58 protein-coding genes and 1 rRNA gene (1 of these 59 running past the window's edge) are annotated in these 54,080 nt (G+C 70.9%); 27 read left to right on the plus strand and 32 right to left on the minus strand.

What is annotated here, in order from left to right; genetic code table 11:
- Positions 1-137: 137 nt before the first annotated feature.
- Positions 138-254 (plus strand): 5S ribosomal RNA (rrf, locus tag B072_RS0100005).
- Between the two features lie 66 nt (positions 255-320).
- On the opposite strand, the gene B072_RS0100010 is transcribed toward rrf, so the two are convergent.
- Both B072_RS0100010 and B072_RS0100015 read right to left on the minus strand, forming a co-directional pair.
- Positions 321-1,460: an RNA polymerase sigma factor gene (locus tag B072_RS0100010; RefSeq protein WP_018527870.1), complete on the minus strand. Its 1,140-nt coding sequence runs from the start codon at positions 1,458-1,460 to the stop codon at positions 321-323.
- 25 nt (positions 1,461-1,485) lie between these two features.
- On the minus strand, positions 1,486-1,899 hold the full coding sequence (locus tag B072_RS0100015) for a YciI family protein (protein ID WP_018527871.1): 414 nt from the start codon (positions 1,897-1,899) through the stop codon (positions 1,486-1,488).
- Between the two features lie 143 nt (positions 1,900-2,042).
- Between B072_RS0100015 and B072_RS0100020 the strand changes: the two genes are divergently transcribed.
- Positions 2,043-2,597 carry a GNAT family N-acetyltransferase gene (locus B072_RS0100020; protein WP_018527872.1) on the plus strand — a complete coding sequence of 185 codons (555 nt, stop codon included), beginning with the start codon at positions 2,043-2,045 and terminating at the stop codon, positions 2,595-2,597.
- On the opposite strand, the gene B072_RS0100025 is transcribed toward B072_RS0100020, so the two are convergent.
- Entirely contained in the window at positions 2,594-3,184 is a 591-nt protein-coding gene (locus B072_RS0100025; protein WP_018527873.1) for an NADPH-dependent FMN reductase, read from the minus strand. The two genes, B072_RS0100020 and B072_RS0100025, sit on opposite strands and share 4 nt — an antisense overlap.
- A 29-nt stretch (positions 3,185-3,213) precedes the next feature.
- The gene (locus B072_RS42085) at positions 3,214-4,758 is read right to left on the minus strand and encodes an MFS transporter (RefSeq protein WP_018527874.1); all 1,545 of its coding nucleotides are present in this window, start codon (positions 4,756-4,758) and stop codon (positions 3,214-3,216) included.
- 98 nt (positions 4,759-4,856) lie between these two features.
- On the opposite strand from B072_RS42085, the gene B072_RS0100035 reads away from it, so the two are divergent.
- Positions 4,857-5,510 (plus strand): TetR/AcrR family transcriptional regulator, encoded by a 654-nt coding sequence (locus tag B072_RS0100035; RefSeq protein ID WP_018527875.1) that lies wholly within the window; start codon positions 4,857-4,859, stop codon positions 5,508-5,510.
- Here the strand turns inward: B072_RS0100035 and B072_RS0100040 are convergent.
- From B072_RS0100040 to B072_RS0100065, 6 genes are all read right to left on the minus strand, one after another.
- A complete protein-coding gene (locus B072_RS0100040) occupies positions 5,507-7,072 on the minus strand; it encodes a type IV secretory system conjugative DNA transfer family protein (protein ID WP_018527876.1) in 1,566 nt (521 codons plus the stop codon). The two genes, B072_RS0100035 and B072_RS0100040, sit on opposite strands and share 4 nt — an antisense overlap.
- Positions 7,073-7,077: 5 nt before the next feature.
- Positions 7,078-8,496 (minus strand): ATP-binding protein, encoded by a 1,419-nt coding sequence (locus B072_RS0100045; RefSeq protein ID WP_018527877.1) that lies wholly within the window; start codon positions 8,494-8,496, stop codon positions 7,078-7,080.
- A 15-nt stretch (positions 8,497-8,511) separates the two neighbouring features.
- Positions 8,512-10,071 carry an SCO6880 family protein gene (locus B072_RS0100050; RefSeq protein WP_026245284.1) on the minus strand — a complete coding sequence of 520 codons (1,560 nt, stop codon included), beginning with the start codon at positions 10,069-10,071 and terminating at the stop codon, positions 8,512-8,514.
- Positions 10,068-11,414 (minus strand): hypothetical protein, encoded by a 1,347-nt coding sequence (locus tag B072_RS0100055; RefSeq protein WP_026245285.1) that lies wholly within the window; start codon positions 11,412-11,414, stop codon positions 10,068-10,070. The genes B072_RS0100050 and B072_RS0100055 overlap by 4 nt, the downstream gene beginning before the upstream one ends.
- On the minus strand, positions 11,404-12,219 hold the full coding sequence (locus B072_RS0100060) for a hypothetical protein (protein ID WP_018527880.1): 816 nt from the start codon (positions 12,217-12,219) through the stop codon (positions 11,404-11,406). Before B072_RS0100060 ends, B072_RS0100055 begins: the two co-directional genes overlap by 11 nt.
- 204 nt (positions 12,220-12,423) lie before the next feature.
- On the minus strand, positions 12,424-12,732 hold the full coding sequence (locus tag B072_RS0100065; RefSeq protein ID WP_018527881.1) for a hypothetical protein: 309 nt from the start codon (positions 12,730-12,732) through the stop codon (positions 12,424-12,426).
- A 291-nt stretch (positions 12,733-13,023) separates the two neighbouring features.
- On the opposite strand from B072_RS0100065, the gene B072_RS0100070 reads away from it, so the two are divergent.
- Together B072_RS0100070 and B072_RS0100075 are read left to right on the plus strand one after the other, a co-directional pair.
- Complete coding sequence (locus B072_RS0100070; protein ID WP_026245286.1) at positions 13,024-14,034, plus strand: NlpC/P60 family protein; 1,011 nt, start codon at positions 13,024-13,026, stop codon at positions 14,032-14,034.
- Positions 14,035-14,228: 194 nt separating this feature from the next.
- On the plus strand, positions 14,229-14,954 hold the full coding sequence (locus B072_RS0100075) for a phosphatase PAP2 family protein (protein ID WP_018527883.1): 726 nt from the start codon (positions 14,229-14,231) through the stop codon (positions 14,952-14,954).
- Between the two features lie 70 nt (positions 14,955-15,024).
- Here the strand turns inward: B072_RS0100075 and B072_RS0100080 are convergent, their stop codons facing one another.
- Positions 15,025-16,605: an FAD-binding oxidoreductase gene (locus B072_RS0100080; protein WP_026245287.1), complete on the minus strand. Its 1,581-nt coding sequence runs from the start codon at positions 16,603-16,605 to the stop codon at positions 15,025-15,027.
- 385 nt (positions 16,606-16,990) lie between these two features.
- On the opposite strand from B072_RS0100080, the gene B072_RS0100085 reads away from it, so the two are divergent.
- A complete protein-coding gene (locus tag B072_RS0100085; RefSeq protein ID WP_026245288.1) occupies positions 16,991-17,839 on the plus strand; it encodes a hypothetical protein in 849 nt (282 codons plus the stop codon).
- A gap of 96 nt (positions 17,840-17,935) precedes the next feature.
- Positions 17,936-18,121 (plus strand): hypothetical protein, encoded by a 186-nt coding sequence (locus B072_RS0100090; protein ID WP_018527886.1) that lies wholly within the window; start codon positions 17,936-17,938, stop codon positions 18,119-18,121.
- A gap of 42 nt (positions 18,122-18,163) precedes the next feature.
- On the opposite strand, the gene B072_RS0100095 is transcribed toward B072_RS0100090, so the two are convergent.
- Complete coding sequence (locus B072_RS0100095; RefSeq protein WP_018527887.1) at positions 18,164-18,532, minus strand: metal-sensitive transcriptional regulator; 369 nt, start codon at positions 18,530-18,532, stop codon at positions 18,164-18,166.
- 203 nt (positions 18,533-18,735) lie between these two features.
- Between B072_RS0100095 and B072_RS0100100 the strand changes: the two genes are divergently transcribed.
- Complete coding sequence (locus tag B072_RS0100100; protein ID WP_026245290.1) at positions 18,736-19,356, plus strand: DUF47 domain-containing protein; 621 nt, start codon at positions 18,736-18,738, stop codon at positions 19,354-19,356.
- Positions 19,357-19,365: 9 nt separating this feature from the next.
- The gene (locus tag B072_RS0100105; protein ID WP_018527889.1) at positions 19,366-20,364 is read left to right on the plus strand and encodes an inorganic phosphate transporter; all 999 of its coding nucleotides are present in this window, start codon (positions 19,366-19,368) and stop codon (positions 20,362-20,364) included.
- A gap of 132 nt (positions 20,365-20,496) precedes the next feature.
- Here the strand turns inward: B072_RS0100105 and pstB are convergent, their stop codons facing one another.
- From pstB to mshD, 13 genes are all read right to left on the minus strand, one after another.
- The gene (gene pstB, locus B072_RS0100110) at positions 20,497-21,273 is read right to left on the minus strand and encodes a phosphate ABC transporter ATP-binding protein PstB (protein ID WP_018527890.1); all 777 of its coding nucleotides are present in this window, start codon (positions 21,271-21,273) and stop codon (positions 20,497-20,499) included.
- A 48-nt stretch (positions 21,274-21,321) separates the two neighbouring features.
- On the minus strand, positions 21,322-22,395 hold the full coding sequence (pstA, locus tag B072_RS0100115; protein WP_018527891.1) for a phosphate ABC transporter permease PstA: 1,074 nt from the start codon (positions 22,393-22,395) through the stop codon (positions 21,322-21,324).
- Positions 22,392-23,399: a phosphate ABC transporter permease subunit PstC gene (gene pstC, locus B072_RS0100120; protein WP_018527892.1), complete on the minus strand. Its 1,008-nt coding sequence runs from the start codon at positions 23,397-23,399 to the stop codon at positions 22,392-22,394. Before pstC ends, pstA begins: the two co-directional genes overlap by 4 nt.
- Positions 23,400-23,511: 112 nt before the next feature.
- Complete coding sequence (pstS, locus tag B072_RS0100125) at positions 23,512-24,642, minus strand: phosphate ABC transporter substrate-binding protein PstS (protein WP_018527893.1); 1,131 nt, start codon at positions 24,640-24,642, stop codon at positions 23,512-23,514.
- A 250-nt stretch (positions 24,643-24,892) separates the two neighbouring features.
- Positions 24,893-25,327: an NUDIX hydrolase gene (locus tag B072_RS0100130; RefSeq protein WP_018527894.1), complete on the minus strand. Its 435-nt coding sequence runs from the start codon at positions 25,325-25,327 to the stop codon at positions 24,893-24,895.
- Positions 25,324-26,325, minus strand: a complete 1,002-nt coding sequence (locus tag B072_RS0100135) for a CHAD domain-containing protein (RefSeq protein ID WP_018527895.1) — start codon at positions 26,323-26,325, stop codon at positions 25,324-25,326. The genes B072_RS0100130 and B072_RS0100135 overlap by 4 nt, the downstream gene beginning before the upstream one ends.
- Complete coding sequence (locus B072_RS0100140) at positions 26,306-28,768, minus strand: RNA degradosome polyphosphate kinase (RefSeq protein ID WP_018527896.1); 2,463 nt, start codon at positions 28,766-28,768, stop codon at positions 26,306-26,308. The genes B072_RS0100135 and B072_RS0100140 overlap by 20 nt, the downstream gene beginning before the upstream one ends.
- 224 nt (positions 28,769-28,992) lie before the next feature.
- On the minus strand, positions 28,993-29,970 hold the full coding sequence (locus tag B072_RS0100145) for a hypothetical protein (protein WP_018527897.1): 978 nt from the start codon (positions 29,968-29,970) through the stop codon (positions 28,993-28,995).
- 55 nt (positions 29,971-30,025) lie between these two features.
- Positions 30,026-30,979 carry a hypothetical protein gene (locus B072_RS0100150; protein WP_018527898.1) on the minus strand — a complete coding sequence of 318 codons (954 nt, stop codon included), beginning with the start codon at positions 30,977-30,979 and terminating at the stop codon, positions 30,026-30,028.
- Positions 30,976-31,959: an ABC transporter permease subunit gene (locus tag B072_RS0100155; RefSeq protein ID WP_018527899.1), complete on the minus strand. Its 984-nt coding sequence runs from the start codon at positions 31,957-31,959 to the stop codon at positions 30,976-30,978. The genes B072_RS0100150 and B072_RS0100155 overlap by 4 nt, the downstream gene beginning before the upstream one ends.
- Positions 31,956-32,852: an ABC transporter ATP-binding protein gene (locus tag B072_RS0100160; protein ID WP_018527900.1), complete on the minus strand. Its 897-nt coding sequence runs from the start codon at positions 32,850-32,852 to the stop codon at positions 31,956-31,958. Before B072_RS0100160 ends, B072_RS0100155 begins: the two co-directional genes overlap by 4 nt.
- Positions 32,849-33,241 (minus strand): GntR family transcriptional regulator, encoded by a 393-nt coding sequence (locus tag B072_RS0100165; protein ID WP_026245291.1) that lies wholly within the window; start codon positions 33,239-33,241, stop codon positions 32,849-32,851. Before B072_RS0100165 ends, B072_RS0100160 begins: the two co-directional genes overlap by 4 nt.
- Before the next feature lie 138 nt (positions 33,242-33,379).
- Positions 33,380-34,312, minus strand: coding sequence for a mycothiol synthase (gene mshD / locus B072_RS0100170; protein WP_018527902.1), 933 nt, complete (start codon positions 34,310-34,312; stop codon positions 33,380-33,382).
- 149 nt (positions 34,313-34,461) lie between these two features.
- Between mshD and B072_RS0100175 the strand changes: the two genes are divergently transcribed.
- From B072_RS0100175 to B072_RS0100190, 4 genes are all read left to right on the plus strand, one after another.
- Complete coding sequence (locus tag B072_RS0100175) at positions 34,462-36,273, plus strand: bifunctional metallophosphatase/5'-nucleotidase (RefSeq protein ID WP_018527903.1); 1,812 nt, start codon at positions 34,462-34,464, stop codon at positions 36,271-36,273.
- 134 nt (positions 36,274-36,407) lie between these two features.
- Complete coding sequence (locus B072_RS0100180; RefSeq protein ID WP_018527904.1) at positions 36,408-37,592, plus strand: DUF2993 domain-containing protein; 1,185 nt, start codon at positions 36,408-36,410, stop codon at positions 37,590-37,592.
- 73 nt (positions 37,593-37,665) lie between these two features.
- The gene (locus tag B072_RS0100185) at positions 37,666-38,265 is read left to right on the plus strand and encodes an ArsR/SmtB family transcription factor (RefSeq protein WP_018527905.1); all 600 of its coding nucleotides are present in this window, start codon (positions 37,666-37,668) and stop codon (positions 38,263-38,265) included.
- Positions 38,266-38,292: 27 nt separating this feature from the next.
- Positions 38,293-38,490: a hypothetical protein gene (locus tag B072_RS0100190; RefSeq protein ID WP_026245295.1), complete on the plus strand. Its 198-nt coding sequence runs from the start codon at positions 38,293-38,295 to the stop codon at positions 38,488-38,490.
- Between the two features lie 4 nt (positions 38,491-38,494).
- Here B072_RS0100190 and B072_RS0100195 read toward each other — a convergent pair whose 3' ends face one another.
- From B072_RS0100195 to B072_RS0100220, 6 genes are all read right to left on the minus strand, one after another.
- Positions 38,495-39,922: a HAMP domain-containing sensor histidine kinase gene (locus B072_RS0100195; protein WP_018527907.1), complete on the minus strand. Its 1,428-nt coding sequence runs from the start codon at positions 39,920-39,922 to the stop codon at positions 38,495-38,497.
- Entirely contained in the window at positions 39,919-40,656 is a 738-nt protein-coding gene (locus B072_RS0100200) for a response regulator transcription factor (protein WP_018527908.1), read from the minus strand. Before B072_RS0100200 ends, B072_RS0100195 begins: the two co-directional genes overlap by 4 nt.
- 68 nt (positions 40,657-40,724) lie before the next feature.
- Positions 40,725-40,898, minus strand: a complete 174-nt coding sequence (locus B072_RS48560) for a hypothetical protein (RefSeq protein WP_018527909.1) — start codon at positions 40,896-40,898, stop codon at positions 40,725-40,727.
- Positions 40,899-40,921: 23 nt separating this feature from the next.
- Positions 40,922-42,109: a S1C family serine protease gene (locus B072_RS0100210; protein WP_018527910.1), complete on the minus strand. Its 1,188-nt coding sequence runs from the start codon at positions 42,107-42,109 to the stop codon at positions 40,922-40,924.
- Between the two features lie 224 nt (positions 42,110-42,333).
- Complete coding sequence (locus tag B072_RS0100215; RefSeq protein ID WP_026245296.1) at positions 42,334-43,356, minus strand: LacI family DNA-binding transcriptional regulator; 1,023 nt, start codon at positions 43,354-43,356, stop codon at positions 42,334-42,336.
- Between the two features lie 53 nt (positions 43,357-43,409).
- Positions 43,410-44,216 carry a response regulator transcription factor gene (locus B072_RS0100220; RefSeq protein WP_026245297.1) on the minus strand — a complete coding sequence of 269 codons (807 nt, stop codon included), beginning with the start codon at positions 44,214-44,216 and terminating at the stop codon, positions 43,410-43,412.
- A gap of 242 nt (positions 44,217-44,458) precedes the next feature.
- On the opposite strand from B072_RS0100220, the gene B072_RS0100225 reads away from it, so the two are divergent.
- The 13 genes from B072_RS0100225 (at position 44,459) to B072_RS0100285 (ending at position 53,043) form a co-directional block, all read left to right on the plus strand.
- Entirely contained in the window at positions 44,459-45,286 is an 828-nt protein-coding gene (locus B072_RS0100225; protein WP_026245298.1) for an alpha/beta fold hydrolase, read from the plus strand.
- 50 nt (positions 45,287-45,336) lie between these two features.
- Positions 45,337-45,591, plus strand: a complete 255-nt coding sequence (locus tag B072_RS0100230) for a MoaD/ThiS family protein (protein WP_018527914.1) — start codon at positions 45,337-45,339, stop codon at positions 45,589-45,591.
- 5 nt (positions 45,592-45,596) lie between these two features.
- Positions 45,597-46,832: a hypothetical protein gene (locus B072_RS0100235; RefSeq protein WP_018527915.1), complete on the plus strand. Its 1,236-nt coding sequence runs from the start codon at positions 45,597-45,599 to the stop codon at positions 46,830-46,832.
- On the plus strand, positions 46,825-47,136 hold the full coding sequence (locus B072_RS0100240; RefSeq protein ID WP_158689121.1) for a hypothetical protein: 312 nt from the start codon (positions 46,825-46,827) through the stop codon (positions 47,134-47,136). The genes B072_RS0100235 and B072_RS0100240 overlap by 8 nt, the downstream gene beginning before the upstream one ends.
- A gap of 79 nt (positions 47,137-47,215) precedes the next feature.
- On the plus strand, positions 47,216-47,944 hold the full coding sequence (locus B072_RS0100245; protein ID WP_018527917.1) for a DUF2993 domain-containing protein: 729 nt from the start codon (positions 47,216-47,218) through the stop codon (positions 47,942-47,944).
- Positions 47,945-48,135: 191 nt separating this feature from the next.
- Positions 48,136-48,216 (plus strand): putative leader peptide, encoded by an 81-nt coding sequence (locus B072_RS49900; RefSeq protein ID WP_350310325.1) that lies wholly within the window; start codon positions 48,136-48,138, stop codon positions 48,214-48,216.
- Between the two features lie 133 nt (positions 48,217-48,349).
- Complete coding sequence (locus B072_RS0100250; RefSeq protein WP_018527918.1) at positions 48,350-49,195, plus strand: sulfurtransferase; 846 nt, start codon at positions 48,350-48,352, stop codon at positions 49,193-49,195.
- Between the two features lie 34 nt (positions 49,196-49,229).
- Complete coding sequence (locus B072_RS0100255) at positions 49,230-49,517, plus strand: DUF1416 domain-containing protein (RefSeq protein WP_018527919.1); 288 nt, start codon at positions 49,230-49,232, stop codon at positions 49,515-49,517.
- Between the two features lie 74 nt (positions 49,518-49,591).
- Positions 49,592-49,912: a DUF3099 domain-containing protein gene (locus B072_RS0100260; protein ID WP_267880611.1), complete on the plus strand. Its 321-nt coding sequence runs from the start codon at positions 49,592-49,594 to the stop codon at positions 49,910-49,912.
- Positions 49,876-50,757 carry a hypothetical protein gene (locus B072_RS0100265; RefSeq protein ID WP_018527921.1) on the plus strand — a complete coding sequence of 294 codons (882 nt, stop codon included), beginning with the start codon at positions 49,876-49,878 and terminating at the stop codon, positions 50,755-50,757. Before B072_RS0100260 ends, B072_RS0100265 begins: the two co-directional genes overlap by 37 nt.
- 218 nt (positions 50,758-50,975) lie before the next feature.
- Positions 50,976-51,548: an FABP family protein gene (locus tag B072_RS0100275; protein ID WP_018527922.1), complete on the plus strand. Its 573-nt coding sequence runs from the start codon at positions 50,976-50,978 to the stop codon at positions 51,546-51,548.
- A gap of 36 nt (positions 51,549-51,584) precedes the next feature.
- A complete protein-coding gene (locus B072_RS0100280; protein ID WP_026245300.1) occupies positions 51,585-52,028 on the plus strand; it encodes a Fur family transcriptional regulator in 444 nt (147 codons plus the stop codon).
- A gap of 34 nt (positions 52,029-52,062) precedes the next feature.
- Positions 52,063-53,043: a YgfZ/GcvT domain-containing protein gene (locus B072_RS0100285; RefSeq protein ID WP_043243137.1), complete on the plus strand. Its 981-nt coding sequence runs from the start codon at positions 52,063-52,065 to the stop codon at positions 53,041-53,043.
- A 21-nt stretch (positions 53,044-53,064) separates the two neighbouring features.
- Here the strand turns inward: B072_RS0100285 and dtd are convergent, their stop codons facing one another.
- Positions 53,065-53,490 (minus strand): D-aminoacyl-tRNA deacylase, encoded by a 426-nt coding sequence (gene dtd, locus B072_RS0100290; RefSeq protein ID WP_026245301.1) that lies wholly within the window; start codon positions 53,488-53,490, stop codon positions 53,065-53,067.
- A gap of 179 nt (positions 53,491-53,669) precedes the next feature.
- Between dtd and B072_RS0100295 the strand changes: the two genes are divergently transcribed.
- Positions 53,670-54,080, plus strand: partial view of an ABC transporter substrate-binding protein gene (locus B072_RS0100295; protein WP_202539322.1) — the 5' portion only. The gene runs 183 nt beyond the window's last position; only the first 411 of its 594 coding nucleotides appear in the window; the start codon lies at positions 53,670-53,672; its stop codon lies off the right edge, out of view.

Here is a 54,080-nt window from a genome sequence, read left to right on the forward strand (position 1 = left end):
CCGTAAGGTGTGGAGGTGACCGGTACTAATAGGCCGAGGGCTTGTCCTCAGTTGCTCGCGTCCACTGTGTTGGTTCTGAAACCACGAACAACCGTCGTAGTCATAGGCCACGACTCCGGTTGACAGTTTCATAGTGTTTCGGTGGTCATAGCGTGAGGGAAACGCCCGGTTACATTCCGAACCCGGAAGCTAAGCCTTACAGCGCCGATGGTACTGCAGGGGGGACCCTGTGGGAGAGTAGGACGCCGCCGAACAAATTTTATGGGAAACCCCCGTGCTTTTCAGCACGGGGATTTTCTGCGTTTAGGGTCCTTTTTCTTCTAGCGTGTGGAATTCAGGCGGGCCGCCTGGCGGGTCAGGTGGTTGCGTTCGGCCAGGGTGGGGGCTTTCCGGGCGGCCTCCGCGTACAGGCCGGCCGCCTTCGTAAGGTCGCCGTCGCGTTCATGGAGATAGGCCGCCACCGCGGTGTGGCGGGGCAGGGAGGCGTCCAGTTCCGCCAGGGCCGCCAGGCCGGCGCGGGGGCCGTCGGCCTCGCCCACCGCCACCGCACGGTTCAGCCGGACCACGGGGCTGTCGGTGAGGGCGGCGAGTTCGTCGTACCACTCGACGATCTGGACCCAGTCGGTCTCCTCGGCGGTGAGGGCGTCGGCATGCAGGGCCGCGATGGCGGCCTGGGCCTGGAATTCCCCCAGGCGGTCGCGGGCCAGGGCCGCCTGAAGGATCTTGATGCCCTCCGCGATCGCCGTCGTGTCCCAGCGGGTGCGGTCCTGCTCCGCGAGGGGGACCAGGCTGCCGTCGGGCGTGGTCCGGGTGGCCCGGCGCGCATGGTGCAGCAGCATGAGGGCCAGCAGGCCGGCCACCTCGGGGTGGTCGATCGCCGCCGCGAGCTGACGGGTGAGACGGATGGCCTCGGCGGCCAGGTCTATGTCGCCGGAGTAGCCCTCGTTGAAGACCAGGTAGAGGGTGCGCAGGACGGTGGCCACATCGCCGGGCTGGTCGAAGCGGACACCGGAGACCGTGCGCTTGGCACGGCTGATGCGCTGCGCCATCGTCGCCTCGGGGACCAGATAGGCCCGGGCGATCTGGCGAGTGGTGAGACCGCCCACCGCGCGCAGGGTGAGCGCGACCGCCGACGACGGGGACAGCGAGGGATGCGCGCACAGGAAGTACAGCTGGAGCGTGTCGTCCGTGGTGGCGGCAGGGCCGGGCTGCGGCTCCTCGTCCTCCCGGTCCTCGCGGCGGCGCCGGGCCATGTCCGCCCGGGTCGCGTCGAGGAACCGGCGCCAGGCCACGGTGATCAGCCAGCCCTTCGGGTCCCGCGGCGGATCGGCGGGCCAGACACGCACCGCTTCGACGAGGGCGTCCTGCACCGCGTCCTCGGCCGCCGCGAAATCTGCTCCGCGGCGGACGAGGACGGCGAGGACGCTCGGGGTGAGGCTGCGCAGCAGCGTCTCGTCCATCGGGTTCAGCCGGGTCCCGTCGCGGTCAGTGGCACTCGGTGGTGGTGTCCGGGGCGTGCAGGAACGGGCGCAGCTCCAGCCACTCGTGGATCGGCTTGCCGCCCGCCCCGGGCGCGGCCGAGAGCTCACCGGCCAGCTCGACGGCGCGCTCGTACGTGTCGACGTCGATGACCATCCAGCCGGCGATGAGGTCCTTCGTCTCGGCGAACGGGCCGTCGGTGACCGGCGGGCGGCCCTCGCCGTCGTAGCGGACCCAGGCGCCCTCGGGGGCGAGTGCCTGGCCGTCGACGTACTCGCCGCTCTTCTCCAGGCGGCTCGCGAAGTCCTGCATGTACTGGATGTGGGCCGTGACCTCCTCGGGGGTCCACTGGTCCATGGGGGCGCAGTTCACCGATTCCGGTGCGCCGCGGTAGTGCTTCAGGAGCAGGTACTTGGCCATGACGGTTCTCCTTGACGCTGGTCGCTGTCGTGCCGTTCATAGCAGGGACGGAGCGGGCCGCCGGTTCTCGACATCGCCGGAAGGTTCTCTTGGAGATTTTTTTGGGTGGAACCCCGGTACGGGCAAACCTTAGGGTGCGGCGCATGGACTACGAGGTGCGGCCGGTACGGGCCGATGAATGGCAGGCCGTGAAGGAGCTGCGGCTCGTCGCGCTGCGGGATCCGGCGGCGCCCATCGCCTACCTCGAGACGTACGAGACGGCGCTCGCGCGGCCCGACTCCCACTGGCAGGACCGGGCGGCCGGGGCCTCCCACGGGATGACGGCGCGGCAGTTCGTGGCCGTCGCCGACGGCGGGCAGTGGCTGGGGAGCCTGGTGGCCCTGGTCGAGGAGGCGGGCTCGGAGGACTTCTTCGAGCGGCGCATCGAGCGGCGGCAGGCGCAGCTCGTCGCCGTGTACGTACGGCCGGAGGCGCGCGGCGGCGGCGTGACCCGGGAACTGTTCGCGGCCGGGTGCGCGTGGGCGTTCTCGCTGGAGGGCCTGGAGCGGGTGCGGCTGCACGTCCACCAGGACAACGCGCGGGCCGAGGGCTTCTACCGGAAGTTCGGCTTCGTACGCACCGGAGAGGTCGTCCCGCTGCCGGGCGACCCCTCCGAGCCTTCCAAGGTGGAGTACGAGATGGAGATCAAGTCCCTCTAGCGGTACGGGCGTTCGGCGCGGGCCGTGCGCAGGGCGTGGGCCCACCAGTCCAGCTGGTCGAGCAGGATCTTGGCGGCGGCGGCCGCGCCCTCGGGGTCGTGGGCCGGGCCGTCCGCCGCGAAGAGGTCCGGGGTCGCGCGGTGGAAGCTGACGCCGTCGCGGACCGTGGTGCAGTGCAACTCGGCGAAGACCAGGCGGAGTTGCTCCACCGCGCGCAGGCCGCCGCCGACACCGCCGTACGAGACGAAGCCGACCGGCTTGGCCTGCCATTCCGTGTGGTGCAGGTCGATGAAGTGCTTCAGGTGGGCCGGGAAGCTGCGGTTGTACTCCGGCGTGATGATCACGTAGGCGTCGGCGTCCTGGACGCGAGCCGCCAACTCGGCCTGTTCCTGGGTGCGTTCGTGGCCCCAGGAGGGGTGTGTGTCGGGGAGGTCCAGGTCGGCCACGTCGATGACGTCGAAATGGGTCTGCGGGGCGTGAGCGGTGGCCTGGGTCATGAACCAGGCGCCGACCGTGGGGGCGAGCCGGCCGTCCCTCGTGGAGCCGACGATCACCGCGATGCGGAGCGGGGTGCTGGTGCTGGTCATTTTCAGGGTCTCCCTGGGGGTGAGTGTGCTCAGCGGGCGGTAGTGGTCGTTGCTTCGGAAGAGCTCTGCGCCGGGGGCTCGGCCCACCCGTTCCGCCGGGCGGAACGCCTGCCCACAGCGGTGGACAGCAACGTGCAGGTGAGTGCTGCCAGCGCTGCCATCAGGCCCGTCACCGTCCACAGCGTCACCCGCCACGCCTGCGTGAACTCCGCCGTGTGGCCGCCCGCGCCCGCCGCCACCCGCGCCGCCGACTCGTTCGAGCCGAGCCGTGACGCGAGGGCGGCGAGCAGCAGGGCGCCGAAGACGGTGAGCATGACGGCGCCGGTGCCGCCGCGGACCGTGTTGAGGAAGCCGGAGGCCATGCCGACCTCGGACGGGGCGACCATCGACATGGCCTGGGCGTCGATGAGGCCGATGGACAGGCCCTGGCCCGCGCCGATGGTGAGCAGCGGTCCGGCGAGACCGGCGACGGAGATGCCGGGGTGGAGCGTGGTCAGCCAGGCGTTGCCCGCCCCGATCAGCAGCAGGGACAGGACCAGCAGGTGCCGGGCGGGGACCCCGCGGTTGACCAGGCGGGCGCCGAGCGGCGGCAGGGCCAGCACCGGGACCGTCATGAGGAGCAGGGTCAGGCCCGCGGCGCGGGCCGATGTGCCGCCCGCGCCCTGGAGGTAGGTGGGCAGGAAGGTGAGGGCGCCGGTGGTGCCCGCGGCCAGGCCGAAGGAGCCGACGGCCCAGCCGAGGAAGGCGGGGTTGCGGGTGAGGCGCAGGTCGAGGATCGGGCGGCCCGAGCCGGTGCGGACGAGCCGCTGTTCCACCCGGACGAAGATGACGAGGAGGGCCACCGCGAGCGCGGCGGGCAGCAGTGTCCGGGCCGAGCCCCAACCCGCCTTGGAGCCCTGGGTGATGGCGAACAGCGCGAGGGCCAGGCCCGCGATGAAGGACGCCGCGCCCGCCTTGTCGACCCGCGGCCTGATGTCGGCCCGGGACTCGCTCATCAGGCGGGTGCCGATGAGGATGACCGCGCCCACGGCCACGTACGACAGGAAGGTGGCGCGCCAGCCGAGCGCGTCGACCAGCCAGCCGGAGAAGGTCGGGCCGAAGGCGAGGCCGAGGCCCGCCGTGGTGCCGAGCGAGGCGAAGACGCGGGTGCGGGCCGGGCCGGTGAACGTGGCGGCGAGCAGGGAGCCGCCGGACGCCATGACGCCGGCCGCGCCGACGCCGGAGAGGATCCGGGCCGCGTCCAGGGCCAGGATGTTCTGGGCGAGGGCCGAGGCGAGGGTGCCTGCCGTGTAGAGCGCGGCGCCCGCCGTGAGGATCCGGCGGCGGCCGTACAGATCGCCGAGCGAGCCCGCGACCAGCATGAACGAGGAAGCGGCGAGGAAATAGCCGACGACCACCCACTGCAGTGTCGCGCCGGAGGCGTCGAGGTCGGCGCCGATGCGCGGCAGCGCCACCGTGGTGCCGGACATCGCCATCGGGAGCGTGAGCATGCCGAGCAGGACGACGAGAAGGGTGAGCGTGGGGCGGCTGCCGCCGACTTCGCGGGCCGCCGAGACCGGGGGTTCGGTTGCCATGCCGGTAAAGTACAACCGTGGTTGTAGCAAGTGCAACCGTCGTTGTACCTAGGTCCGTGGGCCTAGGCTGGACGGGGCGTACGGCGGAGGAGCGGAGCATGGCTGACCAGGCGGCGGGCGCGCGCAGGGGCACGATCGAGAAGCGGCAGGCCCTGTTGCGCGGCGCGCGCACGGTGTTCGGGCGCGAGGGCTACTCGCGTGCGGGCATCGACGAGATCGCCGCCGAGGCCGGGGTCTCGACGCGCACGCTCTACAACCACTTCGGCGGCAAGGAGAAACTCTTCCGCGAGGCGCTCCTCGACAGCGCGGGGGCCGTCACTGCCGCCCAAGTCGCGCTCATCGAGAAGCACTTGGCCAAGGTGACGGACGTCGAGCGGGACCTGCGCGCCCTCGCGCGGGAGTGGATGGGGCGACGCGGCGAGCACGGCGACCACATGCTCCTCGTCCGCCAGATCATCGCGGAGGGGGCCCATCTGCCGGGCGACGTCATCCAGGAGTGGCAGACGACCGGGCCGCGGGCCGTGCACGAGGCGGTGGCCGCGGCGTTCGTGAGGCTCGGCGGGCAGGGGCTGCTCGCCGTCGACGAGGCCAACTCGGGCGAGGCGGCACGGTACTTCACCCTGCTGATCGCCGGGACCGTCACCGTGGACACGTTCTTCGGGGTGGTGCCGATGTCCGACGCCGAGATCGACCGCCGGGTGGAGGGCGGCGTGCGCGCGTTCCTGAAGCTCTACGTCGCCGACGCCCGCTAGGTCAGCGGGAGTTCGGCGTCCGGCCAGCGGGAACGTCCCTGCTCCCGGGACCGGAGCAGGGCCAGGGTCTCAAAGCCCCGGTCCGCTCCGGTGGACAGCAGCTCCGGCAGTTGGGGAAGCGGAGCCACCGCCGCGACGTCGTCCAGGACGAACGTCATTGGTGGGTCGAGCCGGCCGGCGGGTGACCGTTCGGCCATGCGGCGGCCATGCTCGACCACGCTCGAGGCGATGGCCGTCAGCAGGGGCATCGCACCGGGATTTCCCTTGGGGTCCTCGATGGGTTCACCCACCACATAAAGGGTGCCCCCTTCGTCGATGAAGGAATCCAGGGTCAGCGCATCAGTTCGGTTCGGGGTGCAGGACTCGCGGATGTGCACCGAGAAGAGGGAGGACAGAGCGCGGGCCGTCAACTCCTGCGCCATGTCACGGCGTTCGGGGTGCGCGGTGAGCGCCGCCTCCAGTTCGCCCGCGGTGCCCGAGACCGCCTTCGGGTGCGTACGGAGGATGCGTACGGCCTCCTGGACCTGGCTGCCCTGGGCCCAGCGGTGGACGTGGCGGAACGGTTTGCCGTCGATCGCGGCCGCGTGCAGATAGCTGCGCAGCAGGGTGTCGGCCGTCTCGGCCACGGCCGAGTCGAGCTTGGCCGTGGGCCTTATCGGGGCGAGCAGGGCCGTCGCCCGCTGCGCCGCCGTGGCGCGGTCGCCGCAGCCGGCCGCCGGGTTCCAGTGCAGCCGGGCCGGGGTGTCGCACAGGTGCGACGGGTCGTACAGGAGGACCGGGCCGAGTTTGGCCCGGGCGTCCTTCGTCTCCTGCCAGACCTCGGGGGCCGAGGTGATGACCAGGGCCGGGCCCGCCGCCTCGCGGATCGCTTCGATCGCGCGGGGGTGACGGTCCTTCGGGGGGCCCAGGTGGAGGGGGGCGGGCGGGGCGGTGCGCGGGGGCGGGACCTGGATCGTTTCCAGGCTGGGCTCGGGCTCGGGCTCCGGCTCCGGCTCCGGCTCCGGAATCCGTTCCGTCGGTCGTGCGTCCACAGGCTGTGGGGGCAGTTGCTGTGGGGTGGTGACCGAGGGCTTGGAGGTCGCCCCCTCCTCCCCTTCCCGTCCCGAAACCGGGGGCTGCGCCCCCGGGCCCCCATCGGTTGGTCCGTACGCGTCGGTCGCGTGTGGTTGCCCGCGTCGTTCCCCGCGCCCCTGACGCGGCGCTGCCTTACGGACCGCTCGCCATCTCGCCAGCGTGCTCGCCACGAAGATCGTCAGGACGACCAGGATCATCAGCTGGCCGATGAACAGGCCCCAGAACAGGCCGTAGCCCGACAGCTGGTCCGCCGGGGTGTTCGGCCAGGCGCCCGGGACGTCGTGCGGTTTGCCGATCAAGTGGCGCATGGCCAGGGGAGTGTGACCGAACGTCACATTCTGTGGCCACGCGCCCTTCGCGAAGCGGCCCGCGAGGCCCGTCGCCGTCCACACCAGGATCGTCATGCCCAGCAGGAACGCCAGGACGCCGATCAGCAGGCCGTCGGGGATGCCCCCTTCGCGCTCCCGCGCGCGTTCTCTCTCCCGCATCGGCGTCACGCCACCGTGGACTCGGAGGAGTCGCCGAGACGCTGCTCGACGAACGCCGCCGCCCGTTCCTCCGCCTCCAGTTCGGCGGCGTGCAGGGCGTCGTCGGTGTCGAAGGCGTCGTCCGACGACTCGGTCATCGCGCGGTCCGTGAAGACGAGGGGGCGTTCGGTCTCGGTGACCAGGTGTTTGACCACCTGCACGTTGCCGTTGACGTCCCATACGGCGATGCCGGGGGTGAGCGTCGGGATGATCTCCACCGCCCACCGTGGCAGGCCGAGGACCCGGCCCGTGGCCCGTGCCTCGTCCGCCTTCTGCGCGTAGATCGTTCTCGTCGAGGCCATCTTGAGGATCGCCGCCGCCTCCTTCGCGGCCGCGCCGTCCACCACGTCGGACAGGTGGTGGACCACCGCGACGAAGGACAGGCCGAGCCGCCGCCCGAACTTCAGCAGGCGCTGGAAGAGCTGCGCCACGAAGGGACTGTTGATGATGTGCCACGCCTCTTCGACCAGGAAGATGCGCTTCTTGCGGTCCGGCCGGATCCAGGTGTGCTCCAGCCATACGCCCACGATCGCCATCAGGATCGGCATCGCGATCGAGTTGCGGTCGATGTGCGACAGGTCGAAGACGATCAGCGGCGCGTCCAGGTCGATGCCGACCGTCGTCGGGCCGTCGAACATGCCGCGCAGGTCACCGTCGACGAGCCGGTCCAGGACGAGGGCGACGTCGAGTCCCCATGCGCGTACGTCCTCTATGGCCACGTTCATCGCTTCCGCGGACTCCGGCTCGGGGTGGCGGAGCTGCTCGACGATGTCGGTGAGGACGGGCTGGCGCTCGACGATCGTCTCGTTGACGTAGGCGTGCGCGACCTTGAGGGCGAAGCCGGAGCGCTCGTCCAGGCTGTGCCCCATCGCGACCTCGATGATCGTGCGGAGCAGCGCCAGCTGGCCCGTCGTGGTGATCGCGGGGTCGAGCGGGTTGAGCCGGATGCCCATGTCCAGGGCGGCCGTCGGGTCGAGGCGGATGGGAGTTATCCCCAGCTCCTGGGCGATGAGGTTCCATTCGCCCACCCCGTCCTCGCCCTGCGCGTCGAGGACGACGACCTGACGGTCGCGGAACCTCAACTGCCGCAGTACGTACGTCTTCTCCAGCGCCGACTTGCCGTTCCCGGACTCGCCGAGAACGAGCCAGTGCGGGGCCGGGAGCTGCTGTCCGTACAGCTGGAAGGGGTCGTAGATGTAGCCCTTGCCCGAGTACACCTCGCGCCCGATGATCACGCCTGAGTCACCGAGTCCGGGCGCGGCCGTCGGCAGATAGACGGCCTGCGCCTGCCCCGTCGACGTACGCACGGGCAGCCGGGTCGTCTCCACCTTCCCGAACAGGAAGGAGGTGAAGGCGTCCGTGAGCATCGACAGCGGGTCCCGCATGAGCGCGCCTTCCTTCTACCGTCGGATGCCGGTGGCGAACGGCAAGGTGTTCACGAACGCCCGGTGGTGTTCGCGGTCGCACCACTCCAGCTTCAGATACGACTTGCCGGCCGAGGCCCGGATCGTGCGCTTGTCGCGGGCGAGCGCGTCCGGGTTGCGGGACGAGACGGTGATGTAGCCGACGATGTTGACCCCGGCCGCGCCGCTCGCCAGGTCCTCGCCGCGCTGGTCGAGGCGGCCGTGGGCGGCGACGTCGCGCGGGTCGACGGTCCGGTTCATCTTGGCGGCGCGGGACGCCTCCGCGTCGTCGTTCGTCTTCTCGGTCAGCATGCGCTCGATGGCGACCTCGGTGGGTTCGAGGTCCATGGTGACGGCGACGGTGCGGATGACATCCGGCGTGTGGACGAGCAGCGGGGCCAGGAAGTTGACGCCCACCGGCGTCATCGGCCACTCCTTCACCCAGGCGGTGGCGTGGCACCACGGCGCGCGCGTCGACGACTCGCGGGTCTTCGCCTGGAGGTAGGTGGGCTCCATGGCGTCGAGCTCGGCGGGCCACGCGTTGCGCTTGGTCATCGCCTGGATGTGGTCGATGGGGTGGTCCGGGTCGTACATGGAGTGGATGAGCGAGGCGAGACGTCCCTGGCCGAGCGGCTGCCGTACGCGGATGTCGGCTTCCTGGAGCCGGGAGCAGATGTCCGTCAGCTCACGCGCCATGACGACGGCGAGACCCGCGTCCCGGTCGACCTTCCGGCCCGACTTGGGGCGGGAGGCGCGGGCCATGGCGTTGGCCTCGGCGGCGAGCTCGCGCGTGTAGTGCATGCAGGCCACCAGGTAGGCCCGGTGCTGCTCGCTGCTGGTCGACACCATGGACTGCAGCTGGTCGTACGACTCCTGCAGCCAGCCCAGCGAGCGGTCGTCGCCGCGCATGGCGACGTCCTTGGCGTGCGCGTCCGGGTCGGCGGGAAGCGTCCGGGCGAGCATCTGGAGGCGGGTGACGAACCCGTCCCCGTTCGCGACGTGCTTGAGCAGCGTCCCGAACCGGTCGACGAGCGCCTCCTGGTCCTCGGAGTCGCGCAGTCCGACGCCGGGCCCCTCGATCTCGATGGCGGCGGTGACGGTCCGCCGGTCGGCGTGCAGCAGCACGGCGATCTCGTCGGGTCCGAACGGCGCGGCGAGCCAGGTCAGCCGGCCGATGCCGGGCGGCGGCCCGACCTCGATCTCCCGCCCGTCGAGCCGGGTGCCGGCCTCCATGGGGCGGGACCGGTAGGCGCTGCCGCGCTTGAGCTGGCGCTTGTAACTCCGGTTGATCTCGAACCACTTGTAGAACGTGCGGTGCTTGTACGGGACGTAGACCGCGGCCAGGGCGACCAGCGGGAAACCCATGAGCAGCACGATGCGCAGGGACAGGACGGGCACCAGCAGCCCGCACATCATGCCGAGGAACGCGCCCGCGATGATCAGGAAGAGCTCGCCGGACTCGCGGTTCCTGCCGACGATCGCGTTCGGCCGGGCCCGGCCGATCAGATATGTACGGCGGGGCGTGACCGGAGGGGACACATGGGACTGGGTCGTCAACGCCCTGCACCTCCTTGCCTGTTGCTGTTGTTACCGGTTTTCCCGGTCCCGCCCTGGCGGCTCGCGTGCGGGGTGTTCGTGGGGCTGGTGCGGGGCGGGGGTGCGGCGGAGGGGACAGTTCCGCCGCCGCCCCCTGAACCGGCCGAGCGCGTGCTGTGCGCGGCCACACCACCGGACGCGGGGTTGGAGGGGCGGGCCTGGCTGGCGCCGCCCCCGTTCGAACCTCCGTTGTCCGCGCGGGAGCTGTGGGTCTTGATGCCCTGGGAGACGAGCGCGGCGGGCGAGGTGAACGCGGCCGCGGCCTTGCCCTCCGCGCCCTGCATGATGCGGTTCTTGCGTACGTTGGCCATCTCGTCGCCGAAGCCCGGGACGAAGCGGTAGATCATGCCGCTCGCGAAGATGGCCAGCAGGACGATGGCGAGGCCGGAGACGACGGCCGCGAGCGAGTCCGGGCCGTCGTCGCTGCTGGACAGCGCCCCGGCCAGGCCCAGCACGATGACGATCACCGGTTTGACCAGGATGACGGCGACCATGATCCCGACCCAGCGGCGGACATGGCCCCACAGGTTCTTGTCGACGAGCCCCGAGTACACGACGACGCCGAGCAGCGCGCCGACGTAGAGCAGGACGGCGCGCAGGTACAGCTCCAGGTACAGCACGCCCGCGGCGACGATCGACACCAGCGAGACGACGATCAGCATGATCGGTCCGCCGCCGATGTCGTCGCCCTTCTTCAGGGCCTCGGAGAACGTGCCGAAGAACGCGTCCGTCTGATTGCCGGTCGCCTTCGCCAGGACGTCGGTGACCCCGTCCGCCGCGGAGACGACGGTGTACAGGATCAGCGGGGTGAAGGCGGAGGCCAGGACGGTGAGCCAGAGGAAGCCCACGGCCTCGGAGATCGCGGTGCTCAGGGGGACGCCGCGCACCGCCCGCTTGGCCACGGCGAGGAGCCACAGCAGGAGCGTGAGGATCGTTGACGCGGCGAACACGACGGCGTACTGCTGCAGGAACTTCTCGTTGGTGAAGTCGACCTCGGCCGTCTTCCGCACGGCCTCACTGAGCTTGTCGACGGTCCAGGCGGCGGCGTCGGCGCAGCCCTTGGCGAGGCTGGACAGGGGGTCGAGCGGGTTGGTGGTGCCGTCGGGCATGGTGCCGCCGGTACCTCCGGTGGAGCCGGAGCTTTTGTCGTCCCGTTCGCAGTACTTCTTGGCGGGGCCGGCGATGAGGCTGCAGGGGTCGTCCTCGGGGGCGGCGAATGCCCGCGCTGTGAGGAGGACCATTGCGGGCTGCACGGCAGCGACAACGGCAGTGATCTTGAGTGCGCGGCGTGGGCTACCGGGCATATGTGAACCCTCCGAAGTCCTTGACCGCGTCGCCGATCTCGTCGGAACCGGAGACGGGATTGTCGCCGTTGACCGGTGTGGGGCCGGTCTTCTGGCGTGTCTCAAGGACCTTCCAGTCGCCGCCGCTCCAGTTCAGCTTCATGGTCACGGTGAACCAACTGGTGGTCACCGGGTTCTTGGAGGAGTCGCCGGTCAGCCCGAACAGGCCGTTGCACCAGACCGCGACGGTGGCGCGGTTGCTGCTGAAGTCGGTGACCTTGGTGCCTGCGGGCAACGTACGGTTCACGAACGCGGTGCCCGCTGGTGCGCGCCCCTCGGTATCCAGGCCGACGGACTTCAGGAACGACTGCGAGTAGTCGGCGTCGAAACCGGACTGCAGGCGGTCGAGAGTGCTCGGATCAGCCAGGCCCTGCACGATCTCGTGCCGCCGGCCCGGGTTGAACATGCCGTCCCCACCGAGCCGCACCGCGTAATTCGCCGCGGCCGACTGCGCCCCCTGCTCGTCGTGGGCGAAGGCCGAGCCGGTCGGCTTGGTGCCGGTCGGGGCCGTGGGGGACGTCGTCGCCCCGGACCCGGACGTCCCGGTCCCGCCGGAGGCGTCCTCGTCGTCGCCGCCCCGGTTCGCGAAGGCGATGGCCGCGATGAGCAGCACCACGACCCCGACCACCGTGATGAGGGAGCGGGACGAGGAGCGGCCCGGTCTGCGCGCGCCCCCGTACACGTCGGAGCCCTCGGGGAGCCGCGTCCGGGTCTGGCCGGTGCCGCCGTAGAGGTCGTCGTCCCCTTGCCGGCCGTCGAGACTCATTCCGCGTACGCCCCCTCAACCTCATGCCGAACCATCGCCGGATACGACGGTAGCCGTGCTGGTTCCCGCGCGGGCGCGGTGTGGTGACTCGACATCAGGGAGACGCAACCTCAGCCGGTGGGCACGACGGGACGAGCGGGACAGGGGATGAAGAGAGAGGTAACCGGACAGGGCCGCACCGAAACTGACGGCGCGTGAGCCGGGCTAGACGGCCATGCCGTACACGATGGTGAAGAGAGTGCCGAGAGACCCGATGATGAAGACCCCGGTCAGGCCCGCGATGATCAGGCCCTTGCCCTGCTCCGCGCTGAACGTGTCGCGCAGCGCCGTCGCCCCGATCCGTTGTTTGGCCGCGCCCCAGATCGCGATCCCGAGGCAGAGCAGGATGGCTACCGCCATCACCACCTCGATCATCACGCGTGCCTCGTTGCCCAGGCTCCCGAACGGGCCCCAGTCGGGGGCGATCCCGCCGATGATGGTCGTGATGTCGCCCTTTTCGGCTGCCAGCAGCATGTGTAACTCACCGCCCCATGTGGGTAGTTCTGTCGCCCCCGCCGCAGCGCAGAGGTCAGGCCCATTCTTCCTCAGAATGTCGCCGGTGCCTGCCTACTTGGCGCCATTCCTTGGCTGAGTTTCTCCGTCGTGCCCACGTTCCGTGGTGTGCCGGATGCCGGTGGGACGGATCCGTATACGAAGAAACGTAAGGTCACTCTGTGTATCACGTGCGATTACGTGGAGCAATGAATGGCGCCGCGCCTACACTGTGGCGTCGGTGGACTCCCGTGCGGCGAAGGGCGGTTGACGGTGCGTAAGGCGTGGATCGTCGCAGGCGCGGGTGTCGCCGGGGGGACCGGGTTCGTGACCCTGCTGGTCGTGGGGACCTATATGGCCGCCGGCAGCCTGACGAACGGGGTCGGGCAGGGGGCTGTCGGGCTCGCCAAGGGTGCGGTTCCGGCCGCCTATCAGTCGCTCGTGCAGAAGTGGGGCAATCTCTGCCCCGCCATCAATCCGGCGCTGCTCGCCGCCCAGCTGTACCAGGAGAGCGGGTTCAATCCGGAGGCCAGGTCGCCGGCCAAGGCGTACGGCATCGCGCAGTTCATCGAGGGGACCTGGGCCGCCCACGGGGTGGACGGCGACGGGGACGGGGACCGTGACATCTGGGACCCGAACGACGCCATCCCCTCCGCGGCCAGTTACGACTGCAAGCTCGCCTCGTACGTGAAGGACGTGCCCGGCGACGCGACCAGGAACATGCTCGCCTCCTACAACGCGGGCGCGTACGCCGTCATCAAGTACAAGGGCGTGCCCCCGTACCGCGAGACCCAGAACTACGTGAAGACCATCACGACGCTGGAGAAGTCCTTCGCCAGGCCCGTGGGGCGCGTGCAGCCCTCGCAGCAGGCCGCGGCCGCCATCTACTACGCGCAGAAGAAGCTCGGCACGGAGTACCTGTGGGGCGGGAACGGGACGGCGGACCAGGGCGGGCGGTTCGACTGCTCCGGGCTCACCAAGGCCGCGTACGAGGCCGTGGGGATCGAGCTGCCGCGTGTCGCCAACGACCAGTACAACGCGGGTCCGCACCCCAAGCGGGACGAGCTGCTGCCGGGGGACCTCGTCTTCTTCTCCGACGACCTCAGCAACAGCCGCGCCATCCGGCACGTGGGGCTCTACGTGGGCGGCGGCTACATGATCGACGCCCCGCGCCCCGGAGCCGTCATCCGGTTCGACCCCATCGACACCCCCGACTACTTCGGGGCGACCCGGGTGACGGAGGATGGCGCGAAAGCGCTGCCGACCGCTTCCCCCGAAGTGTGACGTGGCTGGAACTCTCCGTTAGCGTCAGGCTCTGAGCTGCGGGTTCGTGTCTCTCTTCGATAACGTCTGCGTGATCATTCGGTGGAGTGTGGAACGTAGGGAGTGAGGCTGTGCGTTCCTCTTGCTGAGCCGAACAAAGACCACGGGGGTGGCCGACGCCGGTAGTACGCAGATGATGAAGGGGCCGTTGAACTATGGCTGGACTCGAGGCACTCGCAGCACTCGAGACTTCCGGGTCGAACCCTGACGTCACGCTGCTCTACGACATCAACGGCCTGGCCGAGGGTGCGCCCGGCTGGTTCGACCGGACCATGGAGTTCGTCGGCGAGTACGGGATCCTGCTCGGGCTCGTCCTCGTGGTGCTGTGGTGCTGGTGGGGGGCGCGCAAGCGGGAGACCCTCGACGACGCCGCCTCGTCCGTCGCCGCCGTCGTGTGGGCGCCGCTCGCCGCCGCCGTCGCCGTGCTGGTGAACGTGCCGATCCGGGGATTCGTCGAACGGCCCCGGCCCTTCAAGGACCATGACGGTCTGACAGTTCTGGTGGACGGGAAGAACGACTTCTCGTTCGTGAGCGATCACGCGACCCTGGCCATGGCCATCGCCGCCGGGCTCTTCGTCGCCAACCGGAAGTTCGGGTTCGTCGCGATCGGGCTCGCCGCGCTCGAAGGGTTCTGCCGGGTCTTCATGGGCGTGCACTACCCGACCGACGTGGTCGGCGGGTTCGCGCTCGGGACGGCCGTGGCGCTGCTGCTGTCGCCGCTCGCCTCGGCGCTGATCACGCCGGTCGCCCGCGTGGTCGGGCGGGCCGGGCGGGTTTCCCGGCTGGTGTGGGCGCCGGAGCCTCCGGCCGGGGCGCTGGAGATTCCCGGGGCCCGGGACGCGTCGTCCGGGGCGCCCGAGGAGCGGGACCTCGCCGCGTAGGCGCTCCGCTCGTCGCCGGGCGCGGGTCGGTGGGGGTTCTCGCGCAGTTCCCCGCGCCCCTTCGGGGCGCTTACAGCGCCTGCGGGAAAGTGAAGAAGGCCGTCGGGTCGTACTGCTTCTTCAGCTTCGTGAGGCGGGTGGCCGCGTCGCCGTAGTAGGCCCGCTTCCAGTCCTTCAGGGTCGCGTCCGTGTAGTTCTGGTACGCCGCCCCCGACGCGTACGGGCGCATCGCGTCGTGCGTCTTCTTCAGCCAGTCGCGGGCCGTCGTGCCGGATGTGCCCGCCCGCCAGCTCACGATGTACTGCGCGAGCATCCGCGAGCGGCGGTGGACGAACGCCGTCGCCGTCGGGTCGACCCGGTTGACCGCGCCGCCCAGCGCCGTCAGGGCGACGGAGCCCGCGCCCGCCGAGACCGACTCCAGCCGGCGCAGGAGCGTGCGCACGCCCGCGTCCGAGAGGTTCTTGTCGAAGAAGTCCGAGTGCGCCGCGTACGTCTCGCGCTGCAGCGCGCCCTGCGGGGAGCGGCCGGGGGTGGCGCCCGGCAGATGGCACTGTGCGTCGGAGGAGAAGGCGGAGCAGCCCGCGTAGATCTCCATGGCCTCTTCGTACGAGTGGCGCTTGAGGGAGACCGAGGAGGCGGAGCCCGGGCCGCCGGGGCCGTCGGCGAGGCGGTCCACCGCGTTCTGCAGCTCGGTGTACGTGCCGAGGGAGAACGCGGAGACCGAGATCGTCGGCCTGCCGCCCGCCGCGCCCGCCACGTGCAGCGACGACCAGATCTCGTCGGGCTGGTCGGGACCCCACTTCTGCCACGCCTTGAGGACCGTGGCCGCCCTCGACCAGGGCCAGGACATGTAGGCCGACACCGCCTGCGGGGCCGGGTGGGTCCTGAAGCGGAGCTCCGTGACCACGCCGAACTGCCCGTTGCCCGCACCGCGGAGCGCCCAGAACAGGTCCTTGTTCGTCGAGGAGTCGGCGGTCAGCTCCTTGCCGTCCGCCGTGATCAGCGTGGCCCCGGTGAGGCTGTCGCAGGTCAGGCCGTAGGCACGGGAGACCACGCCGTGGCCGCCGCCGAGGGTGAGGCCCGAGACGCCGACCGTGGGGCAGGAGCCCGCCGGGATCGTGACGCCCTTGGCGGCCAACGCCCGGTACACGTCGATGAGTTTGGCGCCCGCGCCGACCACCGCCCCGGACCCGGAGACGCGGACCGACTTCATGCGGGAGACGTCGAGGATCAGCCGGCCGTCACCGGAGGACCAGCCCGCGTACGAGTGCCCGCCGTTGCGGATCGCGACCGGGACCTTGTGGGCGCGGGCGTACGCGAGCGCCGTGCGGACGTCGTCGGGGTGTGCCGCGTACGCGACGGCCGTCGGTTTCAGGTCGTCGTAGCGGGTGTTGTAGAGCTGGCGCGCCGCCGCCCACTGCGCCTGCCCGGGGCGGACGAGGGAGCCGTCGAGGTCCTTGGCGAGCCCGCTGAGGTCCGCCGCCGCCTTCGTGGCGGCGGAGGCGCTCGCGGTGGTGGAGCGCGCCGCGGAGGAGGCGGAGGACGGCGGTGCGGAGGCCGCGGAGTCGCCGCCCGACGATCCCGAGCACGCCGAGACCGCTCCCGCGGTGAGTGCGGCCGCCGAGGCCGCTATGAACGTACGTCGCTCCATGCCCATGCCCGACCACGCCTTTCCGTAGCTCCCGGGGTACGAGACGTGAACCGGGGGCCGTGGGTTCCCGCTACCCCGTCAAGCGGAGTCGACATGCTCCTGCGCGTCCGTACGGGCCCTGCTGCGCGCCCTCCTGGCCGGTCCGCGCCAGCCGCAGGTGCAGCGGGCGAGACAGAATCTTCCCTGCTCCACGACGGTGGTCGTGTGCGATGGGCTTTCCGGAAGCCGCTCTTCCCGCTGTTGCCGATCCACGGCGACACGGTAGCGGTGCCGGGTGAACGCCTCTGTAAAGCCCCCGTTCGCGTGACGGCTGCACCTACTCGTCGTTAACCGAAGGGACAGGGGGCCGCACAACGCACAGACGGGCTTGGGGGTAGAACAAGCGATGGTGGTGCAGCAGCACGGGCACTCGGCAAGGAGAGCGGCGGCAGCGGCCGTCGCCCTGGCGGGCGTCGTGACAGGTGCGGCCGGATGCGGCGGAGGCGCCGAGGCCGGGGACCGGAACGGGGATCCGGCCACGGCCGTGCGCGACGCTCCCGACCGGCTGATCCGCGAGGGCAGTTCCGAGGCGCGTACGTCGATGCAGATGGCCAGCGGTGGAACCCGGGTCACCATCCGGGGCGAGGGCGTCTACGACTACCGGGCCGGGCTCGGACAGCTGCGGGTGCAGCTGCCGCAGGACGCCGCCGGCGCCCAGGAGCACCGGCCGATCACCGAACTCCTCGCGCCCGGCGCCCTCTACATGAAGAACCGGGGCGCGGGCGTGCCCGACGACAAGTGGGTGCGGGTCGACACCACGACCCTGAACGACGGCAACCTCGTCACCGGCGGCGCGACCGATCCGCTGGCCGCCGCCGAACTGCTGCGCGGGGCGCGCGAGGTGACGTACGGGGGCGAGAGCGACGTCGCCGGGGTGCCGACCCGGCACTACAAGGGGAACGTCGACCTGGGCGCCGCCGCGAAGGCCGCGTCCAAGGGGAACCGGCGGGCGCTGGCCGCCGCGGCGAAAGGGTTCGGCACCTCGCCCGTGCCGTTCGACGTGTACCTCGACGACGACGGCCTGATCCGCAGGATCACCCTCCGCTTCAGCTTCTCCGACGATCAGCGGGGCGGGCAGCGGAAGAAGAACGTGGCCGTCGCCTCGACGACGCTGCTGCACGGGTTCGGGAAGCCCGCGAAGGTCCGGCTCCCGGACAAGAAGGACATCTTCGCGGGGCAGGTCGCCGAGAAGTAGGGGGCCGGAAATGGTTCTTCCGTGCCATGCGCCGGGCGTGAGCGGCTGCCTACTCTAGGAAGCCGACTCCATGGAGTCGCAACCGCGGAAGGGGTGATGCACGTGGCTCCGCTGGGCGGTACGGCTGTTCAGGACCACGTCGCCCTCGCCGAGATCGAGCTCTGCGGTGAGTTGATCATCGCGGCGTCCGCCGTCTCCGAGGGACGGCTCAGCGCAGGCCGGATCGACGAGGTGCTGCGGGTCGCCGAGGCGCTGCCCGACGACCCGGACGACCAGCACTGATGGGTATCGGCGTGTGCGACGGCCCGCGGGCCGTCGCACATGTCACGTCCGCAGCAGGCGCGCGATCGCCTTCGTGGCTTCCTCGACCTTGGCGTCGATCTCGTCGCCGCCCTTGAGCGCGGCGTCCGCCACGCAGTGCCGCAGGTGCTCCTCCAGGAGCTGCAGCGCGAACGACTGCAGGGCCTTCGTGGAGGCGGACACCTGGGTGAGTATGTCGATGCAGTAGACGTCCTCGTCCACCATCCGCTGCAGCCCGCGGATCTGGCCCTCGATCCGGCGCAGGCGCTTGAGGTGTTCGTCCTTCTGGTGGTGGTAGCCGTGGATGCCCCGGTCGTGGTCGGTCACGATCTCGGCCGTGGGCTCTGCTTCGGTCGCGGTCTGTGCCGCGGTCCGCGTCGCGTCCGTGGTCATCGTGTCCGACCTCCCGTTGTCCTGCGTCCATATACCCCCGGTGGGTATATGGTACCGGATTTTCCGCGTCCCCGGCCGGTACGCGGGACCCAGTGCTGATCACTGTGCCTGATGGGCGACACTGGGGGAACGCCGGTTAGCCGTGGCCGGATGATGCGCCTAGCATCAGCCTGACCCAATCCAGAGCACCCCGAGGACCCCACGTGCGCTTTCGTCTGACCCCCAGGGAGACGAGCTTCTACGACATGTTCGCCGCATCCGCGGACAACATCGTCACGGGCTCGAAGCTCCTGATGGAACTGCTCGGGGCGGATTCCTCCGCCCGGGCCGAGATCGCGGAGCGGATGCGGGCAGCCGAACACGCCGGTGACGACGCCACCCACGCGATCTTCCACCAGCTGAACTCCTCGTTCATCACGCCGTTCGACCGCGAGGACATCTACAACCTCGCGTCGTCCCTCGACGACATCATGGACTTCATGGAGGAGGCCGTCGACCTGGTCGTCCTGTACCAGGTCGAGGAACTCCCCAAGGGTGTCGAGCAGCAGATCGAGGTCCTGGCCAGGGCGGCCGAGCTGACCGCCGAGGCCATGCCCAGTCTGCGGACGATGGACAACCTCACCGAGTACTGGATCGAGGTCAACCGTCTCGAGAACCAGGCCGACCAGATCCACCGCAAGCTTCTGGCCACGCTCTTCAACGGCAAGTACGACGCCATCGAGGTGCTCAAGCTGAAGCAGATCGTGGATGTGCTGGAAGAGGCCGCCGACGCGTTCGAGCACGTCGCTAACACGGTGGAGACCATCGCCGTGAAGGAGTCCTGAGGCCGGCTCATGGACACCTTCTCCCTGATCGTGACGATCGGCGTCGCGCTCGGATTCACGTACACGAATGGCTTTCACGACTCTGCGAACGCCATCGCCACTTCCGTTTCCACCCGTGCGCTGACGCCTCGCGCGGCGCTCGCCATGGCCGCCGTCATGAACCTCGCCGGCGCCTTTCTCGGCAGCGGTGTCGCCAAGACGGTGAGTGAGGGGATCATCGCGACCCCCGAGGGCGACAAGGGCATGGGCATTCTGTTCGCGGCCCTCGCCGGCGCCATCGTGTGGAACCTCATCACCTGGTACTTCGGGCTTCCCTCGTCCTCCTCGCACGCCCTGTTCGGTGGAATGGTGGGTGCCGCCCTCGCGGGCGGGACCACCGTCTACTGGTCCGGGGTGTGGGAGAAGATCGTCATCCCGATGTTCACCTCGCCGGTGATCGGTCTCGTCGTCGGTTACCTGGTGATGACCGCCATCATGTGGCTCTTCCGGCGCTCCAACCCGCACAAGGCCAAGCGCGGATTCCGTATCGCGCAGACGGTCTCGGCGGCCGGCATGGCGCTCGGCCACGGTCTCCAGGACGCGCAGAAGACCATGGGCATCGTGGTCATGGCGCTGGTCATCGGCGGCCACGAGACGTTCGAGGACCCGATTCCGGTCTGGGTCAAGATCGTGTGTGCCGTGATGCTGTCGCTCGGTACGTACGCGGGTGGCTGGCGCATCATGCGCACGCTCGGCCGCAAGATCATCGAGCTGGACCCGCCGCAGGGTTTCGCCGCCGAGACCACGGGTGCCTCGATCATGTTCGGCTCGGCGTTCCTGTTCCACGCGCCGATCTCCACGACGCACGTCATCACGTCGGCGATCATGGGTGTCGGTGCGACGAAGCGCGTGAACGCGGTGCGGTGGGGTGTCGCCAAGAACATCGTCATCGGGTGGTTCATCACGATGCCGGCGGCGGCGCTGGTCGCCGCCGCGTCGTACGGGATCGTCTGGCTGGCGTTCGGCTGACCGTTCGGTGGGGGCCGAGCGCTCAGTTCCCCGCGCCCCCAAGATCGAAGACCCGCCCCCGTACGGGGGCGGGTCTTCTCTCTTTCCTCGTGGCGGCACCGCCATGCAGCGCCACGAGGGGAACGGGTGGGCCTAGCCGAAGCGGCCCGAGATGTAGTCCTCCGTGGCCTGGACCGACGGGTTGGAGAAGATGCGTTCCGTCTCGTCGATCTCGATGAGCTTGCCGGGCTGGCCGACGGCCGCCAGGTTGAAGAACGCGGTGCGGTCCGAGACGCGGGCCGCCTGCTGCATGTTGTGCGTCACGATGACGATCGTGAAGCGCTCCTTCAGCTCCCCGATCAGGTCCTCGATGGCGAGGGTGGAGATCGGGTCGAGGGCCGAGCAGGGCTCGTCCATGAGGAGGACCTGGGGCTCGACCGCGATCGCGCGGGCGATGCACAGGCGCTGCTGCTGGCCGCCGGAGAGGCCCGAGCCGGGCTTGTTCAGGCGGTCCTTGACCTCGTTCCAGAGGTTGGCGCCCTTCAGGGACTTCTCGACGACGTCGCTGAGTTCGGACTTCTTGTAGCTGCCGTTGAGCTTCAGGCCCGCCGCGACGTTGTCGAAGATCGACATCGTGGGGAAGGGGTTGGGGCGCTGGAAGACCATGCCGACGGTGCGGCGCACGGCGACCGGGTCGATGTGGGAGCCGTACAGGTCCTCGTCGTCCAGGAGCACCTTGCCCTCTACGCGGCCGCCGGGGGTCACCTCGTGCATGCGGTTGAGGGTGCGCAGGAAGGTCGACTTGCCGCAGCCGGAGGGGCCGATGAAGGCCGTCACCGAGCGGGGCTCGACCGTCATGGAGATGTCTTCGATCGCCTTGTGGGAGCTGTAGTAGGCGGTGAGTCCGCTTACGTCGATTCGCTTGGCCATGGGAGTTACTTCGCTTCCGAGAGTTCGAGTCGCTGAGTCACAGCCGCGTCAGCGGCCCGTCTTCGGGGCTTTCCAGCGGGCGATGCCGCGGGCCACGAGGTTGAGGATCATGATGAAGGCGATCAGCACGAGGGCCGCGGCCCAGGCCCGGTCGTACGCGGCCGGGCTGCCGGCGCTCTTCGCGTACTGCTCGTAGATGTAGAGCGGCAGCGAGGCCTGGGGGCCGTCGAACGGGTTCGTGTTGATCAGCGGGTTGCCGAAGACCAGCAGCAGGACCGGGGCCGTCTCGCCCGCGATGCGGGCGACCGCCAGCATCACGCCGGTCATGATGCCGCCGATCGACGTCGGCAGGACGACCTTGAGGATCGTGCGCCACTTCGGGATGCCGAGGGCCAGGGACGCCTCGCGCAGCTCGTTCGGGACGAGCTTGAGCATCTCCTCGGTGGAGCGGACCACGACCGGGATCATCAGAATGGCCAGGGCCATCGCGCCGGCGAAGCCGGAGTAGCCGAAGCCGAGGATCAGGATCCAGAAGGAGAGGATGAACAGGCCCGCGACGATGGACGGGATGCCCGTCATGACGTCGACGAAGAACGTGACGGCCTTGGCCAGTTTCCCGCGGCCGTACTCGACCAGGTAGATCGCCGTCAGCAGGCCGATCGGGACCGAGATCAGGGTGGCGATGCCCACCTGTTCCAGGGTGCCGATGAGGGCGTGGTAGATGCCGCCGCCCGTCTGGGAGCTGGTGACGAAGCCCATCGAGTGGGTCAGGAAGTACGGGTCGAGGACCTTGATGCCGCGCTTGACCGTCTCGTAGACGAGGGAGGCGAGCGGCAGCACGGCCAGCACGAAGGCGACCCAGACGACGCTGGTCGCGACCCGGTCCTTGGCCTGGCGGCTGCCCTCGACCTTCGCGGCGATCCCGTAGGTGCCGAGGACGAAGAACAGGGCGGCGAGCAGGCCCCACTGGATCCGGCTGGACAGTCCCGCGCCCAGGCCGATGGCGCAGCCGATCGCGATGGAGCCGATCGCGATGGCCCAGGGGGACCAGCGGGGCAGGCGCGCGGCGCGCAGGGAGGAGGGGCGCTGGGCGGGGGGCCGGCTGTTCAGGGTGTGGCTCATGCGTTGGCCCCCGAGTACTCCTTGCGGCGGGCGATGATCAGACGGGCGGCGCCGTTCACGATCAGCGTGATGACGAAGAGGACCAGGCCGGAGGCGATGAGGGCGTCCCGCCCGTTGTCGTTGGCCTCGGCGAACTTGGCCGCGATGTTCTGCGCGAACGTGCCGCCGCCCGGGTCGAGCAGGCTGGCGTGGATCAGGAAGTCGGGGGAGAGGACCGTGGCGACGGCCATCGTCTCGCCGAGGGCGCGGCCGAGGCCGAGCATCGAGGCCGAGATCACGCCGGAGCGGCCGAAGGGGATCACCGACATGCGGATGACCTCCCAGCGGGTGGCGCCGAGCGCGAGGGCCGCCTCCTGGTGCATCAGGGGGGCCTGCTTGAAGACCTCGCGGGAGACGTTCGTGATGATCGGCAGGATCATGATGGCGAGCAGGATGCCGACGGTGAGCAGGGAGCGCGGGGCGCCGCCCTGCCAGGCGAAGATGCCGGTCCAGCCGAAGTAGTCGTCGAGCCAGCCGAACATGCCTTCCAGGTGCGGTACCAGGAAGAGGGCGCCCCACAGGCCGTAGACGATGGAGGGCACGGCGGCCAGCAGGTCGATGACGTAGGCGATGGGGCCGCTCAGCTTCTTCGGCGCGTAGTGCGTCAGGAAGAGCGCGATGCCGACGGCCACCGGGACCGCGATCAGCATGGCGATGACCGACGTGACGACGGTGCCGAAGGCGAGCACGGCGATGCCGAAGACGGGCGGTTCCGCGGTCGCGTTCCACTCGAAGGTCGTGAGGAAGTTGCCGTCGTTCTTCGGCAGGACGAGGGCGGCGCGGTAGGTCAGGAAGACCGCGATCGCGGCCATGACCGCCAGGAGCAGGATGCCGGCGCCGCGGGAGAGGCCGAGGAAGATCCGGTCTCCGGGGCGGGTGGCGCCGCGGGCGGCGCGCTTCTGCTCGGCTGGTGAGGGTCGGTCTGCGGGCGCCGGTGGCGCGGGTGCTTGCGTGGATATGTCCATGGGGTTCTCCGGTCTGCGAAGTTCCGCACCCGGCAAGGGGTCCGCGGTCCTTCTGGCGGCGGTGCACCGGACGGTGCGGGCCGCCCCGCGGTGGGGGCGGCCCGCACGCGGGTCAGCTGATGCTCGCGACGGTCTCGCGGACCTTCGCGTTGATCTCGGCCGGGATCGGGGCGTAGCCCAGGTCGGACAGGGCCTTCTGGCCCTCGTCGCCGGACGTGTAGGTCAGGAAGGCCTTGGTGGCGGCCAGGGTGTCGGCCTTGTTGCCCTTGTCGCAGACGATCTCGTACGTGACCAGGGTGATCGGGTAGGCGCCGTCGGCCTTGGTGGCGTAGTTCAGCTCCAGGGCGAGGTCCTTGCCGGTGCCCACGACCTTGGCGTCGGCGATGGCCTTGGAGGCGTTCTCCGTGGTGGCCTTGACCGGCTCCGCGGCGCCCGTGTCGATGTCGACGGTCTTGACGCCGTCCTTGGCGTAGGACAGCTCGACGTACGTGATCGAGCCCGCGGTCTGCTTGACCTGCTGGGCGAGGCCGGAGGAGCCCTGCGCGGACTGGCCGCCCTTGGCCTGCCAGGCCTTGCCGCCCTCGTACTTCCAGTCGCTCGCGGCCGTGGCCTTGAGGTACTTGGTGAAGTTGTCCGTGGTGCCGGACTCGTCGGAGCGGTGGAACGCCTGGATCTTGGTGGAGGGGAGCTTGGCGTCCGGGTTCAGCTTCTTGATCGCCTGGTCGTTCCACTTGGTGATCTTCGAGTCGAAGATCTTGGCGAGCGTCGGGCCGTCCAGGACGAGGTTGTCGACGCCGTCCAGGTTGTACGCGACGGCGATCGGGCCGCCGACCATCGGCAGGTCGATGCCCTGGCCGCCCTTGCAGACCTTCTTGGAGGCGGCGATCTCCTCCGGCTTGAGCGCGGAGTCCGATCCGGCGAAGGCGACCTGGCCCTGGTTGAAGGCGGTGACGCCGGCGCCGGAGCCCTCGGGCTTGTAGTTGATCTGCACGCCGGAGCAGGCCTGCGCGAACGCCTGGCGCCAGGCGTCTATCGCGTTGGCCTGGGCGGAGGAGCCGTTGCCGAGCAGCTGGCCCTTGGCGTCCTTGCACTCGATGTTCTTGGCGGCGGTCGAGCTGGCGCCGCCACCGCTGCTGCCGCTGCCCGTGTCGTCGGAGCCGCACGCCGTGAGGGCCAGGGCGCCGGAGACGGCGAGAGCGCCGAGGGAGAGGGCGCGGAGCCGGTTCTTGCGCTGAAGCTTCACCTTCGGATGTTCCTTCCAGGAGCCGCCGGCCTCGGGTTTTCTCTGTCTTCGGCGGCGTGCGAAAGCTGCGGATTCTCAGTCGAGCGGTGCGCTGTTCCCCCGTTCGAGGGGCGCACCGCGTAAGGCTGAAATTAGGCAGAACAGGTGAAGCGACCGATGGGCACGAGTGAACGGAGGGTGAACCTAAGCGGGCGGTGCGGTGCGGTCACGGAGGGGTCACGGAGGGGGCGCCTCAGCGTGTCGCGGTGGCTCACGCCATGTGCAGGGCGTCGAGCAGAGCGTCGACGAGCCTGCGGTCCCTGGGCTGGGTGAGGCGGTTGCGGGCCGCGACCGGCGGCAGCCACAGCAGACGGTCGACCTCGCGGTTCGGCGTGAAGGAGCCGCCGCTCGCCTCCGCCGCCCAGTAACTGACCTTCTTGGGGCGGCCGTTGGCCAGGTAACGCACCGTGGGCAGAGTGGCGCCCGGGACGCAGGTGTGGCCGGTTTCCTCCTGTACCTCGCGCAGGGCGCCGGCCAGCGGGTCCTCGCCCCGCTTGAGCTTGCCCTTGGGGTGGGACCAGTCGTCGTACTTGGGGCGGTGGACGAGGCAGATCTCCAGGCCCCCGTCCACGGCGGACCTGCGCCACAGCACGCAGCCCGCGGCCAGGACGGTGTCGTTGTTCGTGTTGTCGTCGCGCACGGTCATGGGGTTCCCACCGTCTCTCGCTGCCACGCTCGTCCGAACGCGTTCCTGGCAGCCTCCACCTGATGGCGCTGGTCGGCGTGGAGCACGCCGAGGGCGTACGCCGTCGCGGGGGCGATGCGCGGGGTGCGGGCCGCGTGCGCCGCCGCAGCGGCGGCCTCGGCGGCGTCGCGGTGCGCGTCCAGCGCGCGGGCCGCCGCCGACAGTCGTACGGGATCGCGCGGCTCGTCCGCGCAGGGCACGACCTCCTGCGCGTACCGGTGCAGGCGCAGCAGGAGACGTACGTGGTGCCAGGGCGCGTCCGCGTCCGGGTCGTACGGGGTGGCCCGGCGATGGTCGGCTCGGCGCAGGACGCCGGCGGCCTCGGCGAGGCGGGACTCGGCCTCCCCGGCGAGTTTGGGCAGCTCGATGCCGCTGCCGGTCAGCGGGACGTCGCTGGCCAGGACGGCGACCAGGTCGGCCACCGCGTGGAAGCGGGAGCTGCCGAGGGACTGCAGGGCGGTGCTGTGGGCGCGGGTCCTGGCGAGGCCGAGCTGGCGGTCGAGCAGGGCCGCGGCCTTGGCCGCGCCGAGGGTGAGCGGGGTGGCGGCGGGCGCCTGCCGGGGCAGTTGTCCCGCGCCGGTGCCCGCACGTTCCGCTCCGGCGGTGGTCAGCCGCTGCAGGGCCTCGTTCAGCCGGGCGAGGCGGTCCGTGTACGCGTGCTCCTGCGCCAGCGTCCCCGACAGCCAGGCCAGTTCGGGGCGCAGGGCGTCCGACCACTCCGGGTCGAGGAGCGGGCGGAACGTGTGCAGGGTGCCGCTGATCCGGCGGGCCGCGCGGCGCAGGTCGCGGGCCGCGTCCGCGGTGCCGTCGGCCGCGCCGCTCTCGCGGTGCCGGCGCAGCGAGCGCAGGAACTCGGTCGCCTGGGCCCGGAGGTACGCCCCGAGGACGTCCCCGCCGCTGCGCGGCCCGGTCTCCGGGGGCTTCCCGGGCTCGTCGGACTCAAGGTGTCGCTGTGCCACGCCGGCGCCTCCGGGCGTCTATGAGCATCTCCTGTACGTTCCGCAGGGGGCGCCCGGCCGGGTCGTGCGCGTCGGTCGCGTGCCGGGTCCAGTTGCCGTCCGGGCCCAGGTGCCAGGAGGCGGTGCCGTCGGACATCCCCGTTTCGAGCAGTCGGCTGAGGGCCGCGCGGTGGGCCGGGTCCTCGACGCGGACCAGGGCCTCGATGCGGCGGTCGAGGTTGCGGTGCATCATGTCGGCGCTGCCGATCCACACCTCGGGCTCGCCGCCGTTGCCGAAGGCGAAGACGCGGGAGTGCTCCAGGAAGCGGCCGAGGACCGAGCGGACCCGGACGTTCTCGGACAGGCCCGCGACGCCCGGGCGCACGGCGCAGATGCCGCGGACCCAGATGTCGACCGTGACGCCCGCCTGCGACGCCCGGTAGAGGGCGTCGATGATGGCCTCGTCGACCATCGAGTTGACCTTGATGCGGACGTACGCGGGACGGCCCGCACGGTGGTGCTGGACCTCCTTCTCTATCCGCGTGATCAGGCCCGTGCGCAGGGACTTGGGGGCGACGAGGAGACGGCGGTAGGTCTCGCGGCGGGAGTAGCCGGAGAGCCGGTTGAAGAGATCGGAGAGGTCGGCGCCGACCTCCTGGTTCGCGGTCAGCAGCCCCAGGTCCTCGTACAGGCGGGCGGTCTTGGGGTGGTAGTTGCCGGTGCCGACGTGCGAGTAGCGGACGAGCTGGTCGCCCTCCTGCCGGACCACGAGCGACAGCTTGCAGTGCGTCTTCAGGCCGACGAGGCCGTAGACGACGTGGCAGCCGGACTCCTCCAGCTTCCGTGCCCACTTGATGTTGGCCTGCTCGTCGAAGCGGGCCTTGATCTCCACGAGCACGAGGACCTGCTTGCCGGCCTCGGCCGCCTCTATCAGCGCGTCGACGATCGGGGAGTCGCCCGAGGTCCGGTACAGCGTCTGCTTGATGGCCAGCACGTCCGGGTCGGCGGCGGCCTGCTCCAGGAACGCCTGGACGGAGGTGGAGAACGAGTCGTACGGGTGGTGCAGGAGTACGTCGTGGCTGCGCAGGGCGGCGAAGATGTCGGGCGCCGACGCCGACTCCACCTCGGCGAGGTCGCGGTGGGTGCCCGCGACGAACTTCGGGTACTTCAGCTCGGGGCGGTCGATGCCCGAGAGGGAGAAGAGACCGGTGAGGTCGAGCGGCCCCGGCAGGGGGTAGACCTCCGCCTCGCTGATCTTCAGTTCGCGGACGAGGAGGCTGAGCACCTCGGAGTCGATGGTCTCCTCGACCTCCAGGCGCACCGGCGGGCCGAAGCGGCGCCGCATGAGCTCCTTCTCCAGGGCCTTGAGGAGGTTCTCGGTGTCGTCCTCCTCGACCTCCAGGTCCTCGTTCCGCGTGACGCGGAACATGTGGTGCTCCTCGATCGTCATGCCGGGGAACAGCTCGCCCAGGTGCTTGGGGGCGGAGATCACGTCCTCGATGGGGACGTAGCGCTGCGGGGACGCCTCCAGGAAGCGGGAGAGCAGCGGCGGGACCTTGACGCGGGCGAAGTGGCGGTGGCCGCTGACCGGGTTGCTGACGACGGCCGCGAGGTTCAGGGAGAGGCCCGAGATGTACGGGAAGGGGTGCGCGGGGTCCACGGCCAGCGGGGTGAGCACCGGGAAGATCTGCTGCATGAACAGCGTGTAGAGCCGGGACTGCTCGCTCTCCGTCAGCTCGTTCCAGCGCACGACGTGGATGCCCTCGTCGGCCAGGGCCGGGGCGACCTCGTCCTGGTAGCAGGCGGCGTGCCGGGCCATGAGCTCACGCGAGCGGTTCCAGATGAGTTCGAGGACCTCGCGGGGTTGCAGGCCCGAGGCCGATCGGGTGGCGACGCCGGTCGCGATGCGGCGCTTGAGGCCCGCGACGCGGACCATGAAGAACTCGTCCAGGTTCGAGGCGAAGATCGCCAGGAAGTTCGCCCGCTCCAGGAGGGGCGTGCTCGGGTCCTCGGCGAGTTCCAGGACGCGTTCGTTGAACGCGAGCCAGCTGCGCTCCCGGTCCAGGAAACGGCCCTGCGGGAGCTCGGCGCCGTCCTGGTTCGCGTAGACGTCCTCGTAGTCGTCCGGGTCCGCGTCGATGTCCGCGACGATCCCGGCGAGCTTGGCGGCCGACCTGTCGTAGTCCGCGGCCGCCACGGGATGCGGGCGGTGCGCGGCGAGGGAGCCCACGGAGGGCTGGGGCTGCGATGCCGAGGGGGCCGATGAGGGCCGGGACTCGGCTGCGGACTGGTCCTGTGCGGCGTTCGGCTGGCTCATGGCCCCATTCTTCCGCGCGGAGCCCGTCTCGGGCGCGGCGGGAAGGTCACTGAGCGCGGGCGCGAGGCGGAGCACGGTGTGCGGGTGCGCTTGCGGTGCGGTGTCTTCCGGCGGGGCCGAGGTGGGGTCGGACGCGGGGGGCTGCATTCCGAGAGGGTCGCAAGCGCGTCTGAATCACAGGTTACGGCGATATGACGTGCGGGCTATGGGAGGGAGGCTCCCCGGCGTCCACGGGGTCCCTCCGGGGGTCGACCGGAAGGGGGTCCGGGGCGCTGGGGGCGCCTGCTCGCCGTGGATCTCCTTGTGGTCGGGCGGGTGCCGGTTCGTCGTGGTTGCTCGCGCAGTTCCCCGCGCCCCTGCGGGGCGCCGCCTCAGGGAGTGCGGCGGCGGAGGGTGTGGAAAGCCGCTGCCGTGACCGCTGCCGTCAGGGCCAGGACTATTGCTGTTTCCATGAGTTGGAGGGGCCAGTAGTGGGAGGAGGGGTGGTAGGTCACCCAGAAATCCTGGAAGCCGGAGGTGCAGCGGCCCAGTTCGTGGGCGCTGTCGGCGTCGACGCAGGCCAGGTTGTTCGTGATCCGCTCGCCGTCCGCGGTGACCGCGCCGTGCACGAGGGCATGGGCGTCGGAGGGCGGCTTCAGCGCTTTGAGGCCGTGGTCCGTGACCGTGGGCCACAGGCTTTCGCGGTAGCGGAGGCCGAGGGTGCCGACCACCAGCAGCACCGGGACGCCGGCCAGCCCCCCGGTGAGCGCCTTGCGGAACAGCAGTCCGGCGAGTGCGCCGACGGCGATGCCCAGCAGAACGCGGGCGAAGGGGAGCGTGCCGCTGGTGGCGAAGACGTCCGGGTCGTACCAGGGGTACGCGTGCGGGAGCGGCCCGGAGGACCAGACGAGGCGGTGCAGGGTGACCAGGGGGACCAGCCCGGCCAGGAACCAGGCGGCCGGGACCGCCACCGTCGTGGCCAGCCAGCGGGTCGGGGTGATGGACTGCACCCACGTCAACTGGGCCGTGCCGCGCTCCAGTTCGCGTCCCACGCACAGGCCGCCGACGAAGAGCGCGGCCGCGTAGGGCACCGCGGCGATGACGGCGTCGGTCAGCAGGTACAGGTTCTCGTAGCGGCCGTACCCGCCTCCGACGTCCGTGCAGTTGTCCATGGAACCGCATCGGGCCAGATGCCGCGCCGCCGCGTCCGCCCCCGGTCCGTACAGCCACAGCAGCAGGACGGTCGTGGCCAGGACCACCGCGATCCACACCCACAGGGCGATCCGGTGCAGGCGGAGCGCTGTCCACAGGGCGCCGGTCGGGCGCAGACCGCGCAGGCCGCGCGGGAGAGCGGGGAGCACCTGGGTCATGAGCCGGATCTCTCTTCGGGGGCCGGCGCCGAGCGGAGCGCCGGGGGCAGGGGGTTCATGCGGCGACTCGCTTGCGCAGGACGCGGTACGTGACGAACACGATCAGGGCGGACAGGGCCAGCAGCACGCCCGTCTCGGCCAGTTGGAGCGGCCAGAAGTGCGAGGTCGGATGCCCTTCGACGTAGTAGCCGGTGATGTGGTGCGTGGCGATGCAGGCCTGGTCGTCGACGCACATCGGGTCGGCGATGTGCGCACCGGAGGCGGTGATCGCGCCCTCGCCCGTGACCTCGCCCTCGAAGGCGGGGTAGCCCTGGGCGACCGTGCTCGTGGCGGTGTGGGTCGGCCACAGGGACGGGCGCAGCATCCCGACGACGAGCGTCAGCAGGACGGTGAGCGTCAGGCCGAGGCCCGCGCCCGCCAGCAGCCGCCGCTGGAGCAGGGCCGCGAGGGCGCCGCAGGCGAGGCCGAGCAGCGGCAGCGCGACCGCGACCGGGCCCAGGACCTCGAAGTTCCTGCTGAACCACTGGTTGTCGCCGTAGCCGGGAGCCGCTGCCGCGACCTGGCGGCGCAGCACCACGAGCAGGCCGGTGCCCACGACGAGCGCCAGGGCGGGCAGCGCCAGCTTGGCGGTGAGCCAGCGCAGCGGCGACACGGACTGGGTCCACGCCAACTGGGCGGTCCCGGTCTCCAGTTCGCGGCCGATGAGCACGCCGCCCGCGAACACGGCGACGGCCAGCGGCAGCAGGGTGAGGCAGAAGTCGGCGGACAGCAGGGCGTAGTGGTACGTGTCGACGGTCGGGCCCGTCGCCGCGCATCCGTTCGCCGTGATCCCGCCGCAGTGCCCGGTGATGTCGAGCCCGGACGTGCCGGGACCCCAGGCCCACAGCAGCACGCCCGTGAGGACGACGACGGACGCGACCCACAGCCGCAGGGCGCCCCGGTGCAGTCGAAGGACCGTCCAGGTCAGGCCCGATCTCGGTGAGAGGCCCATGAAGCCGGTGGCGCTCATGCGGTGGCTCCCTTCTTCGGCTGGTAGCGGCGCAGGACCAGGAAGGCCGCGACGACGAGGAGCGCGGTGAGGGCGAGCAGGATGCCGGTCTCGGCGAGCTGGCGCGGCCAGTAGTCGGAGGAGGGCAGGTACTGACGGGTGAAGCCCGTGACGTGGTGCGCGTCGAGGCACTTCTGGTCCATGGAGCACTGCGGGTCGCTGATCTCGGCCCCGCTCGACGTGATCGCCTTGTTGCGGACCGGGATCTCCGGCTGCTGGTAAGCACCCTGGAACGGCCAGGAGTTGGCGCGCAGCGCGCCGACCAGGTACGTGCCGATCCCGGCGACGGCGAGCGCGGGCAGGGTGCGGCGCAGGACGAGCGCGGCGAACACACCGAGGGCCAGGCCGAACAGGGCGCCCGCGATCGTGGCCGGGCCGATGCTGAAGTAGAAGGAGCGCGGGCCGATCCCGGCGATCAGCAGATGGCCGTGGGCCCGCCACACCACCTCGTACAGGGCGACGACCAGTCCCGTGCCGACGGTGACGGCGAGCGCGGGCAGGGTCAGCTTGGCGGCGAGCCAGCGGGCCGGCGACACCGACTGCGTCCACGCCAACTGCGCCGTCCCCGACTCCAGTTCCCGCGCGATCAGCGGGCCCGCCGCGAAGACGGCGATGACGACCGTCGCTATCCGGGTGAGCGTCGCCGGGTCGTAGAAGAGGGAGTCGAAGGAGGTGCCGATGGAGGGCAGGGTGACGGACTTGCCGGCCCAGCCGTCCTCCTGCGCTCCCGCGTAGCCGAACGCGTCGAACGCCTTCTGGGCGGCCGAGGAGCCGGGGCCCCACAGCCACAGCAGCAGGCCGGCGCTGACGGCGACGTAGGCGGCCCACACCCACAGGGCGGTGCGGTGCAGCCGTGCGACGGTCCACACCAGTCCGTCGGTGCCGGGCAGGGTGCGCCGCACGGGGGTCCGCCCGGCCGGTCGCTCCAGGGTGGCGCTCATGCGGTCACCGCCGTGCGGTCCGTGGCGGCGGCGGTGCTCGGGGTGAGCAGCGCCGGAGCCTCGGGGGAGCGCAGATGGGCCAGGAGCAGCTCCTCCAGGGACGGCTGCTGCACCTGCCAGCCCTCGCCGACGGGTCCGTCCCTGCGGATCAGGGCGGTGACGCCGCGGCCCGAGGGGCGGGACTCGATGACCGTGTGGTGCGAGAGGTCGCCGCGCCCGGTGACCAGGCTGTGCGCGCCGAGCAGGTCGTCGATGCCGCCGCCGAGCCGGATCCGGCCGCTGCCGAGAAGCAGCAGGTGGTCGCAGGCGTCGGCCAGCTCGGAGACGATGTGGGACGACATCAGGACGGTCGTGCCGTGCTCGGCGGCGTCCGCCATCAGGGTGCCCATCAGCTCGTGCCGGGCCAGCGGGTCCAGGTCGGCCATCGGCTCGTCGAGCAGCATCAGCTCGGGCCGCTTGCCGAGGGCCAGGGCCAGGGCGACGCGGGTGCGCTGGCCGCCGGACAGGGAGCGGACCTTCGCCTTCGGGTCGAGGGAGCCGGCCTCCACGATGTTCGCCGCGTAGGCCGCGTCCCACCGCTCCTTGTTCAGCTCGGCGCCCATGCGCAGGGTGTCCGCGATGGACAGCTGGGGGTGCAGCGGCTTGTCCTGGGACAGGTAGGCGACCTTGGCGCGGGCCTCGCCGGGGGCCGCGCCGAGCACGCGCAGCTCTCCGGCGCTCTGCCGCAGCAGTCCGGCGGCGATGCCGAGCAGGGTCGACTTGCCCGCCCCGTTGGGCCCGACGAGGGCGCTGATCCGGCCCGCGGGCAGCCGGAACGAGCAGTCGTCGAGGGCCGCGGTGCCGTGCCGGCCGTACCGCTTGGCGAGGCTCGTCGCCTCGATCGCCGTAGTCATGAACTCCCCTTGGTGGTGCTGAAGTGTGCTTCCAGTGCGCTGGTGAACAGGGCCGCCACGTCCTCGCGGTCCAGTCCCGCCTCTCTCGCCCGTCTCGTCCAGTCCTCGAGCTCGCTGCGCAGCGGTGAGTCGGCCGGGCCGGAACCCAGCGACTTGCGGACGAACGTGCCCAGGCCGCGGCGGGCCTCGACGAGGCCTTCTCGCTCCAGCTCGCGGTACGCCTTGAGCACCGTGTTCGGATTGATGGCCGTCGCCTCGACGACCTCGCGGGCGGTGGGCAGCTTGTCGCCGGGCTCGAGCATGCCGAGCCGCAGCGCCTGCTCGGTCTGGTGGACGATCTGCAGGTAGGTGGCGACGCCGCTGTGGCGGTCGATGCGGAATTCGATCACCGGTCCGACCGGCTCGACTGGCTTGGCCACTGGCGTACCCCCCTTTCACTAATCAAGTAGTGAAAGGGTGATGCAAGAGAGGGGGTGGCGTCAAGTGACGCCACCCCCTCGTCCGGTATGAGTGCTTTGTCCGTGCCGCTACGACTCGGTTCGGTACATGAGGTCCGTTTCGTACGTGGTGAAGCCGAGCCGCTCGTACACGCTCACCGCCGCCTTGTTGTCCGCGTCGACGTAGAGCATCGCCGTCGGCAGGCCGGCCGCCGCGAGATGGCGCAGCCCCGTCGCGGTGAGCGCCTTGCCGAGGCCGCCGCCCTGGCCGTCGGGGGCGACGCCGACCACGTACACCTCGCCGAGCCCCTCGTCGGCGTGCACCTTCGTCCAGTGGAAGCCGGCCAGCCGGTCGCCCTTGAACGCGAGGAAGAAGCCCGCCGGGTCGAACCACGGCTCGGCCTTGCGGTCGTCCAGGTCGCGCTGGGTCAGCGAGCCCTGCTCGGGGTGGTGGGCGAACGCCTCCGCGTTCACCGCGAGCCACGCCGCGTCGTCCTGACCGGGCACGAAGGTACGGATGCGGACCCCGGCCGGGAGCACCGGCTCGGGCAGCTCCAGGTCGGTCAACGGCCGCCGCATCTGGCGCAGTTCGCGGAAGAGCGTCAGGCCGAGCACCTGCGCCAGGTGGCGCGCCGCGCTGTGCCCGCCGTGCGCCCACACCCGCAGCCGCTTGCCGGACGCGGCCAGCAGGGCCGCGCCGAGCGCCCGCCCGTGCCCGTGCCCGCGGTGCCCCGGGTGCACCACCAGCTCGGCGGCCGGGGCCTCCACCGGGTCGGTGTCCTCCAGTTGCGCGTAGCCGACCAGGTCCTGGCCCGCGTACAGGAGCAGATGCCGTACGCCGTCGCGCTCGCCCCGCAGGTGCAGCCGTCCCTGCTCCGAGACGGCCTGCTGGCCGTCGGTGCGGGCGGCGTCGGCCAGCAGTGCGAGCACGGCGGCGGACTGCTCGGCGGAGAGGGCGGACAGGGTGTCGATGCGGCGGCCCGAAGGGGCCGGATCGGTGGCGGTCGCGGGGTCCGTGGTCATGGATACGAGGGTACGGCGGGGTCCCCCGGGCGGTCGGCAGGAGGCGACGGCAACCAGCTCGTAACCCGTAACCCCCTGTTGCGCTACGCGCGTTGACCCTAGGCTGCCCGGCAGTCACCGTCTGAGCCCAGTACCCAGGGGGATCCTCCATGCCCACACGGACGAACCGGCGTCTGAGAACCGCGCTCGGCGCCGTCGCCACCCTCGCCACCGCGGGTGCGCTGATGGCGGCGATGCCCGCGAGCGCGGCCCACGACAAGGGCCACGGCCACGGTCACGGAGGTGGCCGCTACCAGGACGTACAGCTGCTGTCGTTCAACGACCTCCACGGGAACCTGGAGCCGCCCACCGGTTCCTCGGGCCAGGTCACCGAGAAGCAGGCCGACGGCACGACGAAGCAGATCGACGCGGGCGGTGTGGAGTACCTGGCCACCTCCCTGCGCACCGCCCGCAAGGGCCACCCGTACAGCGTCACGGCGGCCGCCGGTGACCTGATCGGCGCCAGCCCCCTGCTGTCCGGCCTCTTCCACGACGAGCCCACCGTCGAGGCCATGAACCAGCTCGACCTGGACGTCACCTCCGTCGGCAACCACGAGTTCGACGAGGGCGCCACCGAGCTGGCCCGGATGCAGAACGGCGGCTGCCACCCCACCGACGGCTGCTACGAGGCCGGCAAGAAGTTCCAGGGCGCCGACTACCCCTACCTCGCGGCCAACGTGACGGACGAGAAGAGCGGCAAGCCGGTCCTCGCCCCCTACTGGGTGTGGAAGCAGAACGGCGTGAAGGTCGGCTTCATCGGCGTCACCCTCGAAGGCACCCCGAACATCGTCTCCGCCTCCGGGGTCAAGGGCCTGAAGTTCCACGACGAGATCGAGACCGTCAACAAGTACGCGAAGATCCTCGACAAGCAGGGCGTGAAGTCGATCGTCGCCCTCATCCACGAGGGCGGGGCCCCGGCCTCGACCTCGTACAACTACGACTGCGACTCCCCGGGCGCGGGTGACGGTGTCTCCGGGCCGATCGTGGACATCGCCAAGGGCATCACGCCGAAGGTCGACGCCCTGGTCACCGGCCACACGCACCAGGCGTACGTGTGCACGATCCCGGACCCGAGCGGCAAGCCGCGCATGGTCACGTCGGCGTCCTCGTACGGGAAGCTCTACACGGACACGACGCTGACCTACGACCGTCGGACCAAGGACATCGTCCGTACGTCGGTGAAGTCGCCCACCTCCGCGAACCACGTCGTGACGCGGACGCAGGACAAGGCCGCCGACATGACGGCCCTGATCGGCAAGTGGAACAAGCTGGCCGCGCCCGTCGCGAACCAGGCCATCGGCTACATCTCCGCCGACATCCCGGGCCGCGGCGCCGGTACGCCCGAGGAGCCGCTCGGCGACCTCATCGCCGACGCGCAGCTCGCGCACGCCAAGTCCCTGGACCCGAAGGCGAGCCTGGCCCTGATGAACCCGGGCGGCGTCCGCTCGGACCTGGTGCACAAGGCGAGCGGGGCCGAGGGCGACGGGGTCGTGACGTACGGCGAGGCGTTCACCGTGCAGCCGTTCAGCAACACGGTCAATCTCGTCGACCTCACCGGCGCGCAGGTCGTCGAGGCGCTCCAGCAGCAGGTCAGCGGCTCGAACGAGGCATCGCCGAAGATCCTCCAGCCGTCGGCCGGTCTCACGTACACGCTCGACATGACGAAGTCGGGCGCGGCGCGGGTGGTCGTGGACTCGATCAGGCTGAACGGCGCCGCCATCGACCCGGCCGCCACCTACCGCGTCGCGATGAACTCCTTCCTCGCGGGCGGCGGCGACGGCTTCGCGGCGCTCGGTGCGGGTAAGAACCCGCTGGTCGGGGCAGACGACCTGAAGGCGTTCAGCGACTACCTGACCGCCAACTCCTCGGCGGCGAAGCCGATCGCGCCGCCGAAGGCGGACCGCATCACCATCATTAAGTAGCCGCAACGCGACGTTGATGACGGGTGGCCTACGGTTGAAGCACAACAACCGTGGGCCACCCGGCGTTTGTGAAGGATGTTTGCGTAAAGGGTGGGGGTGTGTGGTGAAATCGGCCGATGCGTACCCCCCACCGCATGGAACAGATACCCAACGACCCCTCTCTGTCCGGAAGTTGGCAGGAGAACCAGTGGCCCGACGGGCCGCTCGACGACTTCCTCCGTGAGGAGCCCGACGACCCCGACGACGCGTGGTCGCCGCCCGACCACCGCAGCCGCGGCAGGCGCCGCTTCGGCAGCCTCTCCCTCGCGGTCAAGGCCGTGGTCGCGCTCCTCGTCCTCACCGCGTTCCTCGCCCTCGCCGACCGGTGGGCCGTCCTGTACGCCGAGCACCGCGCGGGCCAGCAGCTCAAGAAGGAGCTGAAGCTGACCGCCGCGCCCGAGGTCGAGATCGAGGGCTTCCCCTTCCTCACCCAGCTCGCCGACCGCCGCGTGGACGAGCTGAAGGTGACCGTCCCGGACGTCGCCGCCGACCGCGTCACCCTCGCCAAGGTCCAGGCGACCGCGCAGGACGTACGCATCGAGGGCGACGGCTTCACCGACATCAGCGGTGCGACCGTGGACCGGATGCGCGGCGAGGTGCTGCTCAGCTTCGCCGACATGAACCGCGAGCTGGGCGCCTCCCAGGTCACCTTCACCGGTCACGGGGACAACCAGGTGCTGGCGCGCGGCACGCTGCCGGTCGCCGGGCACGACCTCAAGGTCCGCGCCGACGCCAGGATCCAGCGCCTCGGCGCCTCCGGCATCTCCACCGACATCGACAACATGAGCCTCGCGATCGGCGACCTCGCCACGTACCGGCCCGGCACCGGCGCCGACCAGGGCCTGCACCTGACGCGGAAGTCCGTCGCCCGGATCACCGCCGAGACGGACAAGGCGCGCAGGCTCCTCGCCATCCCCGCGATCGTGCACCGCGCCGGCGTCCCGGACAGCGCCGTGCGGCAGGCCGAGCACAGCGACGCGAAGCTCAGCGAGCTGACCGGCTCGCCGCGCTTCGTGAAGAACCTGATGGGGATGAACCTCATCGACATCGCCATCGACCACCCCTGGCTGCTGCAGAAGCTCGGCATCGACCCGTCCCTGCTCGACGGCCTCACCGAGCTCACCCGCCCCGAACTCGCCGACCGCCTCTCGCTCGCCTTCCGGCTGCCGCAGCTGCCGGGCGGCCACGGGTACGTACGGCTGCGGGACGTGAAGGTGGAGAAGGGCGGGATCCGGGTGGACCTGTCGGGTGCCGGGCTCTCGGTGGGCGGCTCCACGTGACCTGAGCGGGGCGGCGGAGAGAGTTGCAAAGAATTCATTGCAAGGACTTCTTTGCAGAGCTATCTTTGTACGCATGAACGAGCTCTCCGCCCCACCGCCGGACATCCCGGGCGTCCGCACGCTGGACGCCCGGTCGCTGCGTGGCCTCGCCCATCCCCTGCGGATGCGGCTGCTCGACTCGCTGCGGTACAGCGGCCCGGCCACCGCCTCCCAACTCGCCGAGAAGCTGGGCGAGTCGAGCGGTGCCACCAGCTACCACCTGCGCCAGCTCGCCGCCCACGGGTTCGTCGAGGACGACCCGGAGCGCGGCAAGGGCCGGGAGCGCTGGTGGAAGGCGGTCTACAAGGGGACGACGTTCGACAGCGCCCTGCTCCAGGACGACGACCCGGAGGTGCGCGGCGCCGCCGACTTCTTCCTGCACGAGATCGCCACCGCGCACGCCCGCAACGTGTCGACGTGGCTCGGCTCGCGCGACAGCTGGCCGCAGGAGTGGGCGCACGCCTCGGACCTGAGCAGCTGGACGCTACGGCTGACGCCGGAGCTGGCCAAGGAGCTGGGCGAGAAGATCCACGAGCTCCTCGAGACGTACCGCGACCTCCCGGAGACGGAGGACGACCCCCGCGCCGAGCAGGTACGGATTCACACGCACGCCTTCCCTCTCCACACGGACTGAGTTCCACCCGGACCGAAAGGCATGACCATGAACGCCGACACCCACCTGATCGTGCACGCCGCCCGCTCCGCCGAACTCCAGGCCGAGGCCGAGGCCCACCACCTCGCCGCCACCGTGGCGGACCGGCACACCCCGGACCTGCGCACCCGGCTCGGCTGGACCCTCGTCGAGGTCGGCCTGCGCCTCGCCTCCGCGCCGAAGCCGCAGCGACCGCTGACGGCGTGAGGCCCTAAGCGGCGATCTCCGGCGGCGGCGTGGGCGCACCCGGCAGCCGCATCGTCGCCACGGTGCCGCCGCCCTCGGCCGGAGCCAGGGCGACCTCGCCGCCGTAGCTCTCCACGGTGCGGGCCACGATGGACAGGCCGAGCCCCGAGCCCGGCAGCGCGCGGGCCGTCGGGGAGCGCCAGAACCGGTCGAAGACGTGCGGGAGTTCGTCGGCCGGGATGCCCGGGCCGTGGTCGCGGACCGTCAGGGTGCCGCGCATCAGGTGCACCTCGACGGTGGCGCCGGGCGGGCTGAACTTCACCGCGTTGTCGAGCAGGTTGATGATCGCGCGCTCCAGGGCGGCCGGCTCGGCCCGTACGTACCAGGGGGCCAGCTCGGAGACGATCTTCAGCTCCGGGCCGCGCAGCCGGGCCCGCTCCACGGCCGAGCGGGCCGTCTCGTGCAGGGAGACGACCTTCAGCGGGCCCTCCGCCCCGGCGAGGCCGGACCGTGACAGCTCCTGCAGATCCCCGATGAGCGCGGCCAGTTCGGTCATCTGCGCCTTGACCGAGGCCATCAGCGCCTTGCGGTCGTCCGGGGGGATCGCCCGGCCGGTCTCCTCGCTGCGGGTGAGCAGTTCGATGTTCGTCCGCATCGAGGTGAGGGGCGTACGGAGCTCATGTCCGGCGTCGGCGATGAGCTGCTGCTGCAGTTCGCGCGACGACGCCAGGGACGCCGTCATCGAGTTGAAGGAGGACGAGAGGCGGGCGATCTCGTCGTCGCCCTCCACCGGGATGCGGACCGTCAGGTCCTCGGTGGCGGCGACGTGCTCGACCGCTTCCGTGAGCTGGTCGACGGGACGCAGACCGGTGCGGGCGATCCACAGGCCGGCCGCCGTGGCGCCGATGACCCCGATCCCGCCGACGGCGAGGAGGACCCAGGCCAGAGTGGTGAGGGGCTTGGTGATCTCGGCCATGGGGCTGGCGATGGAGATCGCGATCCCGGGCACCTGGCTGTGGTCGGAGCCCTGGACCGGAACGGTCAGGACCCGCATGGAACTGCCGTCGTCGGCGTCCGTGGTGTGCAGGGTGCTGCCCTCGGTCCCGTTCGCCACGGCCACGTCGGAGCTCTGCGCCGGGATCGACGACTGCCCGCGCCAGGTGCAGGCGCTGCCGTTCGCGTAGATGACCTGGATCGTCGGGCCGGGAAGGTCCTTGGGCTGGCTCGTGGTGGCGCAGTTGAGCAGGCCGAACTGCTGCTGGCGGCTGCTCTGGCTGAGCGAGCCGACCTGGTTGTGCAACTCCTGGTCCATCTGCGCGTACAGCTGGTTGCGCGTGATGAACCAGCAGGTCACCGCGACCGCGGCCACGGCGGCCGCGACGGCCACCGCCACCAGCAGCGCGAGGCGTGACCTGAGGGGCAGCGACCGGAGCCGCCGGACGAGCCTGTTCACTCGGCGCTCCCCGAGCGCAGCACGTATCCCACGCCCCGCACCGTGTGCACGAGGCGCGGCTCGCCGCCCGCCTCGGTCTTGCGGCGCAGGTACATCACGTACACGTCCAGGGAGTTGGACGACGGCTCGAAGTCGAAGCCCCACACCGCCTTGAGGATCTGCTCCCGGGTGAGGACCTGACGCGGGTGGGCCAGGAACATCTCCAGGAGCGTGAACTCGGTACGGGTCAGCTCGACGGTGCGCTCGCCCCGCGTGACCTCGCGCGTCGACAGATCCATCCGCAGGTCCGCGAAGGACAGCGCGTCGGAGTCGTCGGCGCCGGCGCCCGCCGCGGCCGCGTACGAGCTGCGGCGCAGCAGGGCGCGGACCCGGGCGAAGAGCTCGTCGAGCTCGAAGGGCTTGACCAGGTAGTCGTCGGCGCCGGCGTCGAGTCCGGTGACGCGGTCGCCGACCGTGTCGCGGGCGGTGAGCATGAGGATCGGGGTCGTGGACCCGGTGGCGCGCAGCCGGCGGGCGGCCGTCAGCCCGTCCATGCGCGGCATCTGGATGTCCAGGACCACCAGGTCGGGCCGGTACTCGGCGGCCTTGTCCAGCGCGTCCGCGCCGTCGACGGCGACCTCGGTGCCGTAGCCCTCGAAGGCCAGGGAACGCTGCAGGGCCTCGCGGACCGCGGGCTCGTCGTCGACGATGAGGATGCGGTGCCGGTCTTCGCGGTCGCCTTCGGCGGGGCTCATGGGCTGCGCTTCCTTACGTGCGAGTGGCTGACGCGTACCGCGGGTGCGGGTACGGCTGCGACGGATTATCAGCCTCGCACGGTCGCGCGGCGGCTGCGTGTCCCGCGGCGCGCGGCCGGGGCGGGCCCGACCTCCGGGGCCCGGACGGCCGGCGTGTGCAGGGCGGAGACGACGGCGAGCGGGAGCCGCAGGTCGGCGGGGCCCGTCGCGGCCCCGGGGTGACGGTGCACGGTGGAGTTCATGGTGGTTCTCCCTGGGCTGGGGGTCAGTTGCCGGAGCCTCCGGCGCGGAGCGTGTCGAGGTCCGCCTTCACGGTGTTGATCGGGATGGCGAAGCCGAGGCCGACGCTGCCCGCGCTCGACGAGGAGGAGGACGAGTCCGAACTGGCTGAGTACATCGCGGAGTTGATGCCGATGATGTTGCCGTTCATGTCGATGAGGGCGCCGCCGGAGTTGCCCGGGTTGAGGGACGCGTCGGTCTGCAGGGCCTTGTACGTCGTCGTGGACGAGCCGGTGTCGCCGTTGAACTCCTGGCCGCCGAACTCGAACGGCCACTGCTGGCCGCCGCTGCCGCCCTGCTGTTGCTGCTCCTGCTGGCCCTCGTCCGTGGAGACGGTGACGTCACGGTCGAGCGCGGAGACGATGCCGCTGGTGACGGTGCCGGTCAGGCCCTCGGGGGAACCGATGGCGACGACCTCGTCGCCGACGCCCACGCCGTCGGAGTCGCCGAGGGTGGCGGCCTTCAGACCCGAGGCGTTCTGGAGCTTGATCAGCGCCAGGTCCTTCTTGGCGTCCGTGCCCACGACGTCGGCGGTGTACGACTTGCCGTCGCTCGTGCGCACCTTGATGGACGAGGCGCCGGAGATGACGTGGTTGTTGGTGAGGATCTCGCCGTCGTCGGTGATGATGACGCCCGAGCCGGTCGAGGAGCCGCTGCTCAGCGTCGCGTTGATCTCGACGATCGACGGGCTGACCGCCTCGGCGACACCGGCGACGGTGCCCCTCTTGCTGCTCGGCACGACGTTGGTGCTGGTCGAGGAGGACGCCGTGGTGTTCGATCCGGTCAGCTCCTGGAAGGCGTACGCGGTGCCGCCGCCGACGGCCGCCGCCGCGACGGCCACGGCCGCGAGCAGCCCCATCGGGCCGCGCATCCGCTTCCGCTTCTTCGCGGGGGCCTGCGGTTCGGCCACGGCGAGGGCGCCGCCGCCCGGCTCCGCGGAGTAGGCCGCGAACGGGGTGGTCGGCTCGCCGCCGCCGCCCGCACCGTCACCGCCCGGCCACACCGTGGTACCCGGTGCGACGCTGACCGGCTCGGCCGGCTGGTGGGCGGGCGGGGGCGGCCACGCGCTGTCCACCGGGGTGGACGGTGCGGGGTTCTGCTGCGGGCTCTCGGAGTACGGGGACTGCGCCTGGCCCTGCGGGTACTCGCCGTCGCGGCGGAAGCTCTCGGTCATGTCAGTAAGCGTGTGCCGCGTACATGAGAGCTGCCTGAGTGTGCCCTGAGAGTCCCGGCAGAACCCTGTTTGCCCGAAATAAAGACGGGTGGAGTGCCCCACGCCCCTGAGATGCCTGCGGCATCCAGGGGAAGGCTGCGCGCAGCGCATGCCTTCAGGGGCGCGGGGAACTGCGCGACCAGCCCCCACCGGCCGTCAGCCGAACACGCGCCCCGGGCGGAGCCCTAAGCGCAGCCGCACGACTGACGTACGACCAGCCGCGACGGGAACAGCTTCAGGCGCTCGCGTCGGGATCCGGCGACCCGCAGTGAGTCGTCCAGGACGAGATCCACCGCGGCCCGCGCCATCGCCGAGCGGTCCGAGGCGACCGTGGTGAGCGGGGGATCGGTGAGCCCCGCCTCCTTCACGTCGTCGAACCCGGCCACGGCCAGCTCGCCGGGCACCTCAATGCGCAGCTCGCGCGCGGCCCGCAGCACACCGATGGCCTGGTCGTCGGTGGAGCAGAAGATGGCCGGCGGGCGGTGCGGCCCGGCGAGCAGCTCCAGGGCCACCTGGTACGCGTCGTAGCGGTTGTACGGCGCCTCGAAGAGCCGCCCCTCGGTCGGGAGGCCCGCCTCCTGCATCGCGCGCCGCCAGCCCTCGACGTGGTCGGAGACCGGGTCGCCGACCGACGGGGTCTCGGCGGTGCCGCCGAGGCACGCCACGTACGCGTTCCCGTGCTCCAGGAGGTGGCGGGTGGCGAGCTGGGCGCCGCCGATGTCGTCCGTGACGACGGCGACGTCGTCGATCGCCTCCGGGCGCTCGTGCAGCAGCACCACCCGGGCGTCCCACGCCTCGATCTCGGCCGCGGCCAGATCGTTGAAGCCGTGGCTGACGAGGATGAGTCCGGAGACCCGCATGCCGAGGAACGCGCGCAGGTAGTGGACCTCGCGGTCGCCGACGTAGTCGGAGTTGCCGACGAGGACCATCTTTCCGCGCTCGGACGCGGCCTGTTCCACCGCGTGCGCCATCTCCGCGAAGAACGGCTGGCGCGCGTCCGGCACGATCATGCCTATGAGGTCGGTCCGCCGCGACGCCATGGCCTGGGCGACCCGGTCGGGCCGGTACCCCAGCTCCTTGATCGCCGCCTGTACGCGTTCGCGCGTGGCCGGGGCGACCGGCCGGGGTCCGTTGTTGATCACGTAGGACACGACGGCGGTCGAAGTACCCGCCAGTCGCGCAACGTCGTCCCGAGTCACCTTGGCCACGCGCGGAGTCTACGCGGATGGACCACCCTGTGGGCAGGGCGTAAAGCAGCCCGCTATGAGTCGGCTGTGACGGCTCCGGCGCGCACGCCCGCCGGGCTGTCCGCTTCGCCCGTGTTGGTGGCGGAAGCGGCTTCCGTCTTGTCGTTCCCGGTGCCGTTCTTGTCCGCGTTCTTCTCGCCCTTCTCCGGCTTCTCCGGGGTGACGAAGCGGTAGCCCACGTTGCGCACGGTGCCGATCAGCGACTCGTGCTCGGGGCCGAGCTTGGCGCGCAGTCGTCGTACGTGCACGTCCACGGTCCGGGTGCCGCCGAAGTAGTCGTAGCCCCAGACCTCCTGGAGCAACTGGGCGCGCGTGAAGACGCGGCCCGGGTGCTGCGCCAGGTACTTCAGGAGCTCGAACTCCTTGAAGGTCAGGTCGAGGACCCGGCCCTTGAGCTTCGCGCTGTACGTCGCCTCGTCGACCGACAGGTCGCCGTTGCGGATCTCCATGGGGGAGTCGTCGGCGACGATCTGCTGGCGGCCCATGGCCAGCCGCAGGCGTGCCTCGACCTCGGCGGGTCCCGCGGTGTCGAGGAGCACGTCGTCGATGCCCCAGTCGGCGGTGACGGCGGCGAGGCCGCCCTCCGTCACGACGAGGACCAGCGGACAGCCGGGTCCGGTGGAGCGGAGCAGCTGACAGAGGCTGCGGACCTGCGGGAGGTCGCGGCGGCCGTCGATCAGGATCACGTCGGCGCCGGGGGTGTCGACGAGAGCGGGGCCCTCCGCCGGGGCCACTCGCACGTTGTGCAGGAGCAGGCCGAGAGCGGGGAGCACCTCCGTCGACGGCTGAAGGGCATTCGTCAGGAGCAGCAATGAACTCATCGCGCCCCACCTGCCTGGGTCGTCCTACGTTCGTGCACGGTTCGCTCGCCCATAACGTCTGGTTCCTCCTCGGTCCCTGCGAGGACGTTTGCGGCACTGCTTCGTGGTGCTGGTACTGCTGTGGCGGGCCCGCGCCCTGGGCCCTGCGCCACCGGGAGTGAGGTCGTATACAACGCTCCTGAAAGCACAAAAGGACCCGGGGGCTGCATTGCCCGAGTCCTTCGCCCAGCAGAATAGCCCACATGAGTAGGGGTCCGGCAGATGAAAGACGTGGATCTTCTGTGCGGCCGATCACTGAACGAACGCTGCGTGTGACGCTCAGGACACAGGACGGAGTCTTCATCGACGCCGCCCACGAGCCCGGAAACAGTCCCGGCGGCGACCTCGTGATCGTGCTCGCGCACGGCTTCACCGGCGATCTGGAGCGGCCCCACGTGCGGCGTGCGGCCTCGGTGTTCGCGCAGTACGCGGGCGTGGTCACGTTCTCGTTCCGCGGGCACGGGCGGTCCGGCGGGCGGTCCACGGTGGGTGACCGCGAGGTGCTCGATCTCGCCGCGGCCGTCGAGTGGGCCCGTTCGCTCGGTTACGCCCGTGTGGTGACGGTCGGGTTTTCGATGGGTGGTTCGGTGGTGCTTCGGCACGCGGCGTTGCACAGGGGGCGCACGGAAGCGCGCACGGACGCCGTCGTCGCCGTGAGTGCTCCGGCCCGGTGGTTCTACCGGGGGACCGCCCCGATGCGGCGGCTGCACTGGGTCGTGACGCGGCCGACGGGCCGGATGGTCGGCCGGCTCGGTCTGGGTACCCGTATCCACCCGCACGACTGGGACCCGATCCCGCTCTCGCCGGTCGAGTCGGTGCCGCTGATCGCGCCGACGCCGCTGCTGATCGTGCACGGCGACCGCGACCCGTACTTTCCCGTCGACCATCCGCGGATGCTGGCGGAGGCGGCCTCCGCGCAGGGGGCCGGCGCCGAGCTGTGGCTGGAGGACGGGATGGGACACGCGGAGCACGCGGCCGGCGACGCACTGCTCGCGCGGATCGGGGAGTGGGCGCGGGGTGCCGCACAATAGGACGCCGGCCGAACCGTTCGGAACCTGAGACCCGTGGAAAGGGGCGCCGCATGGCACACGGCACCATCCGCTACTGGGCGGCGGCCAAGTCGGCCGCCGGTGTGGCGGAGGAACCGTACGACGCCGACGACCTGGGTACGGCCCTGGCGGCGGCGCGCGAGCGACACCCCGGGGAACTGGTCGGGGTGCTGCGGCGCTGTTCGTTCCTCGTCGACGGGAACCCCGTCGGGACGCGCGGCCATGAGACGGTACGGCTGGCCGAGGGCGGCACGGTCGAGGTGCTCCCGCCGTTCGCAGGAGGGTGACCCCGATGAGCAACGAGCAGTATCCGTACGACCAGTACGGGCGACAGCAGCACGACCAGCAGCAGTACGACCAGTACGGGCGGCAGCAGTACCCGCAGCCCGCGCCCCCCTACGAGGCCGATGCCACCCAGCAGTGGCAGGGACAGACCTGGGACACCCAGCTGCAGGCCGCGCCGCAGCAGGAGCCGTATCTGCCGCCGCAGGGGTACGAGCAGCAGGGGTACGAGCAGCAGGAGTACCGGCAACAGGGGCATCGACAGCCTGAGTACCAGCAGCCTGAGTACCAGCAGCAGGGGTACGAGCCGCAGGGGTACGAGCCGCAGGCCGGTGCCGCCCAGCCGCTGCCCCCGCAGCAGGAGTGGTCCTACGCGCCGCAGCCCGAGCCCGAGAAGCAGCCCGAGCCCGCTCCGGCGCCCGAGCCCGCGCCCGCCGCGGGGAGCGCCGAGCCGTCGTACGGCCGGGCCACCACCACCGGCAACACCCGCGTCACCGACGCCCAGCGGGCCCGCGCCGAGGGCCGCTCGCCGATCATCGAACCGGGTATCCAGCCGGCGGGCCTGACCGCCGTGCTCGGACTGCTCCTCGCGGGCGGCGCGGCCGTCGGCTCGTACGCACTCCTCGTACCGCTCCTTCTGCTGCAGGCGGTCACCGCCGCGGGCTGGTTCCGGCTCAACGGCATGTGGCCCGCCCGGCAGGGCATCGCGCTCGCCTTCCTGGGCGGCGTGGTCGCGGACATCGCGCTGCTCGCGGCGGGCCGGGAGCACGCGCCCGCCGCGATCCTCGGCACGCTCGGCGTCTGGGTCCTGCTCACCCTGGTCCTGCAGCTGCGCTCGCACGCGTCGCCGGACGAGCGGATGTACGGCCTGATGGCGACCGTGGTCTCGGCGGCGCTCGCGATCATGGCGACCGGACAGCTGGCGGCCGAGCCGGACGCCGTGACGGTGGGCGCGATCGCCGTGGCCGTCGCGGTCGTGGCGCGGGCGCTGCCGCTGCCGACGGCCGTGTCCGTCGTGGTGGCGCTGCTGGCCGGGGTCGGTGCCGGGATCGCCGTGGGCGGCATGACCGACCTGGGCTCGGACGGTGCCCTGCTGGGCGCCGCTGCCGCTGCCGCCGCGCTGATCGGGCACCGGGTCGCCTCGTACGACTACCCGTCGCGGTTCGTGCACATGACGGCGGGCGTCGCGCTGCCGCTCACGGCCGCCGCGCCGGTGATCTACGTGCTGGGGCGCGCGTTTGCCTGACGAGGAGGCCGGTGGACGGGAGGGTGACAGACCCGGCGAGCCGCACCCCTGGGACGTGTGGGCCCTGCGGTTCGGCCTCGTCTCGGTGTTCGGCTGGTGCTGCGCCGGTCCCGGCTTCTTCTTCGGCGGCTTCCTTCTGGTGCCGCTGCTGCCGCCGGCGGGTTTCGCGGCCGTCGCGTACGGCGCCGCCGTGCTGTGGCGCTTGCGCGGCACCACAGTCCCCAAGGCGCGGCAGGTGACCGCGATCGTGCTCGGCGCGGCCGGGATGGCGATCGCCGCAGCGGCCGCGGTGACCGCTCTCTGATCCGGGGCGCGTATCGACAACTTCGTGACAACTCACCACCGCACACCGGAATTACAGGTCGTCCGCGTACCCTCCGGGCATGCGCGCACTGCGAATACTGCTGATCCTCGTCGTCGTGCTCGGCGGCCTGTTCGTGATCGCCGACCGGGTCGCGGTGAACTTCGCCGAGGACGAGGCGGCCGACCGGATCCGCACGAGCGAGGGGCTGACGAGCACCCCGTCGGTGTCCATCAACGGCTTCCCGTTCCTGACCCAGGTCGCCGACGGCACCCTCGACGACGTGACGATCGGCATCAAGGACTACGACGCGAAGAGCGACGGCGACAGCATCCGCATCGCGGACCTGAGCGCCGAGATGCACGGCGTGAAGTTCGACAGCGGCTACAGCTCCGCGACCGCCGGCTCGGCCACCGGCACCGCCCGCATCTCCTACGCCGAGCTCCTCAAGGCCGTCCAGGAGCAGGCCCCGGCGCAGGTGGCGCCCGGTGTGACGGCGAAGCTCGCCGGCCTCGCGTACGGCGGCGGCGACAAGGTCAAGATCACCGTCGAGGTGAAGACGCCCCTCGGCACGGTGCGGCCCACCGTCCTCAGCACCGTGAAGGTCGCCGACGGCAAGGTCACCGCCCGCGCCGACAGCCTGCCGGCGGTGGGCTCGATCGACCTGGCCGAGGGCCCGATCCGGGCGGTCACCGACTTCCGGCAGGCGATCGACAACCTCCCCGCGGGCATCAAGCTCGACAAGGTGCAGGCGGCCGAGGACGGCATGGAGATCACGGTGACGGGTTCGGACCTGCGCCTCGTCGGGTAGGGACATCACGACGGGCCGTCCGCAGTTCGAGACGGAGCTGTCCGCACAGCAGGAGTGAGCGGAGCCACAGCGGGTCCCCGGCCCGGCGGCAGCGGCTCCGCGGGGCGCTCCATCCCACATTGTGGGCGATCTCGTCTCATTATTCGACACGTCGGTGACACGGCCGCCGATGCGTCCTTACGATCGGTGGCATGAAGCGACAGGCGGACCTCACGAAGCGGCGGGCAGTAGACCTGTGCCGCGTCGCCGCCATGCTCTGTCGCACCTTCTGAGCGGGCAGGCCGTCCCTCGGTCGACTCCCGCTTTCCCCGGCCCCTCGAGGCGAGACGAACGACTCGGGGCCACCGTGCGCATCCGCACACACCCGTTCCGCATGCCTGCCGCAACTGCCCCGGAGGAAACAGCATGAGCCGCAGCGACGTCCTGGTCGACGCCGACTGGGTCGAGGCCAACCTCGACAACGACAACGTGGCCATCGTCGAGGTGGACGAAGACACGTCCGCGTACGACAAGAACCACATCAAGAACGCGATCCGCATCGACTGGACCAAGGACCTCCAGGACCCGGTCCGCCGTGACTTCATCGACCAGGCCGGCTTCGAGGAGCTGCTGTCGAAGAAGGGCATCGGCAACGACACGACCGTCGTCCTCTACGGCGGCAACAACAACTGGTTCGCCTCCTACGCGTACTGGTACTTCAAGCTCTACGGCCACAGCGACGTGAAGCTCCTCGACGGCGGCCGCAAGAAGTGGGAGCTCGACTCCCGCGACCTGGTCGACGGCGCGCAGGTCCCGAACCGTCCGGCCACCCAGTACAAGGCCAAGGCCCAGGACACCTCGATCCGCGCCTTCCGCGACGACGTCGTGAACGCGATCGGCTCGCAGAACCTGGTCGACGTGCGCTCGCCCGACGAGTTCTCCGGCAAGCTGCTCGCCCCGGCCCACCTCCCGCAGGAGCAGTCGCAGCGTCCGGGCCACGTCCCGTCCGCGCGCAACATCCCGTGGTCGAAGAACGCCAACGACGACGGCACCTTCAAGTCGGACGACGACCTCAAGGCGCTCTACGCCGAGGAGCAGGTCGACCTGGCCAAGGACTCCATCGCGTACTGCCGCATCGGTGAGCGTTCCGCGCTCACCTGGTTCGTGCTGCACGAGCTGCTCGGTGTCGAGAACGTCAAGAACTACGACGGCTCGTGGACCGAGTACGGCTCGCTGGTCGGCGTGCCGATCGAGCTCGGCGCCAACAAGTAACCCCCAACCGACCTTCAACTTCTAGGAGTTCAGCATGTGTGGAGCGAAGGCCGGCGGCCCCGACGCCTCGACGATCAAGCCCGGTGAGACCACCATCCAGGGTCAGGTCACCCGCGACGGCGAGCCGGTGACGGGCTACGTCCGTCTGCTCGACTCGACCGGTGAGTTCACCGCCGAGGTCCCGACCTCGGCCACGGGCCAGTTCCGCTTCTACGCGGCCGAGGGCACCTGGACCGTGCGCGCGCTGGTCCCGGGCGGCACGGCGGACCGCACGGTCGTCGCCCGGACGGGCGGGCTCGCGGAGGTCGCGATCGCCGTCTGAGCGATCACTCGTGACGGCTGAAGGGCCGCACCCCCGGGGGTTGGACGCCACTGGTCGGGGTGCGGTCCTTCGGCTTGTCCCGAGCCGCTTTTCCGGACCCGCTTCGGCGGGCCCGCCGGGCTTACGCTGGAGACATGTACGCGCGGCGGAAGCACCTGTACTTCGCCATGATGGGCGTCTGCATCGCCCTCTTCGTCCTGGCGTGGGGCGTCGTGCGGCTCTGGTCCGTTCCCGTCGCCGTCGGCATGTGCGTCGTGGCCATGGTCATCCCGCCCGTCGCCGCCATCGTCGCCAACCGGCGCGGCCCCGAGGACCGCTGGTGGGACGACCCTTCGGGGGACCCGAAGTCCGACGACTGGTGGGACGAACTGGACGGCAAGAGGCGGCACCGCTGACGGACCAGACGTACCAGCCCCAGGAACCCGGGGTCGTCGCCCTGCCGCCGCTGCCCGACTACGCGCCCGCGGTCGCCCCGGCCGCCCCCAAGGACCGCCGCGTGCTGCGGGCCGTCCTGCGCTGGACCGCCGCCGTCGTCGTGTTCGCGGCCGTCGGCGCCGGGGTCACGTACGGCGTCACCGAGCAGAAGCGCGGCGACCTGCCGGGCCTCGCGACCGAGAGCGACGGCCGCTGGCCGTACCCGCGGATCGAGAAGCCGCCGCTGCCCAAGGGTGCCCCGGCCCCGTTCGCCGAGGGCAACGCCCGCGAGGAGCACTTCGCCGACCTGCGGAAACTGGTCCTGCCCGCACCCCAGGGCGCCAAGGAGGACAAGGAGCTCGCAGGGAAGGACGGCTGGCTGTCCACGTCCGCGTACCTCTCGGAGTACGGGAAGGAGAAGCGCCGCGATCTCGCGCAGACCCTGAAGGACGGCGGCCTGCGGCACATCGCGGCCCGCGGCTGGACCATGCCCGACGGCACGCGCACCCGGGTCTACCTGCTGCGGTTCACCACGGGAGCGTTCACCCGCGACTACCGCGCCCAGCTGGACACCAACCTGGCGATCCCCAGGGGCGTCGAGAAGTTCGACCAGGACTTCAACACCTTCCAGGGCGGCGGCAAGGCGGTGCGCTACACGACGCTCTTCGCCTACGCCGAGCAGAAGCCCTACGGCAAGGAGCGCGTCCGGTACGCGTACATCGAGGCCGGTGACGTCCTCGCCCTGGTCGTCCAGTCGGACGACGGACACGGCCCCACGATCCCCTTCCGGCAGACCGTGGCACTGCAGAACCAGCTGCTCGGCTGACCTCGCCGAGTGGGCCGGGCCCCGCACGACTACAGTGGGGCCCGGCTCTGTAACCACGTATCCGCAAAGTTGCGCTCACCGAGGAGCACCCGTGCTTGAGGCTTTCTTCTCCGCTCTGCTCGTTCTGGTCTGCGTCGGCGTCCTCGCCTTCGCCGGTCTGACCGTGAAGAAGCTGTACCAGGGCCAGCGCTGACCTACCCGACCTGATTGAGCACCCCATGATCCAGATCCCGTCGGACCTGCACCCCGACCTCGTTCCGCTCGCCTTCCTCCTGGGCAACTGGGCAGGCGCGGGCGTCACCGACTTCCCGGGCGCCGAGAAGGCCAACTTCGGCCAGGAGGTCTCCTTCACCCACGACGGGCGGGACTTCCTCGAGTACCACTCCCACACCTGGGTCCTCGACGCCGACGGCAACAAGGTCAAGCCGCTGGAGTCCGAGTCCGGCTTCTGGCGCGTCGGCAAGGACCGCAAGGTCGAGGTCGTCATGGTCCGCGACGACGGTGTCGTCGAGGTCTGGTACGGCGAGCTGGCCGACAAGAAGCCGCAGATCGACCTGGCGACGGACGCCGTCGCGCGCACCGCGGCCTCCGGGCCCTACAGCGGTGGCAAGCGCCTGTACGGCTACGTGAAGAGCGACCTGATGTGGGTCGGCGAGAAGCAGACCCCCGAGGTTCCGCTGCGCCCCTACATGTCGGCCCAGCTCAAGAAGGTCGTCTCCCCGGAGGACGTCGCCGAGATGGCGCGCAACCTCCCGGACATGCCCGACGACGGCATCGCCTTCTTCAAGTAGTCATCGCTTTTTCCAAGTGGTCCTAGACTCGTGGGTGTGGTGAGCACCGACTGGAAGAGCGACCTGAGGCAGCGCGGCTACCGGCTGACGCCGCAGCGCCAGCTTGTCCTCGAAGCCGTCGACACCCTTGAGCACGCGACCCCCGACGACATCCTGAGCGAAGTGCGCAGGACGGCGTCGGGGGTCAACATCTCCACCGTGTACCGGACCCTGGAGCTCCTGGAGGAGCTCGGGCTCGTCTCGCACGCGCACCTCGGCCACGGGGCGCCCACGTACCACCTCGCCGACCGCCACCACCACATCCACATGGTGTGCCGCGACTGTACGAACGTCATCGAGGCCGACGTCGACGTCGCCAAGGAGTTCACGGCGAAGCTCCGCGCCGAGTTCGGCTTCGACACCGACCTCAAGCACTTCGCGATCTTCGGCCGGTGCGAGAACTGCGCGGCTTCTTCCTCCGGGGAACGGGCTCAGGAATAAGCGGCTCCGGCCCGTCGTCGTAGTGTGTGTGAACATGCAGCGACTTTCACCGAGCAGCCCCCTGCTGACCCTGCCCGGCGCCGTCCCCGGCGAGGGCGTGGACGAAGGCGTCGCCGCGCACTACGGCGACCTGTTCCGCGAACAGCGTTCCCTCGCCGACGGGTCCGGCATCGTCGACCTCTCGCACCGCGGGGTGCTCACCGTCACCGGTGACGACCGGCTGAGCTGGCTGCACCTGCTGCTCACCCAGCACGTCAGCGACCTTCCGGCCGGCCGGGCCACGGAGGCGCTGATCCTGTCCGCCAACGGACACATCGAGCACGCGCTGTACCTCGTCGACGACGGCGCGACGACGTGGCTCCACGTCGAGCCCGGTACGCAGGAGGCGCTTCTCGCGTACCTGGAGTCCATGAAGTTCTTCTACCGGGTCGAGGCCGCGGACCGGACGGCCGAGTTCGCCGTCGTGCACCTGCCGGCCGGATCCATCGCGCCGGTGCCGGACGGGGTGGCGGTGCGCGAGACGGCGTACGGCCGTGACCTGTTCCTGCCGCGCGACACCCTGGAGTCGTACGCGGCCGCCAACGGCCCGGCGGTCGGCCTGCTCGCCTACGAGGCGCTGCGGGTCGAGCAGCACCGGCCGCGGCTCGGCTTCGAGACCGACCACCGCACCATCCCGCACGAGCTCGGCTGGATCGGCACGGCGGTGCACCTGCAGAAGGGGTGCTACCGGGGCCAGGAGACCGTCGCCCGCGTCCAGAACCTGGGCAAGCCGCCGCGGCGCCTGGTCTTCCTGCACCTGGACGGCAGCGAGGTGCACCTGCCGCCGCAGGGCGCCGAGGTGCGGCTCGCGGCGGACGGCCCGGACGGCCGCAAGATCGGTTTCGTGACGACGTCCGTACGCCACCACGAGCTCGGCCCGATCGCCCTCGCCCTGGTCAAGCGGAACGTGCCGCTCGACGCACCGCTCATGGCCGAGGACACGGCGGCGGCGCAGGAAGTGGTCGTCGAGCCGTAGCTCGCGTGCGCCCTGCGGGGCTCACATCTCCAGCAGGACCGTGAACGGGCCGTCGTTCGTCAGGGACACCCGCATCTGCGCCCCGAACCGGCCCGTCGCCACGGTCGCGCCGAGCGCCCGCAGCTGGGCCACGACCTCGTCGACCAGCGGCTCGGCGACATCGCCGGGCGCGGCCGCGTTCCACGTGGGGCGGCGGCCCTTGCGGGCGTCGCCGTAGAGCGTGAACTGGCTGATGACGAGCAGCGGGGCGTCGATGTCACTGCACGACTTCTCGTCGGCGAGCATCCGCACCGACCAGAGTTTGCGGGCCAGTTGGGCCGCCTTCTCCCTGCTGTCCTCGTGCGTGACGCCGACGAGGACGCACAGGCCCTCGCCCTTGATCTCGCCCACCACTTCTTCGTCCACCACGACGCTCGCGCCGTCCACCCGCTGTACCACTGCTCGCATACGGCCATCATGCCGTGCCCGCCGTGGCGCGTTTCCGAACCCCCCATCCGGGGCCGATATGGGGCACTCGGTCACGAAGTGGCCACGGGGAGTGGCACCATGCTCACACGTGATGCGCCACGGGTGTATCGCGGCGGTCCGGTCGAGGGGACGGTAAGCAGACCATGGATGCCCATGCCATGAGCCACACATCGAGTACGGGGCTGCCCGGGGAGCGCGTTCGCGTCTCGCTGACGCGGGTGGCCCGGCCGCCCGCCCAGCGCACCGACAGCCCCGAGCTGCCGCCCGCCCCCGCGCCCGACATCGCGGCCCTGCGCCTGCCCGAACTGCGCACGCAGCGCCGCGACGCCCAGCAGGACGAAGCCGATCTCAGTTACGTGCGGCGGCTGTTGCAGGGGCGGATCGACATCCTGCGGGCCGAGTTGGCCCGGCGCCGCGATCCGGAGTCCCCGGTCGTGGACCGGCTCTCGGAGATCCTGCGGGACCAGCCCACGCGCTACCGCTCGTCGGCCCGGCACGTCACGCTCGGCACTCCGCGCAGCGAGGAGTTCCGGCGGCTGGCCTCGGAGATGCTCTCCGAGGTCGAACTG

It is taken from the genome of Streptomyces sp. HmicA12 (assembly GCF_000373565.1).
Taxonomy (GTDB): domain Bacteria; phylum Actinomycetota; class Actinomycetes; order Streptomycetales; family Streptomycetaceae; genus Streptomyces.

What these genes read in the sequence shown, in the direction of transcription:
- B072_RS0100255 (WP_018527919.1), top strand. Translation starts at nt 49,230, where the DNA reads ATGTGTGGAGCGAAGGCCGGCGGCCCCGACGCCTCGACGATCAAGCCC.
- B072_RS0100155 (WP_018527899.1), bottom strand. Translation starts at nt 31,959, where the DNA reads ATGAGCGCCACCCTGGAGCGACCGGCCGGGCGGACCCCCGTGCGGCGC.
- B072_RS0100175 (WP_018527903.1), top strand. Translation starts at nt 34,462, where the DNA reads ATGCCCACACGGACGAACCGGCGTCTGAGAACCGCGCTCGGCGCCGTC.
- B072_RS0100060 (WP_018527880.1), bottom strand. Translation starts at nt 12,219, where the DNA reads ATGAGTCTCGACGGCCGGCAAGGGGACGACGACCTCTACGGCGGCACC.
- B072_RS0100095 (WP_018527887.1), bottom strand. Translation starts at nt 18,532, where the DNA reads ATGACCACGGACGCGACGCGGACCGCGGCACAGACCGCGACCGAAGCA.
- B072_RS0100225 (WP_026245298.1), top strand. Translation starts at nt 44,459, where the DNA reads ATGAGTAGGGGTCCGGCAGATGAAAGACGTGGATCTTCTGTGCGGCCG.
- B072_RS0100140 (WP_018527896.1), bottom strand. Translation starts at nt 28,768, where the DNA reads ATGCAGCCCCCCGCGTCCGACCCCACCTCGGCCCCGCCGGAAGACACC.
- B072_RS0100090 (WP_018527886.1), top strand. Translation starts at nt 17,936, where the DNA reads ATGCACGTGGCTCCGCTGGGCGGTACGGCTGTTCAGGACCACGTCGCC.
- B072_RS0100105 (WP_018527889.1), top strand. Translation starts at nt 19,366, where the DNA reads ATGGACACCTTCTCCCTGATCGTGACGATCGGCGTCGCGCTCGGATTC.
- B072_RS0100020 (WP_018527872.1), top strand. Translation starts at nt 2,043, where the DNA reads ATGGACTACGAGGTGCGGCCGGTACGGGCCGATGAATGGCAGGCCGTG.
- B072_RS0100220 (WP_026245297.1), bottom strand. Translation starts at nt 44,216, where the DNA reads ATGAGTTCATTGCTGCTCCTGACGAATGCCCTTCAGCCGTCGACGGAG.
- B072_RS0100015 (WP_018527871.1), bottom strand. Translation starts at nt 1,899, where the DNA reads ATGGCCAAGTACCTGCTCCTGAAGCACTACCGCGGCGCACCGGAATCG.
- B072_RS0100150 (WP_018527898.1), bottom strand. Translation starts at nt 30,979, where the DNA reads ATGAGCGCCACCGGCTTCATGGGCCTCTCACCGAGATCGGGCCTGACC.
- pstA (WP_018527891.1), bottom strand. Translation starts at nt 22,395, where the DNA reads ATGAGCCACACCCTGAACAGCCGGCCCCCCGCCCAGCGCCCCTCCTCC.
- B072_RS0100055 (WP_026245285.1), bottom strand. Translation starts at nt 11,414, where the DNA reads ATGCCCGGTAGCCCACGCCGCGCACTCAAGATCACTGCCGTTGTCGCT.
- B072_RS0100210 (WP_018527910.1), bottom strand. Translation starts at nt 42,109, where the DNA reads ATGACCGAGAGCTTCCGCCGCGACGGCGAGTACCCGCAGGGCCAGGCG.
- B072_RS0100190 (WP_026245295.1), top strand. Translation starts at nt 38,293, where the DNA reads ATGAACGCCGACACCCACCTGATCGTGCACGCCGCCCGCTCCGCCGAA.
- B072_RS0100065 (WP_018527881.1), bottom strand. Translation starts at nt 12,732, where the DNA reads ATGCTGCTGGCAGCCGAAAAGGGCGACATCACGACCATCATCGGCGGG.
- B072_RS0100025 (WP_018527873.1), bottom strand. Translation starts at nt 3,184, where the DNA reads ATGACCAGCACCAGCACCCCGCTCCGCATCGCGGTGATCGTCGGCTCC.
- B072_RS0100075 (WP_018527883.1), top strand. Translation starts at nt 14,229, where the DNA reads ATGGCTGGACTCGAGGCACTCGCAGCACTCGAGACTTCCGGGTCGAAC.
- B072_RS0100245 (WP_018527917.1), top strand. Translation starts at nt 47,216, where the DNA reads ATGCGCGCACTGCGAATACTGCTGATCCTCGTCGTCGTGCTCGGCGGC.
- B072_RS0100045 (WP_018527877.1), bottom strand. Translation starts at nt 8,496, where the DNA reads ATGCGGGACCCGCTGTCGATGCTCACGGACGCCTTCACCTCCTTCCTG.
- B072_RS0100040 (WP_018527876.1), bottom strand. Translation starts at nt 7,072, where the DNA reads ATGCGGGAGAGAGAACGCGCGCGGGAGCGCGAAGGGGGCATCCCCGAC.
- B072_RS0100200 (WP_018527908.1), bottom strand. Translation starts at nt 40,656, where the DNA reads ATGAGCCCCGCCGAAGGCGACCGCGAAGACCGGCACCGCATCCTCATC.
- B072_RS0100285 (WP_043243137.1), top strand. Translation starts at nt 52,063, where the DNA reads ATGCAGCGACTTTCACCGAGCAGCCCCCTGCTGACCCTGCCCGGCGCC.
- pstB (WP_018527890.1), bottom strand. Translation starts at nt 21,273, where the DNA reads ATGGCCAAGCGAATCGACGTAAGCGGACTCACCGCCTACTACAGCTCC.
- B072_RS49900 (WP_350310325.1), top strand. Translation starts at nt 48,136, where the DNA reads ATGAAGCGACAGGCGGACCTCACGAAGCGGCGGGCAGTAGACCTGTGC.
- B072_RS0100235 (WP_018527915.1), top strand. Translation starts at nt 45,597, where the DNA reads ATGAGCAACGAGCAGTATCCGTACGACCAGTACGGGCGACAGCAGCAC.
- dtd (WP_026245301.1), bottom strand. Translation starts at nt 53,490, where the DNA reads ATGCGAGCAGTGGTACAGCGGGTGGACGGCGCGAGCGTCGTGGTGGAC.
- B072_RS0100035 (WP_018527875.1), top strand. Translation starts at nt 4,857, where the DNA reads ATGGCTGACCAGGCGGCGGGCGCGCGCAGGGGCACGATCGAGAAGCGG.
- B072_RS0100250 (WP_018527918.1), top strand. Translation starts at nt 48,350, where the DNA reads ATGAGCCGCAGCGACGTCCTGGTCGACGCCGACTGGGTCGAGGCCAAC.
- B072_RS0100130 (WP_018527894.1), bottom strand. Translation starts at nt 25,327, where the DNA reads ATGACCGTGCGCGACGACAACACGAACAACGACACCGTCCTGGCCGCG.
- B072_RS0100145 (WP_018527897.1), bottom strand. Translation starts at nt 29,970, where the DNA reads ATGACCCAGGTGCTCCCCGCTCTCCCGCGCGGCCTGCGCGGTCTGCGC.
- B072_RS0100185 (WP_018527905.1), top strand. Translation starts at nt 37,666, where the DNA reads ATGAACGAGCTCTCCGCCCCACCGCCGGACATCCCGGGCGTCCGCACG.
- B072_RS0100010 (WP_018527870.1), bottom strand. Translation starts at nt 1,460, where the DNA reads ATGGACGAGACGCTGCTGCGCAGCCTCACCCCGAGCGTCCTCGCCGTC.
- B072_RS0100080 (WP_026245287.1), bottom strand. Translation starts at nt 16,605, where the DNA reads ATGGAGCGACGTACGTTCATAGCGGCCTCGGCGGCCGCACTCACCGCG.
- B072_RS48560 (WP_018527909.1), bottom strand. Translation starts at nt 40,898, where the DNA reads ATGAACTCCACCGTGCACCGTCACCCCGGGGCCGCGACGGGCCCCGCC.
- B072_RS42085 (WP_018527874.1), bottom strand. Translation starts at nt 4,758, where the DNA reads ATGGCAACCGAACCCCCGGTCTCGGCGGCCCGCGAAGTCGGCGGCAGC.
- B072_RS0100180 (WP_018527904.1), top strand. Translation starts at nt 36,408, where the DNA reads ATGGAACAGATACCCAACGACCCCTCTCTGTCCGGAAGTTGGCAGGAG.
- B072_RS0100230 (WP_018527914.1), top strand. Translation starts at nt 45,337, where the DNA reads ATGGCACACGGCACCATCCGCTACTGGGCGGCGGCCAAGTCGGCCGCC.
- pstC (WP_018527892.1), bottom strand. Translation starts at nt 23,399, where the DNA reads ATGGACATATCCACGCAAGCACCCGCGCCACCGGCGCCCGCAGACCGA.
- B072_RS0100275 (WP_018527922.1), top strand. Translation starts at nt 50,976, where the DNA reads ATGATCCAGATCCCGTCGGACCTGCACCCCGACCTCGTTCCGCTCGCC.
- B072_RS0100085 (WP_026245288.1), top strand. Translation starts at nt 16,991, where the DNA reads ATGGTGGTGCAGCAGCACGGGCACTCGGCAAGGAGAGCGGCGGCAGCG.
- B072_RS0100160 (WP_018527900.1), bottom strand. Translation starts at nt 32,852, where the DNA reads ATGACTACGGCGATCGAGGCGACGAGCCTCGCCAAGCGGTACGGCCGG.
- mshD (WP_018527902.1), bottom strand. Translation starts at nt 34,312, where the DNA reads ATGACCACGGACCCCGCGACCGCCACCGATCCGGCCCCTTCGGGCCGC.